This is a genomic window from Gracilibacillus lacisalsi DSM 19029 (assembly GCF_000377765.1).
Taxonomy (GTDB): domain Bacteria; phylum Bacillota; class Bacilli; order Bacillales; family Amphibacillaceae; genus Gracilibacillus; species Gracilibacillus lacisalsi.
Window position 1 is genome coordinate 57672 of record NZ_KB898669.1, and the last position, 57671, is coordinate 115342.

At 36.9% G+C, this 57671-nt stretch carries 50 protein-coding genes, 1 pseudogene and 1 riboswitch; of the genes and pseudogenes, 15 read left to right on the forward strand and 36 right to left on the reverse strand.

The genetic code is table 11. The features are described from left to right. Positions 1 to 247: 247 nt before the first annotated feature. The 10 genes from D569_RS0113295 to D569_RS0113340 all read right to left on the reverse strand — a co-directional run bounded on the left by D569_RS0113295 (position 248) and on the right by D569_RS0113340 (position 14054). Entirely contained in the window at positions 248 to 3046 is a 2799-nt protein-coding gene (locus tag D569_RS0113295) for a VWA domain-containing protein (RefSeq protein ID WP_018932924.1), read from the reverse strand. Further along, positions 3027 to 4856: a vWA domain-containing protein gene (locus D569_RS0113300; protein ID WP_018932925.1), complete on the reverse strand. Its 1830-nt coding sequence runs from the start codon at positions 4854 to 4856 to the stop codon at positions 3027 to 3029. The genes D569_RS0113295 and D569_RS0113300 overlap by 20 nt, the downstream gene beginning before the upstream one ends. A gap of 4 nt (positions 4857 to 4860) precedes the next feature. Further along, the gene (locus tag D569_RS0113305) at positions 4861 to 5793 is read right to left on the reverse strand and encodes a DUF58 domain-containing protein (protein ID WP_018932926.1); all 933 of its coding nucleotides are present in this window, start codon (positions 5791 to 5793) and stop codon (positions 4861 to 4863) included. Beyond that, on the reverse strand, positions 5784 to 6779 hold the full coding sequence (locus tag D569_RS0113310) for an AAA family ATPase (protein ID WP_018932927.1): 996 nt from the start codon (positions 6777 to 6779) through the stop codon (positions 5784 to 5786). Before D569_RS0113310 ends, D569_RS0113305 begins: the two co-directional genes overlap by 10 nt. A 2-nt stretch (positions 6780 to 6781) precedes the next feature. Then, positions 6782 to 8395: a hypothetical protein gene (locus D569_RS0113315; protein WP_018932928.1), complete on the reverse strand. Its 1614-nt coding sequence runs from the start codon at positions 8393 to 8395 to the stop codon at positions 6782 to 6784. Positions 8396 to 8398: 3 nt separating this feature from the next. After that, complete coding sequence (locus D569_RS0113320; protein WP_018932929.1) at positions 8399 to 9280, reverse strand: ABC transporter permease; 882 nt, start codon at positions 9278 to 9280, stop codon at positions 8399 to 8401. Beyond that, a complete protein-coding gene (locus D569_RS0113325; protein WP_018932930.1) occupies positions 9281 to 10213 on the reverse strand; it encodes an ABC transporter ATP-binding protein in 933 nt (310 codons plus the stop codon). Continuing rightward, the gene (locus D569_RS0113330; protein ID WP_018932931.1) at positions 10210 to 12594 is read right to left on the reverse strand and encodes a type 1 glutamine amidotransferase family protein; all 2385 of its coding nucleotides are present in this window, start codon (positions 12592 to 12594) and stop codon (positions 10210 to 10212) included. The genes D569_RS0113325 and D569_RS0113330 overlap by 4 nt, the downstream gene beginning before the upstream one ends. A gap of 152 nt (positions 12595 to 12746) precedes the next feature. Beyond that, positions 12747 to 13127, reverse strand: coding sequence for a MazG nucleotide pyrophosphohydrolase domain-containing protein (locus tag D569_RS0113335; protein WP_018932932.1), 381 nt, complete (start codon positions 13125 to 13127; stop codon positions 12747 to 12749). After that, positions 13128 to 14054 (reverse strand): hypothetical protein, encoded by a 927-nt coding sequence (locus D569_RS0113340; protein WP_018932933.1) that lies wholly within the window; start codon positions 14052 to 14054, stop codon positions 13128 to 13130. It lies immediately after the preceding gene. A 123-nt stretch (positions 14055 to 14177) separates the two neighbouring features. On the opposite strand from D569_RS0113340, the gene D569_RS0113345 reads away from it, so the two are divergent. The 5 genes from D569_RS0113345 to D569_RS0113365 all read left to right on the forward strand — a co-directional run bounded on the left by D569_RS0113345 (position 14178) and on the right by D569_RS0113365 (position 19043). Beyond that, the gene (locus D569_RS0113345) at positions 14178 to 14744 is read left to right on the forward strand and encodes a Maf family nucleotide pyrophosphatase (protein WP_018932934.1); all 567 of its coding nucleotides are present in this window, start codon (positions 14178 to 14180) and stop codon (positions 14742 to 14744) included. A 200-nt stretch (positions 14745 to 14944) separates the two neighbouring features. After that, entirely contained in the window at positions 14945 to 15922 is a 978-nt protein-coding gene (locus D569_RS0113350; protein ID WP_018932935.1) for a BMP family lipoprotein, read from the forward strand. 18 nt (positions 15923 to 15940) lie between these two features. Then, a complete protein-coding gene (locus D569_RS0113355; RefSeq protein WP_018932936.1) occupies positions 15941 to 17581 on the forward strand; it encodes a methyl-accepting chemotaxis protein in 1641 nt (546 codons plus the stop codon). A 247-nt stretch (positions 17582 to 17828) separates the two neighbouring features. Further along, complete coding sequence (locus tag D569_RS0113360) at positions 17829 to 18761, forward strand: acetamidase/formamidase family protein (RefSeq protein ID WP_018932937.1); 933 nt, start codon at positions 17829 to 17831, stop codon at positions 18759 to 18761. 87 nt (positions 18762 to 18848) lie between these two features. Beyond that, positions 18849 to 19043, forward strand: coding sequence for a DUF6366 family protein (locus D569_RS0113365; RefSeq protein WP_018932938.1), 195 nt, complete (start codon positions 18849 to 18851; stop codon positions 19041 to 19043). Positions 19044 to 19166: 123 nt separating this feature from the next. On the opposite strand, the gene D569_RS0113370 is transcribed toward D569_RS0113365, so the two are convergent. Then, positions 19167 to 19640, reverse strand: coding sequence for an SRPBCC domain-containing protein (locus D569_RS0113370; RefSeq protein WP_018932939.1), 474 nt, complete (start codon positions 19638 to 19640; stop codon positions 19167 to 19169). 139 nt (positions 19641 to 19779) lie between these two features. Here D569_RS0113370 and D569_RS0113375 point away from each other — a divergent pair, with 139 nt between their 5' ends. Both D569_RS0113375 and D569_RS0113380 read left to right on the forward strand, forming a co-directional pair. Beyond that, the gene (locus D569_RS0113375) at positions 19780 to 20130 is read left to right on the forward strand and encodes a VOC family protein (protein ID WP_018932940.1); all 351 of its coding nucleotides are present in this window, start codon (positions 19780 to 19782) and stop codon (positions 20128 to 20130) included. 20 nt (positions 20131 to 20150) lie between these two features. After that, complete coding sequence (locus tag D569_RS0113380) at positions 20151 to 20720, forward strand: GNAT family N-acetyltransferase (RefSeq protein WP_018932941.1); 570 nt, start codon at positions 20151 to 20153, stop codon at positions 20718 to 20720. A gap of 72 nt (positions 20721 to 20792) precedes the next feature. On the opposite strand, the gene ppsA is transcribed toward D569_RS0113380, so the two are convergent. The 4 genes from ppsA to D569_RS0113400 form a co-directional block, all read right to left on the reverse strand. Continuing rightward, entirely contained in the window at positions 20793 to 23402 is a 2610-nt protein-coding gene (ppsA, locus tag D569_RS0113385) for a phosphoenolpyruvate synthase (protein ID WP_018932942.1), read from the reverse strand. A 239-nt stretch (positions 23403 to 23641) separates the two neighbouring features. Further along, on the reverse strand, positions 23642 to 24424 hold the full coding sequence (locus D569_RS0113390) for a DUF2935 domain-containing protein (protein ID WP_033404948.1): 783 nt from the start codon (positions 24422 to 24424) through the stop codon (positions 23642 to 23644). Between the two features lie 65 nt (positions 24425 to 24489). Next, positions 24490 to 24720, reverse strand: coding sequence for a hypothetical protein (locus D569_RS0113395; RefSeq protein ID WP_018932944.1), 231 nt, complete (start codon positions 24718 to 24720; stop codon positions 24490 to 24492). Between the two features lie 141 nt (positions 24721 to 24861). Next, the gene (locus D569_RS0113400) at positions 24862 to 25413 is read right to left on the reverse strand and encodes a hypothetical protein (RefSeq protein ID WP_018932945.1); all 552 of its coding nucleotides are present in this window, start codon (positions 25411 to 25413) and stop codon (positions 24862 to 24864) included. A 79-nt stretch (positions 25414 to 25492) separates the two neighbouring features. Here D569_RS0113400 and D569_RS0113405 point away from each other — a divergent pair, with 79 nt between their 5' ends. Further along, entirely contained in the window at positions 25493 to 26617 is a 1125-nt protein-coding gene (locus tag D569_RS0113405; protein WP_018932946.1) for a hypothetical protein, read from the forward strand. 189 nt (positions 26618 to 26806) lie between these two features. On the opposite strand, the gene D569_RS0113410 is transcribed toward D569_RS0113405, so the two are convergent. The 5 genes and pseudogenes from D569_RS0113410 to uvrA all read right to left on the reverse strand — a co-directional run bounded on the left by D569_RS0113410 (position 26807) and on the right by uvrA (position 34356). Beyond that, positions 26807 to 27232 (reverse strand): ester cyclase, encoded by a 426-nt coding sequence (locus tag D569_RS0113410; protein ID WP_018932947.1) that lies wholly within the window; start codon positions 27230 to 27232, stop codon positions 26807 to 26809. Positions 27233 to 27356: 124 nt separating this feature from the next. Further along, positions 27357 to 28289, reverse strand: a complete 933-nt coding sequence (locus D569_RS0113415) for a D-2-hydroxyacid dehydrogenase (protein ID WP_018932948.1) — start codon at positions 28287 to 28289, stop codon at positions 27357 to 27359. 70 nt (positions 28290 to 28359) lie between these two features. Beyond that, complete coding sequence (locus D569_RS0113420) at positions 28360 to 29163, reverse strand: pentapeptide repeat-containing protein (RefSeq protein ID WP_018932949.1); 804 nt, start codon at positions 29161 to 29163, stop codon at positions 28360 to 28362. Between the two features lie 427 nt (positions 29164 to 29590). Beyond that, entirely contained in the window at positions 29591 to 31642 is a 2052-nt protein-coding gene (locus tag D569_RS22875) for a bifunctional metallophosphatase/5'-nucleotidase (RefSeq protein WP_018932950.1), read from the reverse strand. A 249-nt stretch (positions 31643 to 31891) separates the two neighbouring features. Next, positions 31892 to 34356, reverse strand: a pseudogene (gene uvrA, locus D569_RS23450) (excinuclease ABC subunit UvrA). Positions 34357 to 34542: 186 nt separating this feature from the next. Here uvrA and D569_RS0113435 point away from each other — a divergent pair. Then, positions 34543 to 35238 carry a MerR family transcriptional regulator gene (locus D569_RS0113435; protein WP_018932951.1) on the forward strand — a complete coding sequence of 232 codons (696 nt, stop codon included), beginning with the start codon at positions 34543 to 34545 and terminating at the stop codon, positions 35236 to 35238. 129 nt (positions 35239 to 35367) lie between these two features. Here D569_RS0113435 and D569_RS0113440 read toward each other — a convergent pair whose 3' ends face one another. Beyond that, positions 35368 to 37299, reverse strand: a complete 1932-nt coding sequence (locus tag D569_RS0113440) for a fructose-bisphosphatase class III (RefSeq protein WP_018932952.1) — start codon at positions 37297 to 37299, stop codon at positions 35368 to 35370. Positions 37300 to 37551: 252 nt separating this feature from the next. Here D569_RS0113440 and D569_RS0113445 point away from each other — a divergent pair, with 252 nt between their 5' ends. Beyond that, positions 37552 to 38592: an NAD(P)/FAD-dependent oxidoreductase gene (locus tag D569_RS0113445; RefSeq protein WP_018932953.1), complete on the forward strand. Its 1041-nt coding sequence runs from the start codon at positions 37552 to 37554 to the stop codon at positions 38590 to 38592. A 97-nt stretch (positions 38593 to 38689) separates the two neighbouring features. After that, positions 38690 to 39220 carry a GNAT family N-acetyltransferase gene (locus D569_RS0113450; protein WP_018932954.1) on the forward strand — a complete coding sequence of 177 codons (531 nt, stop codon included), beginning with the start codon at positions 38690 to 38692 and terminating at the stop codon, positions 39218 to 39220. A 56-nt stretch (positions 39221 to 39276) separates the two neighbouring features. Here D569_RS0113450 and D569_RS0113455 read toward each other — a convergent pair whose 3' ends face one another. The 4 genes from D569_RS0113455 to D569_RS0113470 all read right to left on the reverse strand — a co-directional run bounded on the left by D569_RS0113455 (position 39277) and on the right by D569_RS0113470 (position 42264). Beyond that, complete coding sequence (locus tag D569_RS0113455; RefSeq protein WP_018932955.1) at positions 39277 to 39903, reverse strand: spore coat protein; 627 nt, start codon at positions 39901 to 39903, stop codon at positions 39277 to 39279. Positions 39904 to 40107: 204 nt separating this feature from the next. Further along, a complete protein-coding gene (locus D569_RS0113460) occupies positions 40108 to 40746 on the reverse strand; it encodes a hypothetical protein (RefSeq protein ID WP_018932956.1) in 639 nt (212 codons plus the stop codon). A gap of 23 nt (positions 40747 to 40769) precedes the next feature. Beyond that, complete coding sequence (locus D569_RS0113465) at positions 40770 to 41495, reverse strand: gamma-glutamyl-gamma-aminobutyrate hydrolase family protein (RefSeq protein ID WP_018932957.1); 726 nt, start codon at positions 41493 to 41495, stop codon at positions 40770 to 40772. Between the two features lie 400 nt (positions 41496 to 41895). Then, positions 41896 to 42264 (reverse strand): hypothetical protein, encoded by a 369-nt coding sequence (locus D569_RS0113470; RefSeq protein WP_018932958.1) that lies wholly within the window; start codon positions 42262 to 42264, stop codon positions 41896 to 41898. Between the two features lie 484 nt (positions 42265 to 42748). Between D569_RS0113470 and D569_RS0113475 the strand changes: the two genes are divergently transcribed. Further along, on the forward strand, positions 42749 to 44104 hold the full coding sequence (locus tag D569_RS0113475) for an alkaline phosphatase (RefSeq protein ID WP_018932959.1): 1356 nt from the start codon (positions 42749 to 42751) through the stop codon (positions 44102 to 44104). Positions 44105 to 44166: 62 nt separating this feature from the next. Here D569_RS0113475 and D569_RS0113480 read toward each other — a convergent pair whose 3' ends face one another. Then, positions 44167 to 44553 (reverse strand): hypothetical protein, encoded by a 387-nt coding sequence (locus D569_RS0113480; protein ID WP_018932960.1) that lies wholly within the window; start codon positions 44551 to 44553, stop codon positions 44167 to 44169. 287 nt (positions 44554 to 44840) lie between these two features. Next, positions 44841 to 45794, reverse strand: a complete 954-nt coding sequence (locus tag D569_RS0113485; RefSeq protein ID WP_018932961.1) for a bile acid:sodium symporter family protein — start codon at positions 45792 to 45794, stop codon at positions 44841 to 44843. 188 nt (positions 45795 to 45982) lie between these two features. Between D569_RS0113485 and D569_RS0113490 the strand changes: the two genes are divergently transcribed. Next, positions 45983 to 47248: an FAD-binding protein gene (locus D569_RS0113490; protein ID WP_018932962.1), complete on the forward strand. Its 1266-nt coding sequence runs from the start codon at positions 45983 to 45985 to the stop codon at positions 47246 to 47248. A 53-nt stretch (positions 47249 to 47301) separates the two neighbouring features. On the opposite strand, the gene D569_RS0113495 is transcribed toward D569_RS0113490, so the two are convergent. The 3 genes from D569_RS0113495 to D569_RS0113505 form a co-directional block, all read right to left on the reverse strand. Beyond that, the gene (locus D569_RS0113495; RefSeq protein ID WP_245548504.1) at positions 47302 to 47802 is read right to left on the reverse strand and encodes a DinB family protein; all 501 of its coding nucleotides are present in this window, start codon (positions 47800 to 47802) and stop codon (positions 47302 to 47304) included. A gap of 146 nt (positions 47803 to 47948) precedes the next feature. Then, a complete protein-coding gene (locus tag D569_RS0113500; protein ID WP_018932964.1) occupies positions 47949 to 48392 on the reverse strand; it encodes a hypothetical protein in 444 nt (147 codons plus the stop codon). Next, on the reverse strand, positions 48389 to 48691 hold the full coding sequence (locus D569_RS0113505) for a PadR family transcriptional regulator (RefSeq protein ID WP_018932965.1): 303 nt from the start codon (positions 48689 to 48691) through the stop codon (positions 48389 to 48391). Before D569_RS0113505 ends, D569_RS0113500 begins: the two co-directional genes overlap by 4 nt. A 158-nt stretch (positions 48692 to 48849) precedes the next feature. Between D569_RS0113505 and D569_RS0113510 the strand changes: the two genes are divergently transcribed. Beyond that, positions 48850 to 49404 (forward strand): nucleotidyltransferase domain-containing protein, encoded by a 555-nt coding sequence (locus D569_RS0113510; protein ID WP_018932966.1) that lies wholly within the window; start codon positions 48850 to 48852, stop codon positions 49402 to 49404. A 53-nt stretch (positions 49405 to 49457) separates the two neighbouring features. On the opposite strand, the gene D569_RS0113515 is transcribed toward D569_RS0113510, so the two are convergent. Further along, complete coding sequence (locus D569_RS0113515) at positions 49458 to 49871, reverse strand: hypothetical protein (protein ID WP_018932967.1); 414 nt, start codon at positions 49869 to 49871, stop codon at positions 49458 to 49460. A gap of 138 nt (positions 49872 to 50009) precedes the next feature. On the opposite strand from D569_RS0113515, the gene fosM reads away from it, so the two are divergent. Next, positions 50010 to 50432 carry a FosM family fosfomycin resistance protein gene (fosM, locus tag D569_RS0113520; RefSeq protein WP_018932968.1) on the forward strand — a complete coding sequence of 141 codons (423 nt, stop codon included), beginning with the start codon at positions 50010 to 50012 and terminating at the stop codon, positions 50430 to 50432. Positions 50433 to 50967: 535 nt separating this feature from the next. On the opposite strand, the gene D569_RS22885 is transcribed toward fosM, so the two are convergent. The 5 genes from D569_RS22885 to D569_RS0113545 form a co-directional block, all read right to left on the reverse strand. Continuing rightward, a complete protein-coding gene (locus tag D569_RS22885; RefSeq protein WP_018932969.1) occupies positions 50968 to 52335 on the reverse strand; it encodes a vWA domain-containing protein in 1368 nt (455 codons plus the stop codon). A gap of 157 nt (positions 52336 to 52492) precedes the next feature. Continuing rightward, positions 52493 to 53257, reverse strand: a complete 765-nt coding sequence (locus tag D569_RS0113530) for a TSUP family transporter (RefSeq protein ID WP_018932970.1) — start codon at positions 53255 to 53257, stop codon at positions 52493 to 52495. Between the two features lie 357 nt (positions 53258 to 53614). Further along, positions 53615 to 54874, reverse strand: a complete 1260-nt coding sequence (locus tag D569_RS0113535) for an acetylornithine deacetylase (protein WP_018932971.1) — start codon at positions 54872 to 54874, stop codon at positions 53615 to 53617. Beyond that, complete coding sequence (gene tenA / locus D569_RS0113540; RefSeq protein ID WP_018932972.1) at positions 54871 to 55554, reverse strand: thiaminase II; 684 nt, start codon at positions 55552 to 55554, stop codon at positions 54871 to 54873. The genes D569_RS0113535 and tenA overlap by 4 nt, the downstream gene beginning before the upstream one ends. Before the next feature lie 164 nt (positions 55555 to 55718). Then, positions 55719 to 55816: riboswitch (TPP riboswitch) on the reverse strand. 113 nt (positions 55817 to 55929) lie between these two features. Further along, positions 55930 to 57648, reverse strand: coding sequence for a methyl-accepting chemotaxis protein (locus tag D569_RS0113545; RefSeq protein WP_018932973.1), 1719 nt, complete (start codon positions 57646 to 57648; stop codon positions 55930 to 55932). Positions 57649 to 57671 lie beyond the last annotated feature (23 nt).

Sequence of the window (57671 nt, forward strand, 5' to 3'; positions counted from 1 at the left end):
TAACCGCATACTTATTTAATGAGGATTATAACACTATTTGCACTATATGTTAATTATTGGAGTCGAAAATACTTCTTCAGAACTAGTATCAATAGGACATCTGTTCCGTTAATAATTATAACTGAAGCTGTATTTAAAGCATTGTTTAACAATATGAAAACCAACAGATGTCCTCTTAACACTTAACGCTCAAATGACATGCTTTTGGATGAAATAACAAAATCATTGACCTCAAGTTGTTGCTAACTTATTTCGACCTTTGTTTTTTAGCATTTAATAATCGAGCCATTTTTTCCTCTCTGCTTTCTCCTTCTTTATTAGATGTATCGCTTGGCCTTGTTTGTTTGGGTTTTACTAATGGTACATCATTTATCTTAGCTCGCTCCTGTTTAGGTGGAGAAGTCGTTTGTTTCGATGATGCTTGTTTTAACTGACTTAGTTGTCTCGATCTTTTTTGCGTGACTTCATTTACCTTATTTCGCCCGTCTTGAAAACGTGAACTCATTTTCGTTACAAAAGCAAAATTGAATCGAAATCGTCTAACTGCTACATCTAACATAAATAACAATAATGCTATTGCCAACAAATAATAAAATATATCTTGTTTATCATAACGAGGCGGTAAACCTTCCGAAGAAAAAACATCATCTAAATTTCCGACTACTTTACCACCGCCGGCAGATGCAATTTCTTCGATTACCTGTTCGTTAGTAGGAGTAAAAGTATATTCCTCTGAATATGGAACAACTACTCCTGTTTTAAATGAACTGACAACTTCCTCATTTTCTTGTTCAGTAATTTGCAGAAAATAAACGCCGGATTCATTTGCTTCAAAACTGCCCTGATACTCCCCAGGAGCTTTCGGTTGTAAGCTGAAGTCCACTTCTTCCCCTGTTTCACTAATTAGGCTGGCATTTAGATTGGCAGCTTGGTTGTCAGCAGCTGTTACGTTTAACGTTACTTGATTTCCTTCGATCTCTTTCGACACTTGATAGGACTCTTTTTGATATTGCGGAAAAGTCCAAGTGACCATATCATTCCAAAGGGCGGACCAATTCTCCCAACTTGGCCAACTACCTGCCCATTCACCAGACAAGTCTGAAGTCCAAGCAATCGTTTTACCTAATCCATACTGCCATCTAGCGAGGACTGGATCATCTTTCTCACTTACTAAAATTTGTTGAGCACGGCCTTTTGGAGTTGTGGCAATATAGGCATTCATTTGTGGGACGGTCTTTTCAAAATAAGATCCCCATTCATACCCATTGACTAAAGATGGATAAAAAGGATCGTCCTCAATATATGTTTGGGTTACTAAGGATGTTTCTCTCGATAAAATCGTTGGAATACTAGAATTATTTTGCACTTCATAAAAACGACCGCCACCTAACTCTGCCATTTCTTGTAACAACGGTCCATCTGCTTCCATTCCGATCGCTACCGTGGATAATGTAATTCCTGATTCAAAAGCTTCTTCGATCATTTTTCGATAATTGATCGTAGTAGCGGATTGTCCATCCGTTAATAGAATCACATGTTTTCGCTTTAAATCTAATGGCTCCATTTGATCATAAGATTGTGATAACGGTGTAAATATATCTGTTCCACCACTTGCTGTTATCGACCGAATTTTATTTAATACTTCTTCCTTCTCATTAATTGGTCCCAGTTCTACTACTTCCCATGGTGTCCCATCAAAAGCAGTGACACCGAGCGTATCTTTCTCTCTCAACAACTCTACCGATCGTGCTGCGGCTTCACGTGCTAACGCCATTTTATTTCCCGACATACTGCCTGACTTATCAAGTACAATGGATAGCCCTAATGAAGGAAGTTCCTTTTCCCCTTTTAACTCCATATCAACTGGTAATACTCGTTCAATTGGTGTTTTAAAATAGCCACCAACACCAAAGGATTGATCACCACCTGTCATCATGAAACCAACTCCAAAATCTTTTACCGCGCGTTCAATTAGCTCCATTTGCTGACCAGTAATCGTATGAGCAGATACATTACTGAATATTATAGAGTCGTATTTTAAATAATTACTTAATTGTCCAGGCAATAACTCTGATGGAATGGTTTCAATTTGAATAGCTGAAGCATCTAGTACATTTTCCACATTAGCCGCTACGCCACTTTTCCCTTCTACAATCAAAACGTTTGGCACACCTTTTGTTTCAGCAAAAGCGGACAACTGATTATTTTCGATCACTTGATCCTCTTCACTGACAATTTCCGCACGAAATGTATGAAATCCATCGGTTGAAATGAGATGATTAAATGACAGTTGATTACTTCCTTCGTTCAATTCAACGCTTTGCTCAATAATGGTTTCTCCATCCATCATGATTCTTACTTGAGTTGTCGTATTGATACTGCTGTCGATTGTCATCGAAAGAGTAGCCTGTTCACCTAAATAAATATTTTCTGGAACATCAAATGAAGAAATCGCCACATCCTCCTTGTAAGTAGGTGAAAAAGGGAGAACATCGACAATATAATCCTGTCTATGCAAATAGCTTGCTTGTCTGACAGCATCATTGATATTTTCATTTCCATCTGTCATTAACACCACTCGACCTTTAACATCTTGAGAAAACATACTTCCTGCAAGCTGTAGACCAGAGGCCAAGTTCGTATACGAACGATTGACAGCTGTTTGAAATGACTCCATACGATTTACTTGACTAGATAGAGGTGTTTCAACTACCGCTTCTCTACCAGTAGACACAATGCCTGTTTGATCCTCTGGTGCTTTAGCCTGAATCGCAGCATTGACCTGTTCTAACACCGTTTCCTCTTTTTCAACCATACTATGTGAGGAGTCCACAACAAATACAGTTGCTATTTGTTGAATCGGCGATAGTATTTGCACACCTGCTAACGCTAAAATAATTAGGGTAAAAACTAAAGTGCGCAAAACGAGCAAGACGATTTTTCTTCCACCAGAAAGTAATGCATTTGAGCGGCCATATAAATAAAGAACGACAATCATTGGTATTAAACCAAGAAGCCACAAGGGATTATCGACCTGTAATGCCACGTCGATACACCTCCCATTCGATAAACAATATCAATAAAGCTAGTACAGCAAATATCCTCCATATTTCTCGCTTGGATAGCTCTGTTGTCCTTTCCTCGTCCCCTTCACCACTAATAGAAAAGGATTCAGCTGCTTTACTTATTCTTTCTTCCTGATCCAACTGCACGACAAAGTGACGTTGAATAGATCCAATATTCGTTTTTTCATGAAGCTGATAGATTCCTGGTTTACTAGGCATTGTTACTTCCCGTTCACCAAGCTCTATTTGTTGCACTACTTCACCGTCCAACTGTTCAATTGTCGCTTCATTTGTCGTTGTGGAAAGATTGATCTCCGTCGTCTCTTGTGGTGTATAATATCCTAAACTCGATCCACTTCCTACTAATTCTGTGATACTATTTGCTATCAAAATTGGAAATTCTGGTTGCAAAGGCCAGTCCGAATCTTGAAAATCAAATGCAAAAAAAATCATCGGATCGTTCTCATAGAATCCTTGCGCGATGATAGTCTGGTCCCCACTTTGTACAAGTGGTTGTAAATCATGCCAATTATTAACAGGAAAAGCCTGTCCTAAATATACGTTTCGCACAGCCGCAAAAGATAACAGCGGTGTATCACTCGCTTGCTTTAAGCCAAAATCTAATTCCTGTTTAGCTTTTACTTCAAAAGGTCCTCCAGTTACAGGAGAAATAATAAGCTTAGGTCCGACAGGCCATTGATCTGCTTCAACACCAGCTAAAAGATAAATGTTCTCTGGTTGATGTTCTGGAAATGCGTATTCTCCATTTTCAGACTTTGTTATCGTCGAAACATTGTGTCCCGCTGATAGTAGTGCTTGTTCGATAAACGGATTTGCCTCACCAGCTACATAAATAGACGGGGACTCTTGTTTAGGTAATAAAGCATAGATAAGATTATCAAGCGGATAAGCATCTTCTTCTATTTCAACTTGGTAATAATCATGTTCAGGTAACTGATCGACTCGAATCGTTTGTTGTTCATTTGCTGAGATATCCTCGGTTATTTGTTTTAACACATTGTCTTCATGACTTATTGTTAGCGTAACCTCTGAAGATTGTGATGATTGATTTGCAACGTTTATAATCGCAGAGACGTGATCATCTCCTTGCTTTACCCCAAACGTTTGCAGAGAGATATTTTTAGAGATTTCATCACTGTTGTGGACGGTAACAGGTTGCGTCAAATGTTGATCAGCTATACTTTCTTTGTCCAAGCTATCCGTATAAATATGTATCTCACCTGTTCCCTGTTGAATCAGAGATTGTGCTAGTTGCAAACTATCTTGAAGATTTTCAGTCTGATAGGATACCTCTAACTCTCTGATAGAATCACGAACGGCATGATGATCTGTCTGGTTAGCAGTAAGTATGACTGGATCTTTCTGAGCATGTATCACACTTACCTGATGCCCTGCCCCTAACTGATCGATTAATTCCTCTGCTTGCTCTTTTGCTTCCACTAACCTTGTTGTTCCATTTTGTTCTGTCATCATTGTCGCAGATGTATCAAAGACAATCACCAAATGATCACCACTTACCCTTTCACTTTCCAGATAAGGACGAGTGAGCGCAAAAATAAGAAATAATAGAATCAGAAGTTGCAACAACAAGAGGATATTCTTCTGCAACTTGTGCCACCAATGATCTGATTCCCACTCCTGAAAGGTTCGCTCCCAAAGATATATAGATGAGATAGTTTGTTGATCAAATTGCTTTTTAAAAAAATAAAATAAAAGTAAAATCGGAATAGCACTAAAAAACCAGAAAGAAATTGGTGCTAAAAAACCCATCTCATCACCTCCTGAGCCATCCTTTATGCATCAATGTCGAAAAAACTGTTTCTTCTAAGCTTTGGGAGGTAGGGCAAACAATCAATTCCATACCTCGTTTTTGGCAGAATGACTTCATTTGGTTAGTATGATTTTCAAATAGTTGCTTGTATTGATCAATCACCTTTTGGGACATGGATACTTCTCGATATTTCGTCGTCTCAATATCAATCAGTTGCAAATCACCTACATAGTCCGGATTCATTTCTTCTGGTAAAACAACTTGTAAAAGTAATACTTGTTGATGACGAGCCTGCATTTGTTTCAATGCCGAGAACAAATTATCTGGATCATCTAAAAAATCACTAATCAAAATAGTTAAAGATCCTTTTTTCCCAGCCCGAGATTTGTGCAGTAGTTGTTGACCAAACCGTTCTTCATCAGGTGCAATAGATACCTGATCGATAAAATCAATGACATGGTTGATCATGGCTTTCCCTTTCGTATCTGGATACGTGTTAGAAGGAGAAGCTATCGGTGTAAAACGTAGACGATCCGCATTTGCCAATGTCAAAAAAGAACATGCTGCTGCAAGTTGCTTGGCTCTTAACCATTTTCCCTTAACGATTCCCATTGATTTCGTACAATCTAAATAAATCGAAACGGAAAGCTCTTGTTCATCCAAAAACCGTTTAATATAAAATTTGTTTGTTCTTGCAAATGTGTTCCAATCAATTTGTCTTAAGTCATCGCCAGGACTGTACAATCGATAGTCGGAAAACTCTAATGATGAGCCAAGCCGTTGTGATCGACGCTCACCCTTATGCCCTCCCCTAACTATTTGCTTGGAGGTAAGTTTAAAGTTAGCAAGACGCTTCGTTAAAACTGGTGATAAAAGCGCGTTCATCGGATCACAACCTTTCTTTTCCGCGAGCAGCATTTCATTATTTACGTGCATCCCCCTTCAATCGATTCAAGTAATTCTGTAATTAACTCATCTTTATTGATTTGACTAGCTTCCCCTTCAAAATTCAAAAAGAGGCGATGTCTTAATACCGAGTGTGCCACTTTTTTGATATCACCAATGGAAACATTGTAACGTCCATCAAACAATGCGCGAACCTTTGCAATACTAATTAAACTTTGCATCCCTCTTGGTCCTGAACCGTAATCCACATATTTACGGACATTTTCTATTGCAAGTTTATAATCAGGATGTGTTGCCATGGTCAGATTGACAGCATAATCTAATACATTATCTGCTACCAATATGTGTTTCGCTAGTTGTTGGACATGGACAACATAGGAGTCATCAACTATTTTTTCTAATGGAGGAATAATTGAACCAGTTGTCCGATTGGCAATTTCTTTTAGCTCTTCACGAGTTGGATAAGCGACATTAATTTTCATCACAAAGCGATCCATCTGTGCTTCTGGTAATGGGTAAGTTCCTTCCAATTCAATCGGGTTTTGTGTAGCAAGGACAAAAAATGGTTTTGGTAATCGGTGCATTTCTCCCATCACGGTCACCGTTTTCTCCCCCATCGCTTCAAGCAATGCACTCTGTGTTTTCGGTGTAGCACGGTTAATTTCATCCGCTAATACAATATTCGAAAAAAGTGGTCCCTGATGAAATACAAAAGACTGCCCACCATTCTCATTAGGTTGAATCATATTTGTACCCGTAATATCTGATGGCATTAAATCAGGAGTAAATTGTACCCGCGAAAATCTTAAGTCCATTACTTCTGATATTTTCCGAACGAGCATTGTTTTCCCAAGACCAGGTAGTCCTTCTAATAACACATGCCCTTCAGCAAAGATCCCCCATAAGAGCTGTTCGATCACATCATCTTGCCCTACGATAAAGCGACGAATCTCCTTTTTGACTAATTCTATCTTTTCCTTTACTTCACTCAATTCTTGTTCATTTATTTCTTCCATCTTCAGTTCTCCTCCGCTGGCTTAATGTCAGAAAAGTATTCCTTAATTATCTCTTGTAAATGGTCAGGATAATCATTTCGTTCTAACGCTTGACGATACGTATTTTCATAGTGCTGATATACTTCATCATATGAACGAACTTCACCAGGCAGTATTGGTGCATTTGGCGCAACTTGTTTTTCACTAGGTCCAGAACCAAGTTCTCCATTATCTATTTCTTGATTTTGTTCACCATCTAAGTTTTGAGGTACCGATAGTTGACGATTACCATCGCCTAAACCAGCACCGTTACCAGATCCTGAACCACTTCCTGAACCGGTGCCGGAGCCAGAGCCTGTTCCAGAGCCTGAGCCATTCCCAGATCCGGAACCACTGCCACTTCCTGAATTAGATCCACTTCCATTTCCAGATTGTGAACTAGAACCTTCTTGTTGGTCATTCTCAGTTGATTGTCCACTTCCTCCAGCGCTATTACCCGATGACGGACTTCCGTTTGAAAATGAAAGCGAACTTGAAGGAGTGAGACCAGCAGTTGTCATTTGTCCATTCATATTTTTTGCAAGTTGTTGAAGATCTTGTTGTGCTTCTGCAAGCATCGCTTGATTTTCAGCAGAATTTACTATTTTCTTTAAATCACCTTCCAAGTTTGAGATTAACTCATCTAGTTGTTCCTTGGATAACGTCCCTTCCGCCAATGCTTCACTATCTTTTCCCATGACGTCCGCTATGGACTGTAACTTTTCCTGTAATGCTTGTAATTCTTCCTCACTAAAATCATCCAATCGCTCCTGCAGCTCAGCCATCTGCTTTTCGATTTGATCCACATTACGATTACTGGTAGCTTGTGCAAGATTATTTAGCCCTTCTTGCCGCAATTGTTCTGATAACTCATTTAATTGATTTTGACTCGTTTCAGCTTTTTCTTTCAGTTCGTTCAGTTGTTCCTCTGCTTTTAACAGTTCCTTATTGATTTCCTCTGCTTGTTTTGCCTGTTCCACTTCTTCAAGTAGCTCATCTAGCTCTTTTTCTGCTTCTTCACCAACTTTTTCTTTATGTTCTTCTGTATACTGTTCGACTTTTTCTTTGTTTTCTTTTACTATTTCAATTTCTTCTTCCCTATTCTCTGCAGTTTCCATAACATCATTAGGAAATGCCGATCCAAGGTATACGAGTAACAGCAGACTGCCTGTAACAGCTAGTTTCTTCCATTGGAACCAAGCAATCTTCTCTGCTTTGATAGTAGGTATGACTTGTCGCATTTTGTTTAGTGTGTCTTTTCGCTGCAAATTGGCAATAGCCGATGTTTCATCCATAAAGTGATAAGTAGTCATTACCCGATCATCCAAGTCATGTTGATCCAACTTCCTAACTGCATCCAAATTGGTCGGCCTTTTCCATACAAGATATAGGAATAAAGCGACAATCACAATACCTATAGTAATAACGACTTTGTTCTCTAAAAAAGGAATAACAAAAAATCGACTAGCCAAAATCCATAACAAAGGAATACCTGCACAAGTTGTTAGTGCAAGATATAAACTATGAATCAATGCTTGGATCCATAGTTTTCTTTTCACTTCTTTTAGCAACCGAAAAAAATGATCGTGCTGATCCATACATTATCCCTTCTTCATCTTTTTTGACTTGGCTTTCATATTAGGTCGTAGCTTGTTAATCGCAATTAGTAAAGAAAACAATGAAATGACGATATAAGCAATTGTATAACCGACCCACAACGGCCAATTAATCCCTAATTGTTGAAATTCATACATAAACATATTTGATTGTAACGACGAAAACATCGAAACAGCCGGATTAAGCATGAGCACAAAGTATGGAAGGATATTATTACTTTGTCCAGTGCCTGGTGTTCCTTGCGAAAACCCTAAAATTAAGCGCAGAACTATTAAAAAAATAATCAATGTTCCTACCAGTAAAAATAACATAAATCCATAAGTGGTAATCGTAGAGATTATGGTTCTTTTCATTATCGTCGAAAACATAATACCGATGCTTCCAATAGTCAACATGGTTAACAATAAAAAACCAAACATGACAAATACCGTTTGGGGGGAAACACCACCATAAAGAAAAACGATACTGTACAATGGTAAAGATGCCACTAGCATGAGAATTAAAAATAAAATCGAGGAAAACAGTTTACTTAAGATAATCGATGTCGATGATTGTTGTGTCGTTAACATTATATTGAGCGTCTGCTTTTCCCTTTCTCCACTAATAGCACCTGCTGTCAGACCGGGAGTAATAAAGACAATTAAGCCAAGCTGTCCCATCGAAAGCAGAATAAATAAATTTCTACTATCTGATGCTGTAAAACCATCGTGCGAGAACTGAGTTTCGATATAAATAAATGCTAAACACACCGCTCCACAAATAGCTAGAAATAAGAAGATACCTAGAAAATTTTTAAACGAACGAAACCTCAATTTTATTTCTTTGTTTAAGACCGGGTTAATTAACATGGATTGTAATCGACTCATTTACTCACCCCCCTTAGTTATTTCCATAAAGATATCTTCTAAATTGGTTTGCTTTTGTGAAAGGGTTAAAATCGGTAACCCATGTTCGATCGCTTGTTTCAATAATGTCACCTGCTCATCTTCTGTTCCTTGATAAGATAATTGTAAGAGTTGATTATCTTCTCCATCATGATCAACCTCAAGTACATTTTCATCATTTTCAAAAAAGGATATTGCTTGTTCTACATTGTCTTTCACTGTAACAAGCAACACTTTTTGTGCTTGTAATTGATTTTCAATTTGGTTCACATTACCATGGGCAATTAATTGACCATGTTCAATAACTCCTAATTCATCACATAATTCTGATAATTCCGGGAGAATATGTGATGAAATGATGATTGTTTTATCCATATTTTTCAGTTCTCTTAATATCCCTCTCATTTCAACTCTAGCACGCGGGTCGAGACCAGAAGCTGGTTCATCTAGTATTAAAATTTCCGGATCATGAATTAATGCCCTTGCTAAGCACAAGCGCTGTTTCATCCCCCTTGATAACAAGTCAACATAAGCATCGATTTTTTCTGTTAGATTGACTAATTCTAATAATTGTGGAATAATCACTTTTCTTTCTGCACTTGGAATACCATAGCTGGTACCATAAAAATCTAAATATTCATGTACTTTAAATTGATCATACACTCCAAAGAAGTCCGGCACATACCCAATCGATTTACGAACTTGTTTTGGGTCTTTCGTGACATCATAGCCACTGATATATGCTGTTCCTTCACTCGGTCTTAGTAGAGTAGCTAAAATAGAAAAAGTTGTTGACTTACCAGCACCGTTCGGACCAACAAACCCAAAAACCGTACCTTTATCGATGCTCAGATTAAGGTTATCAAGTGCTGTAAATGAACCATATCGTTTCGTTAAATTTTGGATTTCAATCATGGGTTTATCACTCCTTCCAACGTTACAGTTGGCACATCAATGGGACCATCCGAAGCTGCACTAACTTGAATGAGAATTTGATTTTGATTTAGATAATCTGCAGCAGCATTTTGATCATAAGAAACGAAGTTCTGATCGATACTGTCATAGGAATCACTTTGTTTGTTATATAAAGAGAATGTTAGACCATTACGATTGTTTGGCAAACGGATAGCTAATTCATCCATTTGAAAAGAACGCTCACGTAATACCGTTGGAAGCTCATACGTTAATAAGTAAGAGCCAGCACTTACTTCAATGAACGGATCGCCCTGTTCGATACCATTATGATAAATTTGTCCCTGATCAATGGATACGGTTGGCATCTGCAAATCCATGGATAAAGCGCTCGTTTCATCATCTGCTAAATCAATCGTAGTTGGCTGCATAATCAGGTGATGATTATTTTGATTTGTCTCATCTCCATTAATCGTTACTGGAACAAGTGACTGATCTGTAAAGCCGATTAACATTGGTGTATTCACATTACGATCGATTTCGTTACGAATTGCCACAGATAAAAGTTCAGCCTTTATTTGCTCTTCATTTTGTAGCCCTGTTTGACCAGGATGACCAAATAAGTTATAAGCGACTTGTTCTGTAGGTTGTTGGAAATAGTCCTGATTTTCCGAACTAAAACTTACTTCTTTAGTCTCTCCAGCAGCTAATTTACCTATTTCCTGATAGTTCTGACCGCTAATTAAATATACATCATGCAAATCAAATTCAAAATTACTGGTAACTTGACCAGAAATAGTACCATTCGCAAACGAAAAACTAGATGAGATTTGACCATATTCTTTTACAGGCTGATCAAATGCTACACTTCGAGGTGACCAAAACTCAACTTGCTGAAAGTGTACGTTTTCCTTATTTTCTTCTGTTTCGAGAAAAGGTAGATCAGCATACGTTTTCTGCGGACCATATAAATCCTCAGATGGTATTGGATTAAAGGTAGAATCCATGGATAACGTGTAAGAGCCGGATCCTTTCGATAGCATTGATATAACTCCTTCACCGCTACCCATTCCCTGTTCATCTAAGGAAATCACAGACATTACATTCGTTTTGATAGCACCACCACGGTCTTTTGCCCCAATAATATATAAGCCAACGCTTGACACAATGGCAAAAACAGGAATAATAATCCACGCCCACTCACGCTTATCCATTCGTTTTAACACAAAATAAAGGACTGGAATAATCACTAACAGATATACTGTAAATAAGATAGCCAGTGTTGAAACTTTAAGGTTGGCTAAGGTTGGAAAAGTTCTTGAGATGTCCCTTAAGCGATCAACAGTACGCATACCTATATTATTCATATAAGCATCGACATTACCATTATCGCTTCCAATAGACTGCCATAATGGATCATTTCCTTGCCAATCAGCTAGTTGAGAAAGTCCTAAATCGAAAGCAACTTGTGTAACCGCTCCCTTTCCAATCCTCTTTTCCATTACTAATGGGATATCTCCCTCTTGATACAAGACAGCAGCTTCCTCATCGACTTCTCCAGTAAATAGCTCTATTCGATCCGCTTCAATTGGTTCTTGAGATATAGCCTCAAATCCTCGTATCTGTTCAACCTCTTCTTGACCTGTGATGGTTAATGGCAATATATCTGCAAGTGATCCAAACTGTTGTTTTAGGCCTGGCTTACTGCCTGTAATAAGTGTTCCATCATTTTGCACCCATTCTTTAATCGACTCTTGCTTTTGGGTGGGCAATTGTGCAATTGAATAATCATTAACGACTAGTAAATCAAATATATCCAACCCTAACGAGTCATCAGTTATCATACTTTCATCTAAATTTATAACCTCTGGATCACTACCAAAAAAAGAAGTTAACTTTAAGTAATTCAAGCTGTCTGGGCGATCAGACAGTACACCAATCACTAACTTATCCGGTTGTATGTATGTAGGATTTAAGTCCAAATTAGAATCAAGCGTTACTTCATTCCTGTCTTTCCAATCCCCTTCATATAAGTGGAATAGCTGTTCATTTTGGTTAGCATTTGGTTGATAATGCATCATTTCTTGCATTCCCTGTATAGAGAACGAAATAGTTTTAGTTGTCCCGGACGCAATGTCTACAGGTAGTACTTTGTTAACAACCGGAAGTGTAATAACCAAATCCCCGTTAAAATCTTCCTTATTGTTCGTAATCGTTAACGTAACAGGATATCCTTTACCCTCTTTCGCTTTTCCATCTATTCCTGTCTCAACTTTTATTTCCAACCTGTCCTGTTCATCGGCGTATGCTGTAGATGTATCGCTATAGGCTAAACACATAAAAAGAAGCACAAATAATCCGATGATATTAATTAGTCTCTTCATCTTTCTCCCCCTTCTTATCTTTATAGACGAAAAAAATTAGCTATCAGTTTCTTATTTCTGATTCAGAATTCTTTCTTGTTTTTTTTAATAAGCTAACAACATATTCACTTTATAAAGTCAGAGTAAATGAGTTAGCTTGATTACCACCTTATTCACCTTGAAATACCAACATCTTTATTTTGCCGTTGTTTCACTTCCTCCATCTTCTTATAAAAGGCATCCTCCATATCAATCTCAAAATAGTTAGCAAATTTCGTCATATACGCTAGACAATCCGCCAATTCTTTGCCGATGTCTTCTTTTATATTTGCTTTGGCAATTTCGAAGGCTTCTGCTTCACTTTTTCCTTGATTGATCCATTTATTTGTTTGATTAAATGCCTTTCTTAATTCTTCCGCTACTTCTGCTACCTCTGTAGAAAAAAGCATGTAATTATGTAATAACGATGATTTCGTTTCTTCATAATGATTACCACTAATTTCCCAATTCAATTCCTCATGATATGTTTTCATATACCTCTGTAATTCTTTCATTTATTCCACCTCATTAGGATAAACTTGTTTGTCAAATACTGTACCATCCGTGTACGCAACTTCAAGCACTAACCGCATATTGTCATATTGTTCAAATGGTTCAAGATCAAATGGTCGATCTCTCATTTCTTCGTCTTGAAGTGTCAATTGTTCTTCTTCCATAAGTGTATCGTTTTGATATTTTAATAGATTTACTTCTTCAACAATATTTTCCTGGTTAGCTAAATTGTGATAGTAAACATGTAGCCTCACTCCATCTTCATTAAAATGTACATCAGTATGCAACGAACCATATTTATTCGCTCCTAAGTAATCGATATGTTCCGATTGTTGTTCACTTTGTTTGATGACTCCATCATGGAAAACAGATACAAAATAGTTGATTTGATTTTCCGGTTCTTTCTTTACAGATTCGGTTGTTTGACCGCTAACCTCTACTTGACTAGATGAATGAGAACTGACATTTGATTCACTTATACTCACCCGCCATTCAGGTTTCAGGTCCATTTCAAACGGAATCTGTACTTGAAACATACCCGTGTCCTCTTCATTTGCTGATATTTCCGTAAACTCATTTGCCTCACCATATTTATAATGAAACATGACTTTTGCATCTTGATGAAACTCTTGGAGCTGCCAGGAGAAAGTTACATCCGTACTACCATTTGCTAATTGTTTCTCATTTGTTTCCATTCTGATTGGACTGATCCAACTCTGCTCTTCAATAAAATGCTCTAATTCTTGCCGAATAACATCAGATTGACTGTTCACATTATTACTTATCATTGATTGATTATCTGTCAGAAAGCGAATATCTTCTTCCATACTTGTTATTTTAGAAATCACCATAACATTTATAACCAAGCTTACTATTAATGCTATTAGAATAAATAACCGAAAACCTTTGATGGATCGCTCCTTCTCCACTCTTTTCCCTCCCCTCTACAAAATCGCTTTTAACAAATATTGTAACATATTGATGTGAAGTTGCGATTTACTCATTAAGGAATTATGATAAGGACAAATCATTAACCAAAAAGGAGTATATTCATGAAACTAATTTTAGCTTCTTCCTCACCTAGAAGACAGGAATTATTACAGCAAGTACATATCCCTTTTACCATAAGGAAACCTGATATCGATGAATCACAAATTACTGAAACCGATCCAGCAGAAAAGGTTAAACAGCTTGCTATGTTAAAAGGAAGAGAAGTACTGATTCAAGACAAAGATGAAGTAATTCTATCTTCGGATACAGTTGTTTCCTTTCAACAAAATATTTTCGAAAAACCGGCAGATAAGCAAGCAGCCTACAAAATGATTGAAGCGATGAACGGTAAAACACATGAAGTATATACTGGTGTGATGCTGCGTTCTGTAGAGCAGGAAGTTGTATTTGTAGAAAACACTAAAGTGGAATTTTGGTCATTAACAGAAGAAGAGATCATATCCTATATTGAAACAGATGAACCGTATGATAAAGCTGGTGGCTACGGAATCCAAAGCGTTGGTGCGATGTTTGTAAAAGGGATTATTGGTGACTATTATAACGTTGTCGGCCTACCTATTTCTCGTGTAGTACGAGAGTTAAGTAAATTTGAGATTTTTCCCCGATAGAATATAAGTAAGCTTCTCAGGAAAGTGATGCCACTTTCCTTTTTTTATGCAAAGAAGCGTTTACATGTAAATATTCTATTACATTTTACTGAAAACAATAGAATAATGAGTAAAAAGTATGTTATTTTAGAATGTGTTGTTTTAGGTATAAATACCTTTTAAAACAAGCTATATAATTCTAACATCCCGGAGGTTAACAAATGAGAAAATGGACTTTAGTATTATTTTTGTCACTTTTTATCGTGATGGCAGGCTGCTCTGAGCAAACTGACTCATCTACAATAGATGACAAAGTTAAAATCGGTGTTATGTTGTCGGACGTCGGACTTGGTGACCAGTCCTTTAGTGACTCTGCTTTTTACGGATTGGAACATGCACGTGATGAATTAGGTATACTTTTTAATTATCGTGAATTGGCAGAAGTCGGAGACTATCAAACTGGTTTAACCCAATTAATTGAGGAAGGCAATGACTTAATTATCGGTCTCGGATATATGATTGAAGAAGATTTAAAGAAAGCTGCAGAAGAATATCCTGATCAACAGTTCGTTATTGTTGATAGTGTGATAGATTTACCAAATGTAACAAGCGTAACTTTTAAGGAACATGAAGGAAGTTTTCTGATCGGTGCTATTGCTGGTATGAAGACTGAATCCGATATCGTCGGATTTGTTGGTGGTGAGGATACTCCACTCATCCGCAAATTTTTGAACGGCTATAAACAAGGTGTTGCTGCAACAAATCCTGATGCAACTGTATTAGACCAGTTTGCTGGAGACTTTGGAGATGATCAACTTGGTGAAGAAATTGCTGCTGAACTAATCGAAGAAGGAGCAGATTATATTTATCCATCTGCAGGTTTCACAGGTGTTGGTGTAATCAACCAAGCACAAGAAAAAGGCATTTATTCATTTGGGGTCGATTCTGATCAATATTATTTAGGTGAAGATACCGTTGTAACATCTATGATGAAAAATATCGATGTGGCGATGTACACATTAGCTACCGAACTGGTGGAAAATGGTGAACTAACAAGTGAACATTTAGAATTAGGTTTAAGTGATGACGGGGTTGGATTAGCTCCTATTCGTGTTCTTTCTCTCACATCAGAAGAAGAAAATCAGCTGAATGAGCTGACAGACGATATCAACTCTAATGAGATTACGGTGAACGAATAAGGAGAAAGGGTGAAACACATGAAATTAAAACAAAAATTAAGATTAAACTCTCTATTACCTTTGACTATCGCCTGTATTATTATCGGATTTATCGCATTTCAAATGACACAAATTCACTCTTCCAATAATGACAATGTCGAGCAGCTTGTGGATGTAGAGAAACTAAATAGTGCGATAATCTCCGTTGAGCAAGGCTTAAGTAGCTTTTCTCTAAACAAAACAGATGCAGATGCAGAGTCTGTGCAATTAAGCTTACAGAAAAGTTCGGATATTTTAGCGGAATTAGCAAATACCAAAAGAGCTGAAGATCAAATTGACAGGATTGAAGAAAAATTAGCAACTTTAAACGATGATATCACTGTAGCTTTAGATGAAAAAGATGCAGCAGAAGCTAAAAAACAGTCGATTCGAACTAGGGGCATTCAAAACGATATTCATTTATTACAATTAATCGTAGAGGAAAACTATCAAAAAGCACAACAACAACTAGAAACAAAGATTGATTCGGTCATCTTGTTTACGATTGTCTCAGGTATAGTGTTACTACTAGGAACAGGCAGCTTTTCTTTTATCACGACAAATCGGATCGTAAAACCAATTTATACACTTACCGATCATGCTGACGCTATTTCCAATGGTGATCTTACTAGGTCAATAGCAGAAACAGCACGGAAAGATGAAGTTGGACAGTTACATAATAGTTTCGCCCGAATGAATCAAGATTTAAAAGAGTTAATTGCTAATGTATTAGAAACAGCGCAAAGTGTCGCTGCTTCTGCAGAACAATTAAGTGCTAATGCTGATGAAACGTCAACAGCTACTGAGCAAATTGCCAATTCCATTCAAGAGGTATCAGATGGATCTGAACAACAACTTAATAATGTTGATCAATCTAACCGAAATGTCGAACAGATCTCAAAAGATATGGATGCTATCTCAACTCGCATTTCACGTGCAACAGAATCTTCCAATCATGCTTCAGAACAATCTGAGCAAGGAATGGATACAGTGAAGCGTGTTAGCGAACAAATGGCGATTATCAATCAAAACACCGAAGACACTGGCCAAGTAATCGAAGGACTAAATAATCATTCCCAAGAAATTAATAAAATCGTCGATATGATAACCGATATCGCTGAGCAAACCAATTTGCTTGCACTGAATGCAGCAATTGAAGCAGCACGTGCCGGAGAACATGGAAAAGGTTTTGCGGTAGTAGCTGATGAGGTAAGAAAATTAGCAGAAGAATCCGGACAATCCGCTCGTCAAATAAATGATTTAATTGCGGTGATGCAACAAACAACTGGTAAAGCAGTACAATCAATGGAAGCAGGAAATGAGGCAGTGAAACAAGGTTCCTCCCTTGTATCTGAAGCAAGTGATGCATTCGGAAATATTACAAAGGTTGTCACAGATGTTCAGGAACGAATGGAGGAAGTGACGACTTCACTTGATCAAATGAAAAACAATAACGAAACACTCGTTACATCAATGAATCACGTTTCAACCATTACTGAAAAAACTGCTCATCACTCTCAGGAAGTGGCTAGTGCGACGGAGGAACAAACCGCCTCTATTCAAGAAGTATCAGCTGCTACTAAAGTGTTAGCAGAAATGGCACAAGAATTACAGGATAAAGTAAGTCGATTTAAAATCTAGTAAAATAGATTGCTATACGTCATGGCATACCAGTTACATTAGTGATTGGTATGCTATTTTTTATAAAATAGGAGTTGGGATATTTTAGAATTAACTCCTATTTTATGTTAAGATAAAACTAAGGTATTGTGAAAATACAAAAAATATATCCAAACGGAATGTACTAGGTATCATAATCGGATAACATACGTTTTACAATAGTTGATACATCTCATAGATACCAAATTTATCTTTAGGAGCTATTCACATGACTACCTACCATATAGATCCTCAAAAACAAACTCTCCATGGTTCTTTTTCAAAACATCTCAAAACTATATTAACTATAAACTCAGGTGATTCCGTTCGCTATTCTACTTTGGATGCATTATGGGGATTAGAACCTTTTCAATCAACTGGTTATCGAAGGACTTTTGAGACAAAAGGGTTAAAGGGAAACAATGGCCATGCTCTCTGTGGTCCAATAGCCATTAATGGTGCTAAACCTGGAATGGTTCTGATGATTAAAGTGAATGAAATACGCCCCTCTTCATGGGGCTGGAGTTTTGCAGGTGGTTCCAAGCAAGTCAAAAATCGACTCGGCATAGGAGAACAAGATCCATACCACTTAAACTGGGATTTGGACCCTGTAAATATGATTGGTACGAGTCAACTGAATCATCGTGTTTCCTTATCGCCATTCATGGGGACGATGGGCATGCCACCTAATGAATCTGGCATTCATTCAACCATACCACCAAGATTTTGTGGTGGGAACATGGATTGTAAGGAGCTAGTGGAGGGAAGTATTTTATATCTCCCAATTCCTGTTTCTCGGGGGTTGTTCTCAGTTGGTGATGGCCATGCCCTACAGGGAGATGGTGAGATAAGCACTCAAGCTATTGAATGTCCAATGGATCTGGTAGACTTAACTTTTACAATAAAAGCTGATCAACACTTATCAATGCCGCGCGCCAATACACCTGCAGGCTGGATCACATTCGGCTTTCACGAAGATCTTGATGAAGCTTGTTTCATTGCACTTGAAGGTATGCTAGACCTTATGCAAGAACTGTACGATTTCAGCAGAAAAGAGGCCTACACACTAGCTAGTTTGATAGTGAATTTAAGAATTACTCAAATAGTTAATGGAGCGAAAGGGGTACACGCCATTCTGCCTCACGATTCGTTTACTCATTAAACATATCTGTTTTGCTCATCGAGAAAAAGTGATTTTCCCTCCGTGGGGATTTTACGGACGATTAAACCTCAATAAAGGAGTGTTAATATGACAGAAGAAAAAGAAACACCAGAAAAAAGAAGAGAACGAATGAGACAAGAAGAATTGAAAGGAAATCCTTCTGGAAGTATTCATGGGAGTGGGTTACCTGATTTGGTCGGCGGGTTAGGTTGGAAAGGTACAGGAATACTTATTCTAATTATCCTAGTAGCTTTTATCATTTATTCTGTTTTCTTTCGATAGCTAAATAGTGCTTTATGAATCAGAGCCCTTCTAATGTAGATACAATAGTTATTTCATCAAAAAAACTACATTAGAAGGTTTTAATGTAGTTCAGACAGTCAATCAATAATTTCAAGTATAATGCTACTTTACATCGAAGGCTTCTTGATAATACTCTCGCAATGTCTCGACATTATCCTTCCACACCACTGGTTCACCGTAAACAAGTTGTTGAAATACTTCAAGACAGCGATGCCACCCCGCAGCGATATACATCGCCATAGATGCGTCATCGAAAGAATGCTTAAATGTAAATAGACAACCATCTTCTTTTTCCGTTATTCGCATATCAAGTAAATCGTCTACTTCTTTGAAAACAAACGTGTGCGGTTCCTCTAATTCCAATACTTCTCCTTCATAAACAGAACCTTCCCCATCGTCAAACTTCAGCTTACCACCGACTTCTACTTCCATTTCCATTGTTGCGAATGGATACCATTGGATAAAGAAAGTCGGGTCAATTAAGGTAGCAAATACTTTTTCTGAGGAAAATGGGAATTCACATTCAAATGTTAATGAATATCGTTCATTGTGCTGGCTAAGTGTACCGTAATTCATTGCAACAACCTCCTTTTGGATGCTATTTTAACACAAAAACTGACGACAGTATTACGAAAGCATTATTTAGCATTGACTAGTTTACTGTCGCATAATATGGTTATATTACTAAAGCTTACAAAAAAGAGGAGCTGTTGGTATGAATCCATTAAATAACAAAATTACCGCTGTATTTATTCCCGTGAAGAATATTGAAAAAGCTCGTGACTGGTATTGTGATTTACTAGATAAAGAACCTCATGATGACTTTCCTGGAGGACACCTCTATGTTATCGAATTAGACGGATTAAATGTCGTTTTGGACAGTAAAATTCATCGAGAAGAAACGATTTTGAAAACACCTGCCTTCCATTTTGATACAGATAATATTGAAGTGGCCTATCAATATATCGAAAGCAAAGGTGTAGAATTACTTTCAGATATTCAATTTGGCCATTTTTTCACATTTAAAGATCTAGATGGTAACCACATGATGGTATGTAAACGATAGAAATGAAAGGTAGTGGAACAATGGAAGTAGAAGATATATTTAGTGATTTTCCGATCTTGGAAACGGATCGACTACTACTACGAAAGGTATCTTTAGGGGATGTTCGTGATACCTATGCCTATGGTTCTAATCAGGAAGTATCGAAATATGTAACATGGGAAACCCACCAGTCTTTAGATGAAACACTAGCATTTGTCGAATATATTATTAGTAGATATGAAAGTAATTATCTCGCTCCTTGGGCAATCGAATGGAAAGATCAGCAGAGAATGATAGGGACGATTGATTTTGTCTCATGGGATACACAGCAACATATTGCGGAACTCGGCTATGTGATTTCTCAGGACTATTGGGGCAAAGGGATTGTCACGGAAGCTGTTAAAGAAGTTATTAAGTTTGGTTTCAACCATATGGACTTAGAACGGATTCAGGCAAAATGTTTAGTAGAAAACATCGGTTCAGCAAGAGTGATGGAGAAAGCAGGTATGATGTTTGAAGGAGTATTAAGAAAAGCAGTATATGGCAAAGGGCAGCATTGGGATGTAAAGATCTATTCGATTTTGAGAGAAGAATTTGCTGCACAAGACTGAAAAGTAGCTTGTTAATCCCTAAATAATTTGTAAAACACCGCTCAAGTAACCACTGGAGCGGTGCTACATTAATTATAAGATTTGGATATACCCTTCTGTTCCATGCACTCTAATTTGTTGTCCATCCTTTATGAGCTTGGTAGCATTTTCTACTCCAACAACTGCTGGTAACCCATATTCACGCGCAATAACTGCTCCATGGGTCATCAGCCCACCAACTTCGGTGACTAGACCTTTGATGGATACAAACAATGGTGTCCAACTTGGGTCTGTAAAAGAGGTGACTAATATATCTCCATCTTCTAGATCAGCATCTTCCATGTTTAAGATGACACGTGCTCGCCCCTCTATAACTCCAGAAGAAACTGGTAAACCTGCAATGGCTTCAGTTGGGAGATTTTCTCGTTTGTACTCACCAACAATGATTTCTCCATCAGACGTGATAACACGTGGGGGAGTTAATTTTTCATATAATTTGTACTCTTCTTTTCGTATGTTGATGACCTGGTAATCCAGTTTATTTGTGTGTATGACTTCACTAAGTTCTTCAAAAGAGAGATAGTATATATCTTCTTTTTCATGAATAACGTTGGCCTGTACGAGTTGTTCAGCTTCTTTCAATAGAGCTTGCTTATAAACGAAGTAGCGATTTATCATGCTGTATTTTGGATACTCCCTAAACCCGCTGAAATTCCGGATTAGATCGATCATTCGTTTTGTCTCTTTGGCCTTTTGTTCACCATCCGGCAGTCGCTTCAGTCGTTCTAATAACTCGTGTTCTTTTTTCAGAGCCTCTTGTCTTCCTCGCTCAAATAACCGACTGCTAGCATTCGGTTCAAAGTTTTTGATATTGTTAAGAATCAAGGGAACAAGTGTAATGGTTTTTTCGCTCCAACGATTTCTAGTAATATCGATTTCTCCAACACATCTCATTCCGTATTTATTGAGAAAAGCAATTATTGCATCTCGGATTTTTTGTCCACCTTCAAACTTCATCAGTTCGTCCAAAAAGTTTTCATCTTTTACATGGTGCAAAAAACCAATTACTTCCGGATAAGGTCGTATGACATCTGCCACATCCAATAACTCTAGACCCATCTCCGATGTAATATTGTTTGGTACAGATTGAGAAATCGTATCAGCTACGTTTTTTTCACCTAGCCACTTCTCGATGTTTTCATTGATCCATGATGGAGCATTCATAGCAGTCATCACGACAATTGAACTTTGTGGGTCAAATAAAATCTTTTTTAATTGCTGGATATCTTCTCGAATAAAATCAAATAATTCTGATCCGGATTTAGTTCGAATATTTTGTTTTAACTCTTCGATCGAAATCTCACTACTCTTAATCAAATCAGAAACGATTGTCGGATCATTTTCGATTTGTTCTTGGCCCCAAGACGATATAATTTTATTGCTTTTACTGGGATTCAGTTCTTTTTCATCCGATGATAATATTATAAATCCTTCTCGCTTTACGATAGTTAGGAGTGCGTCTTTGATGAGTGGATCGGATTTCCCCAGGGTATCAATTACCGTTTTTCTGCTGTCGGGTGAAGCTAGCTTATCTGTGGTATCAACAAACAATCTACCACCAGCTATACGCATAGGGGCAGGTGTCGTTAACAGATAAAAAGACAATCCTAATGGTTTCATGGGATCAGTCATCATTTGTTGATGTCCAACTGATACATAGACGTGATTATTTGGATCATTGGCTTCTGGAATAGGATATAAAGTAGTGATTGGACGACTCTGGAGAATATAAAATGTATCATTCACCAAACACCATTCGATATCTTGTGGGCAATCAAAATAAGCTTCAATCCGTCTTCCGATTCGCGCCAGTTGTAAAATGTGTTGTTCAGTCAGTGTTTGATTCTTTTGCCTTTCCGGATCAATCTGCCGTTTCTCTGTCCCGCCCTCTTTTAATGGATAGATAGCTACTTTTTTGGTAGCTATCATCTGCTCGATGATCTTGTCTTCCTGAACTTTATAACAATCTGCCGATACCAATCCAGATACCAGTGCTTCTCCAAGCCCAAAACTGGCATCGACCGACAGTACCTTTCGATTAGAAGTAATTGGATCAGCGGTAAATAATATCCCTGAAGCTTGTGGGAAAACCATCCTTTGAACGATAACGGACATATACACTTGATTATGATTCAATCCATTTTGGATACGGTATATTACTGCGCGATCGGCAAATAGGGAAGTCCAACATTTGCTAATATGCTGTAAGATTGCTTCTTTACCGATGATATTTAAATAGGTATCTTGTTGACCAGCAAAAGAGGCGTATGGTAAATCTTCAGCCGTCGCACTAGAACGCACTGCATAAGCATGTTGCTCGCCAAACTTGGAGAGATAGTGAGTAACTGTACTTACAACATCAGAAGGAATTTCTACTTCCATAATGAGTTGTCGTATCTTCTTGCTAATTGCAGCAATTTGTTCTCGATCTTCTACCTTTAGCCTGGTTAGTCGGTCTAACAAAGCACGATACGTTTCATTCTGGCTGACGGCTTTTTGAAATCCCTCTGTTGTTATACAAAATCCTTCTGGTACGTGTATTCCTTGGATTTTTGATAATTCCCCCAAATTCGAACCTTTTCCACCAACGAGCATAAGCTGAGTTTTTTCTATCTCTTGAAAATCCAGAACCGAAGCACTCATTCTACATCACTCCTAACCATTAAAGTACTATTGATTTTAGCAGTAGGAAATGAGAATAAATAGTCTATATTTCCCTTTTTTTGTGTGCTATAATTAAAGTAGAAAGAATATTGTGCCTAAGTTCTTCACTTCTAATAAAAGAATAAAAACACCTTCGTTTCATATGGAATTCATAGAACGAAGGTGTTTTTTATTTTTATATTAAAATCTATTGTTTTGTTCAGTAATAATTGGCTAACTCAATTTCCAGTAACTTGCTTGGACTGGGCCACTTTCATTAAGTAATATTGTTCCTCACGAGCCATGTGATCAGCCATTGAGGCAGTAAATGTACTTAATACCTCTGCACTAAGCTCCATTTCTTCCAATTCATGCAAAAAAGTTTTAAATAAACCTATTTCTACCTCCACGTCATTATTAAACTTTTTTAATGCGGGGAATGCGTTAACATTGGAACGTAAATAACCGGTCAGCTCTACTGCTTTTAAATAAAATTGATTAAAATGCTCTGTGAATGCATGACTTTTCTCTTTTAAACGTTTCTCGACACCATCCATTTCATCATTAATCGCGCCCGCATGACCAGATGCATCCAGTAACCAGACAAGGTGATGATGTAATTCATGGAAAATAGGTGGTACCTCTCCTTGCTTCAGATAGCCTAGTATCAACAAATATTCTTCCAATTCATTAACCATATGATTCAAAAATGTAGGTGTCAAATGAATCCCCATTTGACCCGTCAAGTGCCGTTCAATAATGGAAAGCTTGAATTCTCTGAATTGCTTAGTGAGATCCTCCACCATAATCGAGAATGAAATGGCATTGGACGTATCAATAGCACTTGATTGGGCAAGCAATTGATCATACTGTGAGCGAAACATTTTGGCTTTTTCAATATCCTCAGTTTGTGATGGGTAAAGGGAATCATGAATAAACCGAGCGTGATCTCCGAGCACCTGCAACCAAAATTGATGTTCAAACACAGCACTTTTTAAGTAATTGGATTTCAAACCAGACATCCCCTTTTTTATGCAATGATGGTTTATTGTATTCGGCAAACAGGGGAAATATTAACGAAATACTCTCAGATTAACGTGTATGTTCCTCTAGTTAGTCTTTTCAATCTTCTATATTCTGCTGGTACAGACGAAGAAGAATTCCCACCATAATTAAGCGGAACCATATCTGCTAAAGTAGTGCCAATATCTTTCCACTTTTGTTTATATTGCTGACCGATATATATTTCCACTTCTAGAATAGTCATTGGCTTTTGTTTTTCAATGAAACATTCTAAAATAGCTTCATATAACGTCATGATCTCACCTTTCCTTATTTGTTCAGTAATTTATTTTATAGCGAGAAGCAACAATCTATGAATAAGAATGATAAAAAGACAGAATCCAATTCACTATTTGGACTTCTGTCTTTTTTTCACTTTTTATTTAGGGAATTCCGATTAACTCTCTTCTGGATAAAACTCATAACGAAACCAGGAAAAATTCGGATCACCAAAATCAGTATCGATTTGTTTCGTCTCACCCGGCTCCAATGAAATATCAAAAACCTTATCATTAATTATATTCTCGTTATCATCATAAATCGCAACTCTTATCTTCCCATGAAACTCCCATTCTTCATGGAAATTTTTAGCGTAAACATAAGATGTGACATTGTCATTTTCTCTGAGTGGTTCAACTAAACCAACCAGTTCTTTGTTTTGTGCCCGTTCTTTACTCTCTTCAAAAACTTCACTTAACCTTTCTTCTATATACGCATCATTAGCTGGAGTTGCCACTTCTATATCATTCAACTGAGTTTGATCAGCAGATACATTTATATAAATAAAAAATGAGACAAATACAAAATTAAATAATAATGCTAATATCCCCGATTTCACAGTCGTCTTTACTGGATATCTCCCAAGTATCATCGCCGTCAATGCAACTACAGAAAAAAACACTGTCACCCATTGCCATTTTGAAAAGATAATATCATTTACAATATCCAAAATCTTCACAACTTTCTTTTTTTTGTTATACTTATTTTAGCAAATATTCATTTATCTAACTACATTTTGGGAGGGAAATATGGAATCAAGTAAGGCTATGTACCAATACGTAGAGAAGAAATTCGATCCCTTTTGGTGGATAACATTTTCCTATATCATTTCCGTGCTTTTTCTGCTTTGCATCACGATGGTAGTGGGGCCGATAATAGTCTTCAGCAATAATACCAATATATGGTCCGTGCTGCTTATGCTGCTTGTCCCGCTAGGAATTTGGCTAGCTACCAGAGTGTTTGCCTATGCTCGCGGATTAATCTGGCGAAATAACCATCTCACAACTTATAAGTTCTATCCGGATACTATTCAATTAAATAAATGGGAAAACACTTATGATAGAGAACCTACCAAGATGGAGGTAGAGCTTTCTGCTATACGGAAAGTGGTTGTTGCTCCATATATCATAAACGAATATCTAACGAGACATGGAACAAAGCATATAGAGAAAAGTTATATACTTTACGTTATTCACGAAGCAAATTCGAAAAAAGAATTGTTGAAGCTTCCATTTGCCAGTAATTACGAGAATATTAATATCTGGTTAACCTATTTCAAAAAAAGAAATATACCCGTACAATTCACAACAGAAGTACTCTTTAGTTATGAGCGAGATGTGTTTACAGATCAAAAAAGGATAAGACGATTAGAATCCAATATTCACGAGATTCCAATCGAACACCAAGGTAATTGGAAGAAGCAGCAGAAGGAAGTGTATCGAGAATGGTCTAGAACATATCCACCAAAAGAATATATAGAACCTGTTGAGAAAGACAATTCCTTATTCAGACCAATTGCAAATGCTGTTCTATTAAGCTATGCACTAATGTTAGCAATTACCTTTGGATTAATAGAGCTTTATAAATACGGATGGTTTGCTGAGAAAAACCCCTGGCCCATTTTTGTTATGTTTTTTGTTATCAGTCTACTATTTTTCTTCATTCTGCGTCGTGTTTTACGTTGGTATTTTATGTTAGTATTCATTGTGAATGCTTTTATTTTTGGAATTGCCATGACTATGAGTTTTGAAGAAGAAACTCAACCAATTGCTTCTGAGATTTCAGTGAGTGTGCTTGGCATGGCTATGTTATTCCCACTTGTCGTGTGGATACCTTACTTAATTGTTAAAAAAATTAATAATAATGCAACATAACCCACAAATGCTTTGGACATTGTCAAGATCAAAATTTCAAAAAGCCTAAAGATAAAAGTCAAGAAGCATAATAGCTATGACTGCTTTGTTTCTTGACTTTATTTGTTCGAACAACATTTACACCAGTTCTATGTAGCTATGTTATTCAACATGCGCCCTTTTCTCGAATACCCAACGATGAAAAACAAATCAAAATACTCCTAGCTGCTCCATTAAGTGTACGCCATCAGAAGATACCCAATAACCTTTTATTTTTCCATCTTCGACTTGCATAATATCCATACCGTTAAAGCTTATTATTTTTCCCACTTCCGCCTTAGCACCTGGCATGCCTCCTTTATAAGCTCCTGCAAATTGCCATCGTGCCGAGACATACGGACTGTCTATGATAGGACCTACTACTACCGTCATATCCACATCATCAAAAAAGGCGCAAGCATCCTTAATGATCCCCTTTAAGGCTTCTGCTCCCTTTTTATCAGCCGTAGATTTTCCATCAGTTCTTGCCTGGTGAATCATGCAAGCAGGCGCTGTTATCTTATCAAGTATAGAAACATCCTCGTGCCATGCTTTTACCCATAATTGATAAACTTGATTTTCGTCTAGAATAGTCAATTCAAAAACCTCCTAAAATACGATTTTATACTATATTCAAGTTCTTTCGTGAAATACCTTTATTATGGTACTTTTCTTCTTACATTGAATTAGCTAGCTGTTGAGGGATTATTTTTGTACGCTATTAAAATCCTTTTTTGACATCTACTTTATTAGATAAAGGTTTATCCTTTTCTAAATTTTCAAGTGTGTCAACAAAACATTCTACCGCTTCTTTAGCAGTTGTCACAGCTGAAATATGTGGTGTAATCATCACGTTTGGTTGTTGCCACAATGGACTGTGTTGTGGCAGTGGCTCCTCTTGAAATACATCAAGTACAGCAAACCTAACCTGACCAGTATCCAATGCATGTAAGAGGTCTAATTCACTAACAGATTCTCCCCTGCCAACATTGATAAAGCCGGCACTCGATAAACCTGAAAAAATATCCTTGTTAATTAAATGCTCTGTTTTTTCCGTTAATGGCAAGGTATTAATCAAATAATTCACTTCATTTAATAGTGTAAAATGCGAGTCAACTGTAAATACCTCTTTGAAATACTCCTTTTGTTCACCGCTCCATGATACTCCGTAAACTTCTACACCAAAAAAGGAAAAGACTTGTGCTATTTTTTGACCTATTTCTCCTGTTCCATAAATCATTACTTTTGAATCACTTAACATCTTAGGTGTGGTAGGTTTCCAATGCTTCTCCTCTTTCTGATGAAAGAATTGATCATGATACTGTAAGTCTTTTAGTATGTAGCTAAGGCTATACTCACTAATTCTTTCTCCAAACGAACAAATCGTTCTGGTTAAGATTACATCGTCATTCCATTTCTTTCTAAATAAGAAACTATCTACACCTGCACCTAGAGAATGAACCCATTTCACTTTACTATAGTCATAACTTGCTCTAGTTTTGAAGGATACAAACGCATCAGCCCAGTCTAAATCTTCCTCCCTTATTTCTTCTTCTGTCAAATAACGAAATTCCTTGTCTAATTTATAATCTTCTATCAGATTTTGTAATTCTTGATTCAAAGGGCTTACAAATAAAATATGGTTGATTTTCATTGGTGTTCTCCTTTCGATAATGAACGTCTCGTCAAAAGAGGGGGCAAGATACATTCCGTTAATCTATGTATTACCGCCAATGACTAGGCTTCTCTAAATAACTTGGAATGCTGGTACGGCTATCTCCTTTTGCTGAATTAAGTTGAGATTGTGTAAGAAAAAGAGCACTTGTCAAATCTGCTCCAAATAACTTGGCATCTCGAAGGTCTGACCCGATAAAATCTACTTTTCTTAAATCACTATTGCTTAAATCTGCTGCTATCAATAGCTTCCCGCGAAAGTCCTCTCCTTTAAGATCTGACCCTTCTAAACTTTCCCCTATTAAATCATTTGTCTCCATTATTCTTTTATTTTTATTCATGAAGTCTTTCCGATACCATTGACTCGTCTTTTTCAACAGACTGTTGACAATACTTCTATGTTCCATAATATTCAATTCTAGAATATCTTTTGGATGCTTCTTAGTTAGTTTTACAGTATCATAATAAATTTGCTGAAGATGGTCATGTAAAGGTTCTGTTTCCATTATTATCAATGCTTGTTTGAGGTACCAAAGCATTTCATGTAGTTGCTGAACAATAGGAAACACAGCAAACATCTCTTCTGCATGTTCACTATCTTCACGCCAGTCTTTCCCACCATAGATAGTTTGTGAAACATGCTGACCTGCACCAAAGCATTCATACGTGACACAACCATTAAAACCTTTGTCTTTCAATTGGTCATGAATGGAACACATATTATTGGAGCATAAGTGTCGACATGGATTTCCACCATCTTTAGTGAAGGGAAAATCATGAGACTTACCAAATGGTAAAGCTACACAACATAAAGCAAAGCAGTTTTTACAATCTGATTTAAGATCATTTAGCATTTTCAATATTTCCTCCATCTTTTTGACAGTGAATTATTAATCCTATTCTATCACACTATCATTTGAATGCCTTGAAAAGAGCAAAAGATAAGAAATCAATAAGGAATGAAAATGAAACGATTCTATTAACTTGATAGAATATAAGGAGGACAATAAATAACGGTAAACATTACACCACCCTTTTTAAGGATGGATGGAAATGCAAGATATGCAATCCAATATTATTAGGCAGCACGTTGAACAATCAAGACGGTTTTTGTAGGTTTAAAAGGGGGAAGCTCAGGTGAAAATGCCTTTTCAAAAACAATCATTTTGCCCAGAATACGTCCGATACGGGGTAAAGTAAAAGTAATCATACAAAATTTCAGGTCTGTTCCTGCTATGAATCCAGCAGAGCACAGACCTGAAATTTGCTATCACTCATTTTTTATGATGTTTTTACTTTTCTATATACTAAAACACCTATTCCTATAATCAAGACGATTGCTCCTAATAAGAGAAATGTATACATATTAGTAGCCGTATCCGGGAGACGCTCTCCTTCTTCTTGATTACTTTCATTACCAGAGCCTGCTTCATTGTTATTATCTTCTGAAGTTTCTTGGCCATTTTTTTGTTCGGAATCTACTTTATCTTCTTCATCTTCAGAACCTACTTTGTCAGTATCCTCTTTTGTGTTTTCACCGTCACCTGATCCATCATTAGATCCGTTATTGTCAGTTCCTTCACCAGTGTCGCCGCCATCCTCTTGACCTTCTTCATCAGGAGTTCCGTCATTGTCCTCTTCAGGTTTCTCAGGAGCTTCTGGTTCTTCCCCTAATAAGTCAGTTATGCGACCTTCAATAACTGGATCAACCACACCACCTAAATCTTCTACCATATAATCACGTAATTGTTCCCAGTCAATTTCACCGATATCTCTCACTCGTCCTTCATCATACGCTTGAGCAAAGACTTCAAAACCGTCTCCACCTTTACCTGTGAAATTGTTTGTTGTTACTAAATAAGTTTGGTCTAAATCAATATCCTCATATTCACCTTCCACTTCTACTTCCATCGTCACAATTCGGGATCCAGGTTCTTTAGTGCTATCATAGTTAAATTTCATACCAGCAACCTGTAAGAATCCACCGCTTTCTGCAGGTGCTTGTCGGACACTGTGCTCTAAAATTTCTTTAATTTCCGCTCCTGTTAATTTTGCAACAACTGGATCATTTCCAAACGGTAATACGGCAATCACTTCACCAACAGTAATGGGACCTTCATCAATTGCCGCACGGATTCCTCCACCATTTTGCATGGCAATCACAACTTCTGGATTTTTTTCTCGCGCCTTTGCTAGCATTGCATCAGTGATAAGATTTCCTAATTCTGTTTCATTTGCTCGAACACTAACTTCACTATCACCTAAGCGCGGATTAGGAATATCTCTCATCGCCACTGCGCCTGTTTCTTGATTGGTTAGCTCATCTACTTCTTCTTTGTAGGAAGACAGTACTTCCTCAGCTTCTGGATCAGCTTCTTTTTCGTTAATATCTATTAATTGACCATCGTAGCCTACTACTACACCATTTTCATCAAAATTAACATCTAATTTACCCAGTAGCTGTGCGTATTGATGTGCCTGAACGATAACAGTTGGATCTTTTTCTGCTCCATTCTCATCTGTTGATACAACAGTTGGTTCATCTAATCTGGTATGAGAGTGTCCACCAACAATGACATCAATTCCGTCGACACTTGCTGCAAGCTGTAGGTCATTTCCTATATCTGGTGTGCTATCATAGCCAATGTGGTTTAATGCAATAATCTTGTCCACACCTTGTTCTTCAAAAGCTGCAACAGCTCGTTCGGCCTCTGCTATATAGTTTAAAAATTGCACATTTACTGGACTTGAAATATTCGCTGTATCTTCTGTCGTCAGCCCAAAAATACCAACCTGTTCTCCATTGACTTCTTTAATAATACCGTCATAGACAGATCCATTTTCTGGCGAATCAGATAATGCATTTTCACTTATGTAAGCAGCCATAAATGGATCCCCTGAGAAATCAATATTAGTTCCAAGGAATGGGAACTGTGCCTCCGCTACAAATTCTGATAGAGACTCATGTCCGTCTTCACCTGAACCCAAATCAAACTCATGATTCCCAAATACCATTGCATCGAAATCCATTAAGTTTAATAAGGCCAAATCAGCTTTTCCGTGAAATTGGTTAAAATACAAAGTACCTGAAAAAACATCTCCAGCATGAAGTAATAGTGCTTCAGGATTATCAGCTCGTACTTCTTTTACAGCTGTTAACATTCGAGGTAATGGTTCTACATGAGCATGTGTATCATTCATATGCATGATTGTTAATGAAAAATCACTGTCATCCTCAGCAGCCAATGTACTTGTAGGTAAGACTATCGTTAATACTAAGACAATAATAGCAACCATTCTGAAAGAAAAGCCGAATCTCTTATTACTTGTCATATCATGATTACCTCCTAAATATTTTTTGTTTTCTACTAAATCTATTATGTTAAAACACTAGATGTAAGTATTACAGAACAAGTGACAACATCTACCTACTTTCATTCTAGAAATCTACTATTAACTTAGAATTAAAATATCGTAAAATATATGTAAATCTATACCAATTATAATGTCTTAGAATCGTTACGTAAATGATCCTAATGTAACAGAAAGAAAAGATGACCATCTCTGGTCACCTTTAGGCTTTTATAACCCCAATTCTGCTTTTAAAAATTGACCAGTATAAGAAGTACTAGATTGCGCTACTTCTTCTGGTGTCCCTGTTGCTATTACTGTCCCTCCGGCATTACCACCTTCTGGTCCAAGATCGATAACCCAATCAGAAGCACGAATAATATCGATACTATGGTCTACGACAATAACGGTATTCCCGTTCTCTACCAGTCTATTTAATAAGATTAATAGCTGCTTTACATCTTTGGGATGCAGTCCATTTGAAGGCTCGTCCAATATATAAAGTGTATGATTGGTAGCTTTTTTGTTTAATTCTTTAGCAAGCTTTAGCCGTTGACCTTCTCCGCCAGAAAGTGTTGTTAATGATTGCCCCCATTTCAAGTACCCTAATCCAATTTCATTAAGCAGTCGGATTTTAGGTGCCAAAGTATTATGCTTTTCAAACAGTACCATTGTTTCTGCAATCGACATATCTAAAATATCAGAAATAGAGTATCCCTGGTATTTCACCATTAACAATTCCTCTTTAAAACGAGTACCATGACAAACCGGGCATGTCACTTCCAAATCATAAATAAAGTGCATGTTTAGTGAAATAAATCCTAATCCTTGGCAGTTTTCACATCTCCCTCCAACCGTATTGAAGGAAAAGTCCTTTGCACGAAAGCCATATTGCTTAGCCTCAGGTACATTAGCAAATATTTTTCTGATAATAGTAAACATATCTGTATAGGTAGCAACATTAGAACGCTGCATCCTACTTAAAGCTGACTGACTAACGGTAATGATGTCATCAACTGCTTCTAAACCAGTGATGTGATCGCAGTAAGATCCTGATTTGCTAAAATATCAAAAATTAACGTTGATTTTCCTGACCCTGAGACACCAGATACTGAAACGAGACGGTTTAACGGAATGTCTATTGAAATATTTTTTAAATTATGCTTGAAAGCATTTTGAATATGAATAACTTGTTCAGGTCTTTTCCGCCTCTCAAATATCATTTTCTTGTTTTCTCTTAAAAATTCACCAGTTACAGAATCAGCTTGTGATTGCAATTCTTCCACCGTACCTTCTCCTACTATTTTTCCTCCACCGCTTCCTGCTTCTGGCCCCATATCAATAATGTGATCAGCTTCTCTCATCACATCCACATCGTGTTCGATCACTAATACCGTGTTACCTAAGTCTCTTAGCTGCTTCATAATAGCCACTAATCCTTTTGTATCTTTTGGGTGTAGACCTGCAGTTGGTTCATCTAAAATGTATAAAACTCCTGTTAACCCAGAGCCTAGAACAGAGGCTAGTCGTAATCGTTGAGCTTCACCACCAGACAATGTAATAGTTTGCCTGTCTAGATTCAAATAGCCTAAACCAACTTTTAACACTCTACTTATTTTTTCTAATAAGTCTCGTAGATATGTTTCAATAAATAACTTCTGTTCAGCTGTTAAAGAAGCCTTAAGTCGTTGTAGCCATTCAAACAAATCCACTAATGAAATGGTTGTTAACTCTGTTATCGAAGTTTGATGAACGAGTACATTTCGACTTTCTTCTTTTAACCGATGACCATGGCAATCTGGACATGTTTGCGAGGAAAAAAGACTAGCTTCACTTGAATTACCACCTTTTTCCTTATACCTTCTCCAAATAGCGGTTAGTACTCCTTCAAACTTCCCTTTTGAAACTGTTTTTGGTGGCTTTATACCGGGGAAATGAGCTTTAAATTGCTTACTTTCAACTCCATAAAATAGTAAATCACGTTGCTGAGCAGAATAGTTCTTTAATGGGAGATTTTCATCAATAGGGATTTGATAATATTTTGCTGCAGTTAACACATTATGTTTTTGGTAATCAAAATAAGTGCCTCCCACCCATACTTTTATACAACCATCATTTAAACTTAAATTCTCATCCAATACCATGTCTTGTTTTATTTCACTTACCTCTCCTAAACCATCACAAGTTGGACAAGCACCTTCAGGTGTATTGAAGGAAAAATGAGAGCGGGTGAATTTTTCTATGCGAGTATGACATTGCGGACAATGGATGTATTCTGTATAACCTGAAGTTTCTTCTTGCATCGCTTCCTTATTAAGCGAAGGTAAAATAATATGTTGACAATGGGGGCAATTACACTCTCCAAGACGTTCATAAATGAGTCGTAAATAGGTGTACATGTCCGTTACTGTTCCAACTGTTGACCTTGGATTTCGATTGGTTATTTGCTGGCCGATGCTTATAGATGGTGATAGTCCGATCATAGCCTCTACTTTTGGTTTACTTACGCTATCTGTCGGCATACCTAAGGACTCCATATATTGGCGTTGACATTCTCGTTGCAAGGTATCCATAGCTAAAGTAGATTTCCCCGACCCTGATGGTCCTGTTAAAACGACAAGTTTGTTTTTCGGTATTGATACAAAGATGTTTTTTAAATTGTTTTCATAAGCACCTCTAATGTGAATGCTAGACATGAGAATTCCTCCCTATTTTTTAGATTCATCAACTATTCTATTACATTAATGCAAGTTATAAGGTTGATCGGAACCAGTGTTGTTGTTTGGGTAAATTCCCGTCACATGGAGTCTAAGGTTTTTCTTTAAAGTTTGAAAAAGCACAGAAAAATATAGATAATAGTTTATGATGACAGGAGGGAGAACATGGTTCGTCCGATTGATATTGCAAGAAAACTGAAGATTACAACGAGTGCTCTTAGACATTATGAGACTTGGGGGATTGTGCCTCCATCAGAAAGGAAAGAAAATGGCTATCGTGTTTATACAGAGGAACATGTCGCCTATTTTGAATGTATACGTGCCTTGAATACTGGCTTTGGCATGGGATTTGTCAAAGAAATCATGCCACTTGTTCAAGAAAAGAAATTAACCGAAGTTCTATGGTTAGTAAACGAAAAACAAGCAGAACTACACAAAGAAAAAGAAAAAACTGAAAAAGTAATTGAAGTGTTGGAACTAGAAAATCCGGAGAAAGTCCCTCATAGAAAACAAAAGAATTCCTACACAATTGGTGAAGTAGCAGCAGCATTGGAACTCCCTACAACTGTTTTACGCCATTGGCAAAAGGAAGGATTAATTGAACCAAAACGTAATGAAGAAAATGGTTATAGGAGTTACACTAAACAAGATATCAGCAAACTATTAATTATTCGAACACTTAGAAAAGCTTATTTCTCTATAGAAATTATCAGAGAAATGGTAAAAGAATTTGATAACAATAACATTACCAAAGCAAAAAAAGTAGCAAAAGACTCGCTTATTTATATGGATTATTTAGTCGAGGAACAACTAAAGGGACTCTTTTATTTGTATAAATTGTTTGAGCGGGTGAGACATTGATCACCTGCTTTTAAAATTGTTATCACCTTTACATGGTAGATTCTATACTACTTGCTTCTAAATTATACTACGCCTCAAGGTTTAAAAATCCCCTCTTCCTATAAAAGAAGAGGGGCATAAAATAATGGATTAATTCATATAACGGTATTCCATCAATTGCTTCAACATTTCAATTTCCTCTAATAATTCCTTTCCAACATTGGTTTCTCTCACTTTCTTTCGTTCGAGTTCTTTGTCTACTACTCTTCTAACTGATAAAACATCTGCACCATTTAACAGAACATCTTCTTTAGAATTAAAATGTTGGTGAGCAACTAACTGCATGCCAAATGAATTATATAACAACGTATACCCAGCAATACCAGTAGTTGACTGATACGCTTTGGAAAACCCACCATCAATGACAATCATTTTACCGTTTGCTTTGATTGGATTCTCTCCTTCTACTTCTTTAACAGGGGTATGGCCATTGATAATATGACCTTGATCAGGATCAAGATCAAACTCTTCCAACATTTTACGGCATACTTCCTCATCTTCTCTCAAATAGAAGTAAGGATTCTTTTGTTCTTTATGTGCTTGTTTATCTGTAATGAAATAGCGCTCAAATGTTGTCATTGCACGTTTTCCAAATAACGATGAATATTCCCCTGTCCAGAGATACCAAACCATGTCTGTTGCCAGATCATCTGTCTCTTCCAAATTCGCAAAAGCATGGCGTAAGTATTCTTCAAACTTATCCAGTAAGTCACGGCCTTTATAGGTGTTTCCTTCAATCTCCATCTGTTCCATATTTCCGTCTTCATCAACAGGAATACAACCATGAATTAGTAAATTGCCGTTATATCTTAAGTATAGATTCCCTTTTTTCATGAGAAACTTCATATGTCTCGATAATTTCTCCGAATATTGTACCGAAAGCAAGAGTTTATCGATTACCTCCTCTTCTTCCGGTAACAGTTTTGCCGGATTTTCTGGATCTACTGTAGCAAAGCAAGTATTTTCAAGTGAATATGTTTTTCCATAAATCGTTACCTGATTCTTCTCATAATCTACTTTCTCCAATAAAAGTCTTTCCGACATATTAAAGAATGGACGTCGTTTAATAATGGGACTTTCTAATTTAAATTGAATCATCGCTATCGCCTGATGAATTTTAGTAATTTGTAATGCCTCATCCGCTGATAGAGGTTTATCAGGATGCTCCTTCGGTCTGAAAGCAGGGTTATCATCATAGTATTTTTCAGCTAAATTTAATAATGGCCTAAGATTAATTCCATAAACATCTTCAATAATATCGAGGTTATCATAACGGGCACAAATACGAATGATATTGGCAAGGCAAACCTTCGAACCGGCAAAAGCACCAATCCATAGAACATCATGGTTTCCCCATTGGATATCTAGAGAATGATAATTAATGAGTGTATCCATAATTTTATCTGGGTCAGGTCCACGATCATAAATATCTCCTACTACATGGAGATGATCCACTACCAGCTGTTGAATCGTATAAGCAAGTCCGGTGATCAGTTTATCTGCCTGACCTAGCGTAATGATCTGCTGGACGATTTTTTCATAATACGGTTTTTTGTTGGAATATTTATCAGATTTATAAAGCAATTCTTCGATAACATAGACAAACTGTTCTGGTAATGCCTTACGCAGCTTTGAGCGAGTATACTTAGATGATGCGTATGGAATCAGTTGAATCATATCGCAAATAATTTTCTCATACCAGTTATGTAAATCCTGTTTATGATTAAAATTATTTTTGATTAATGTTAATTTCTCTTCAGGGTAGTAAACCAAAGTCGCGAATTCGTTAATTTGATCTTGTGACAATTTATCTTTGAAAATATCCGTTATTTTTTCTTTCACTTTCCCTGAACCATTTCTCAGCACATGTTGAAATGCATGATATTCCCCATGCAAATCACTGACAAAGTGCTCCGTACCTTTTGGTAAGTTCAGAATTGCTTCAAGGTTAATGATTTCGGTTACCACTTTTTCTTCACTGTCATATTTTTCAGCAAGTAAGTCTAGGTATTTCGTATTCACTGTGTAGCTATCCCCTCTCCGTTATGTATCACGGCACTATTCGTCCGTAAACCTCCATTATTGGCAGCCTGATTTTATATAGCATTATTGTAACAATTAACGCAACACATTTCTAGTTATCACTCTTTTAATACAACGCTTTATCTGAATAATGTTGTGTTAAAAATTATTTCTCGGGAAATATCGGCATCACTCCTCAGCTATTTCGTTTCAACGTCGATTTGCGCTATAATATCATTTAGGAGGGGTTACATGTCGACATATACTGTCATTGGCGGTGGAATTGCCGGAGCTTCCATAGCCTATCATCTTGCCAAAACCGGGAATTCTGTTACTGTCTTTGATCGCTATGATAAAGGACAAGCAACTACTGCTTCAGCAGGGATCATTTGCCCTTGGGTCAGTCAGCGCAGAAATAAAAAATGGTACAGACTTGTTCAGGAAGGTGCTCGTTATTACCCGGATTTCATTCAAGAACTCGAGGAAACAACCGGGCAGTTTACTGGATACAAACGAAATGGAGCGATATGTCTATTTAAAGATGAGCGGATTCAGCAACTCGCATATGAACGGATTTCTGCCAAACAGGATGGATCACCTGAAATGGGAGATGTTTATAAACTGACAAAAGCAGAAGTGAAAGAAATTCATCCACATCTGACTGATTGTTATCCAGCCGTATTTGTAGAAGGTGGGGGGCAAATCCGTGGAGAAAGTCTGCTTTCAGCTTTAAAAGAAGGGATAAGCCTTCATGGTGGTAAATGGATACAACAAGCTATCAAGCCTGAAGAGGCAGAAGGTACTGTTATCTATGCTGCTGGTGCATGGGCTGGTGAGTATTGTCAAACACCTTTAGTCCGTCATCAACGGGCAGAATTATTGCACCTCAAACTAGATGATGAATACCAGAGTAAAGAAACTCCCGTTGTGATGGGACTTGGACCAATGTATATTGTAGGAACTGATCATAATCAGTTTGCGATTGGAACAACACACGAGGATACCGAAGAATTTTCCATTGCCCCGTCAGAAGAAAATCAGCAATACCTTCATCATGAGGCAATGCGTTATTTTCCGGAAACTACTATCCAAGACCAATTTATGGCTGTAGGTTTACGTCCTTTTACAAGGGATTCATTGCCGTATATCGGATGGACTGCAGATCATATCTTTTCCGTGAATGGTTTAGGTTCTTCTGGATTAACAGCAGGACCAGTGATTGGGAGAGAGGTTGCAGCCTATTTAACAGATAAGGAAACAGTTTTAAACCTGGAGGATTATGCTTATCTTTAAGTGTTCGACAAGATAATGACTTAGAAGGGACTGAATGATGCACAGATATCAATATTTTTTATCCATCAATTAAACTCACAAATGGGAGGTAAAAGTATTGATACAACATCTATATACGAAAAGACTGCACTTAAGGAAGATGACTTCTGAAGATGCAGCTAGTCTGTTTACCATTTGGTCTGACTCTGATGTAACAGCGTTTATGAACATTAGTAACTTTACAACGAAAGAGCAGGCTGAGGAAATGATCTCTTTTCTCGACCGGTTGGCACAAGATCATAAAGCAATCCGTTTTACCATCATAGAAAGAAACGCTAACGAAATTATCGGATCCTGTGGGTATAATTCCCTTGATTTCGAAAATAAAAAGGCGGAAATAGGCTATGAAATAGCTAAAAAACACTGGGGTAAAGGCTTTGCGCCAGAAGCAATCTCAACGCTTATGGATTATGCCTATAATAGATTAGATTTCCATCGTATCGAAGCGAAGGTAGAACCGGGAAATGTTAATTCGGTGAGAGTTCTAGATAAGTTAGGTTTTATTTATGAGGGGACATTAAGACAGTCTGAGAAAGCTAAGGATAAGTTTATTGACTTACAGATGTATTCTAAATTAAAAACAGACTAGAATATTTAAAGCAAACCTCAAAAGCGTAACGTTTTTGAGGTTTGCTTACTTTTTTCTTAGTGCATACCTTGTTGAGGTGCTTTTGTATAAGCTTGCAGCATATTATTCATATCTTGAGCGTCTAGTTTAGGTAGTTGATAATAACCATGTTTGTTTTGGTATAAGAACAGTTCATAGCTCATTTCGATTATGTTCGGCACACTATCTGCAATAATGCGACGCAATACCGGGTTGTTCATCTCTACTGCTGCCATAGTGAGTCCAGAAGCCATTGATTTAGTATGACCTAACATAAAAGAGGAGAAACATTCATCCGTAAACTCATTAACAGACTGCTTTGGTTTTTTTGGTTGCCCAGCCTGAGTGCCGTAAGTAACCTCATTATTTTGCTGCATTTTGTACTGTTGTGTTGGTACTTGTGGATCTTGCCCAGTTTGGAAGCTTTCTACGATTGTGTTATACATTTGCGTAAGAAAAGAAGTTTGGCGCTGCAGGATACCTTTTAATTCTTGATCTTGAATATGTTGATCATACAACTGATACTGCTCCATCATCCCGATTAAGCCACCAATTAATTCATGGGAATCCATCATTTCATGTGCACCATGATTATGACTAGTCCCTTGGTTCGCCATATTTTGTGGCATTTGCGCATTGTTTTGCATCTGATTTTGATTTTGCACTATAAGTAACCTCCTGTATTTAAAATTCAAGTATATATTTTCCTCTTAGGGAACATTTATGTATATAATTTTTCGTAAAAAACAAAAAATCTCGTAAATGTGTTAATTACTTCTAAGAATCATTATCAACTTTGGGGATTTACTATCAACTTTTAGAATGACCAAGACAATATAAAAGTCCGAGAATCCCGGACAATCGTATTTTTACACTTCTTCAATTATCTTTTCAAGTCTTGCTGTCGTATAATGACCATCTATCCCTGGTTTCGTAATCAAATAATCTAAAATTTCCTTATTCTCTAAGGACAATGTTGATTTTAAACCATGAATGATCATGCTTAAATATTCTTTAGATGGTGTATGAAAAGGGACATCTAAATCCCAATCTGCAGTGAAAGTAACGATAGGGTAACCATCCTCTTCGCCTAAAAACAAAATCGTTCCATACCACGAGTCTCGTAATGTTTTGTATCCGCTCTCCATCACTTTATCTAAATCGATATGTATCTCCACTCCATTATTTTCCTGTTTAACTACATCCATAAATTGCTCTTCTGTTATTAAATATTTTCTACTGTATGTATGGAACTTTTCATTTTTGCTCAATCCGATAAATGCCACACCTTGTTTTTGCCAGCGCCTTGATTCTTTTGCAAAGTAAAGCGGATATGGCATGATATGTGTTCCTTCAGCGATTGGAAGGGATTTATCTCTACACCCTACCTCTCTTTTTTCCGAACCTTTAGGTCGTCCACCTTTGATATAACATAAAAACCTTTCCCTGCTTAAATTAGATCCATAGCTTGCATACCAGACATAGGACCTTTCTTCTGACGTAGACATAATACTTCCCCCTAACATTAAGCTTAATTTTTGCATGCTTTAACAAAAGCATCAAATATCCCTTGCATTGTTGCGTCTTCACTCGCCATCTCTTCAGGATGCCACTGGATGCCCATTATCATTGGAGAAGTTTTATCGACTCCTTCCACCGCTTCCATGATACCATCTGGGGCAATCGCTACTTTCTTTAGATTTGTTGCAAGCTGATCAATTGCCTGATGATGAATGCTGTTTACTTGAATACTTGAGTTACCTAGAATCTGATATAACAGACTCGTCTTATCGATCTGAATATAATGGGTGGGCTCTGGTCTTGCCGCTTGCTGGTTATGGTTGATTGCATGAGGATTACTAGTCTCGATATCTTGTATGACTGTGCCTCCTAATGCAACATTTAACATGGTTGCACCTCTGCAAAGCCCCAGAATTGGTTTACTTTGTTTTTGTGCATATTTCACCAATTCTATTTCAGTATGATCCCTTTTTTTATTGGTGTTTTGGATTTTTGGAGATGGATACGTCCCAAACGAGTTGGGATCGATATCTTCTCCACTGCTAAGTATAATGCCGTTACAAATACTGACCCATACTTCCGCCATCACTTCTGGACCTGTGGGAATGATGATAGGAACTCCACCTGCTTGCATTACGGACTGAATATGCTTCTCATGCAGATTATAACTGGGAATATTGTTGTGACTAACAATCGAACACGTAATTCCAATTACAGGCTTGATCGATGGAACCATGTTGAACACTACCCTTCCATATTAAATACTTTATGCGCCGTTGTTAAACCTTTTTTATTTTGTAAAAAAAGTTAAAAATTATACTTCTGCATAAAGTCAATTTCCGCCGGTAAGAGTTATGCTCTAGTAGTTTACAGGCTGACCATCTACTTCTCAAATTTATACTTTATAACATGCCATGAATGGTTAGTTGTTCATCATCGATTTTAAAGTGTCCTTGCAGTTTTGGTTGATCGTTGAAGGCAAATTTCGATATAATATATTCTTTTAGTTCGATGATAATTTGCGGACGAAAGCTTGCATCAAATGGTCCAAATGAATATATTGTTCAGTTCTTGTCATTCTTTTCATGATAATAAGAAAACGCGAAAAACCTATTAAAAGGACTTTTCGCGTTTTTTTATGCTTCCATTATTTCATAGTTAGGCAAATCAACCGTTCTGGCAATACGGTTCAGCTGCATTTTGATCTCTACATTATGAGTGATTACGAATTCGACTTTTTTAAAACCAGATTTTTTATATAACTTAAAGGATCGGGCTAACTTTGGTGTCATTTCTTGATGGATTACCTCCATATCCTTGCAATCTACTTGTAACACATAATCATAAGTAGAAATGGAGCCTATCTGCTTTTCATAATCTTGATGGAATTTGTCCGCTTGCTCAGGTGTAAAGGTCCCCACTACATTCATATAAACAGCTTTACTTGTGGGCTTAACATCAATAACGTAACCGCCATCAGCTGTCATGTTTTCTATTTTTGCCATGTATACCTCTTCCTTTCTCTTGGATGTTTAATTAGAGTCTCGCACTAATAGATTTAGTTCATTTCAGATAAAAAAGTAATAATACCTAAGTCATTATTCCTCTTTTTCATTTGATATATGTCACCATTCTACAAACCATAAGATATTTTACCGTATTAAAAGATGATTCGCAAAATATACAAAACTTTTAACTTAGTATAAAGGATCTATTTAATTATGGATTGTAAACACATTTAGCATAGACACCACAAAAAAATGCCATTTTCTGATATTATTTCCTACATATCCAGATTAATGACGTAAAGTCCCGGATGTTAACTAGTAAAGAAGAAGGATAGTCATCAAATTTTGATGGATCAAGGTAAATAATCATGGATGTTAAGCCGGTATTTTTTTCACCTAATGTTTACCATCAATTAATAGTCTATCAATATTCATCTAGTATCTTGTAACTGTAAGCAAAATTATGAAGGAGTTGGTAAGAATGTTTAAAAAGATTGGTGCTGTAGCTCTTAGTACAGGTCTAGTTTTGTCTGCTGTGAGTGTTCCGGTTTTTGCGGACAAGCCTGAATCACCAGGAAAAGGAAACGGTAATGGATATGGTGGAAAGAAAATCGATAATATCATTTACATGATTCCAGACGGATTTAGTGGAGACTATGCTTCCAATTACCGTGTCTACAAAGGTGAAGATGCTGTTTGGGACGAACACCTAAAAGGAATGTTTACGACCAATTCGGCAAACGCTGATGTAACGGATTCTGCGGCCGCTGGTACAGCAATGGCTAGTGGTGTAAAAACTAACAATGGTGTAATCGGCCTTGATCCAGAGGGAAATGAACTAACAACCATCTTAGATGTATCTGAAGAAGCTGGTAAATCATCTGGATTAGTAGCTACATCCACGATCACACATGCCACACCTGCATCTTTTGCTGCAAATGTAGAAGATAGAAATAATCAAACAGAGATTGCCAGACAGTATATCTCTAGTGAAGTAGATGTCCTTCTAGGTGGAGGGAGAAATATGTTCTTACCTGAAGCAGAAGGTGGTAACCAAGAAGACGTCAATCTGATCGAACAAGCAGAAGATGCTGGATTTACCTATGTGGAAACTAGAGAAGAGCTACAAGACAATGCCGATATTAATGTAAATCAAGGCGAAAGACTACTTGGACTCTTTGCTGATGATGCACTTTCTCCTGAATTACACCGTGATCAAAGTGTAGAGCCTAGTTTAGCAGAGATGACAGAAGCATCCATCGAGGTTTTAGAGCAAGATAAGGACGGATTTTTCCTTATGGTAGAAGGAAGTCAAATCGACTGGGCAGGACATGCCAATGATGCTGCATGGGCTATGTCTGATGTAGCGGCATTTGAGGAGGCAGTCGAAGCGGCCATTGATTTTGCTGAACAAGATGGTAAGACACTAGTGATTGTTGCTGGTGACCATGATACTGGTGGTATGACAACAGGATCTGGTGCATACTCAGGATTGAATGCGGACATTTTGAATCAGGTAACAGCGACTGGAGACTTCATGGCTACTCAATTAAATGAAGATCGCTCCAACGCAAAAGAAATAGTTGAGGAATATACTAATTTAACCCTAACAGAAGATGAAGTACAATCCATTCAGAATGCTAGTGATGTAGCACTTGCAATTAATAGCGTAGTAAGTGACCATGCAGGTATTGGCTGGACAAGTACTAATCATACTGGGGCAGACATCCCTGTTTATGCATATGGTCCTCAAGCTGATAAGTTTGCCGGTTTCTATGATAACACAGAACTGCCTAAGATTATGGCGAATGCTCTAAAAGTTAATTTGGAAAACTAATATTTTTACAATCCCCTTTTTTGATAAACTTGAATCAAATGCAATAGTGAAAGGGCCAAAATTTAAGTTTTGGCCCTTTTTATTTGGCTAATTATTTGATAGTTAGGTAGCTTGATAGATTGAGCAACTTGGTATAACTGCTCTTGGATGGCTTCATTATCATTAACTAAGAATATGATTTTTTTATAGTTTGATTCCTTATATAGCTGATAAGATCGGATTAATCTAGGTATCATTTCCTGATTGATAGCCTTCATCTCTCTACAATCTACCTCTAAAACAAAATCAATGGTTGAAATGATGCTGATTTGTTTACGATAGTCTAGATGAAATTGTTCCGCTTGGTCTGGTGTAAAACTACCTACTATCTTCATAATAATTGTTTTAGCAGTGGTTCTTACATCTATTATATAACCACCATTATTTGTCATATTTTCTACTTTCGCCATATTGTCCACCCTTTCTCTATCTCTGGTGTATTAATTAGGTACGATTCATTATGATGCCAAACTTACTTTAAATTAAAAGATACAATTAAATATTAAATTCAATCAAATATAATGCACAAGTGGCTCTTAACTCGGCAATTATTTATGCTTATGAAAGAAGCAACTCTTCCACATAACAAAAATCTACATTTTTCTATAATATTTCAAGTTACTTTAGATTCTGATGGTATAAAAAAAGGCAGACCTTGTGAACAAGCTGCCACTTAAAATCTAACCTTTTCTTCTACTTATGCATCTATATTCTTTTGATCCTCTTTCTCCTGTAGTTTCCGATAAATAGTTGCAACAATAGGTCCAGAAATATTATGCCATACACTAAATATCGCACTTGGCACAGCCGATAATGGATTAAAGTGTGCAGCTGCAAGGGTCGCACCCAATCCTGAATTTTGCATGCCCACTTCAATGGAAACAGCTTTTTGTTGCTTAGGTTCCATCTTCATTATTTTTCCTAGCCCGTAGCCAACTAGATAGCCTAGTCCGTTATGAAGCACCACTATTAAGAAAATTAATAACCCAGTCGCTGCAATTTGTTCCTGGTTAACACTTACTACTGCTGTAACAATTGCTACAATACCAATTACTGATACTAACGGAATCGCCTTTACTCCTGCTTCCACTTTATCTTTCAACAATGCCTTAACTAATAAACCTAACAAGATCGGCACTAAAACAATTTGCACAATAGATACGAATAAAGACCCTGCAGATACTTCTAACCACTGGCTAGCAAATAGATAAATTAGTGCTGGTGTTAGAAATGGTGCCAGAATCGTAGAAACTGCAGTAATCGAGACCGATAATGCTGTATCCCCTTTTGATAAGTACGTCATAACATTTGAAGAGGTACCACCAGGACAACAGCCAACTAAGATAACACCGACTGCCACCTCTTTTGAAACAGGTAAAATAGTTACGAGCGCAAAAGCAAGTAATGGCATGATCAAGAACTGGCCAGCTACCCCGATCGCCACCTCTTTCGGACGTTTGAACGCTTCTTTAAAATCATTAGCTGTTAGTGTAAGTCCCATTCCAAACATAATAATACCTAATAATGGTGTGATATAGGCTGCCAACCACGTAAATCCTGAAGGTATAAGAAATGATAAGACCGCAAATAATACAACCCAAATCGCAAATGTATTCCCTACAAAACTACTAATTTTCTCTAAACCTTTCATGTTACTCCCCCTCCTAGATGCATATTTAGAAATTATATAATATTTTCTGAATATTTTAAATATCATTTTAAAACTTTTGGTTTAGGGTACGGACAAGAAATCAAACAAAATGAGCGAATTCGTCCTTATAAGTTGAATAGTATGATAAAATAAATAAAAAAATGACCATGTAAAGGAGCGTTAATCATATGAATGAACAAAAGAACTGGGCTGGTAATTATACATATAGCGCGGCAAATTGGCATGAACCTGAAAGCGTTAACCAACTTCAACAACTCGTCAGACAATGTGATAAATTGCGAGTAGTAGGTTCTCGCCACTCATTTAATGGAATTGCAGATTCTAGTGAAAATATGGTGTCCTTACAAAAAATGAATAAAATAATAGTTTTAGACCGTGATAACCAAACGGTTACGGTTGAAGGCGGAATTATCTATAGTGACCTAAGCCGTTTCCTTCAAGAGAATGGATTTGCATTAGAGAATATGGCTTCATTACCGCACATTTCCGTTGTTGGCGCATGTGCAACAGCTACACACGGTTCAGGTGACCGAAACAGCTGTTTATCTGACTCCGTTCACGCCATGGAAGTCGTTACTGCTGACGGTGAATTAGTCCATTTTTCTCGTGAAGAAAATGAAGAACAATTAAAAGGGGCTGTAGTTGGTCTAGGGGGAATAGGGATTGTTACAAAGATGACGTTAGACATCATTCCTGCCTTTCAAATCAGCCAATATGTCTACGAGCAGTTACCTTTAGCACAATTAGAACACCATTTTGATGACATTTTCTCAAGCGCATACAGTGTTAGTTTATTTACTAATTGGCAAAGTGATATGATCAATCAAGTTTGGTTCAAACAGCTACATACTGAAGAGAATGAACCACAATCATATACTGATTTATATGGTGCGAAACCAGCAACAGACCATTGCCATCCTATCGCGGGAATCGAGGCTATTAATTGTACTGAACAAATGGGGATTCCGGGACCGTGGTACGACAGACTGCCACATTTTCGTATCGATTTCACACCTAGCAGTGGAGATGAATTGCAATCGGAGTATATCATTCCAAGACAGTATGCATATAAAGCACTAACGGAAATAAATAAAATCCGCGATCAAATCGCACCACTTTTACATGTTTGTGAAATACGAAGCATTGCCGAAGATGAATTATGGATGAGCCCATGCTATCAACAAGATTCGATCGGCATTCATTTAACATGGAAAGATGACTGGGAATCTGTACAAAAAGTGTTACCACAAATTGAAGAAAAGCTTACACCATATCATGCTCGTCCGCATTGGGGTAAATTATTTACCATGACGAAAGAACAAGTACAACCGCTCTATGAAAAAATGTCGGACTTTCAACAATTGCTTGAGCACTACGATCCCAAAGGTAAATTCCGTAACGAGTTTATAAATACTTATATTTTTGACAAATAAGAAAATGCCTGTCACTTGAAGCGATTTATGTCGCTAAATTGACAGGCAGCTTATTATGAGTTCTGATTCTTATTTAAAAATGTCTCTATTTGTTCTTTATGATGGTTATCATGCCAGACGAAGGCACTAATGTAGTTAAAAAGTGAGTGTGGATAGCCAGAATATCGGTCAATTTCTTCCCCATTTAAAACAAATGTGTCAAAAAATTCTTGCTCTGATTTTTCTTTAAGCACTTCTACCAAATGATTTCTAGCTTCGATCTGTTCTTGTATCAATTGTGTTTTCGTAACTCCCGATGAAGCATACTCGGAAGCTGGTTGATTAATCACATCAAAAGCAACACTTTCAAGCTTAGCGTCTTTCCTCATTTGAGGCATTAATTCCTCTAATATGTAACGATCCCAGTAAATAATATGACTAATGATTTCTGCCGGTGTCCATTTTCCCTCATTAATTGGTGTAAAGAAGAGATCCTCATCTACTTTTTCTAATTCATTCACCCAACTGTTAAACTGTTCAAACTTCTCAATTAAATTAATTATCTCTTTCATCATGTCACTCCTTCAATTTCGATAACAATTTTTTACTATCTCATGCAGAAGTCTTATGTTAGTAGTAATTATGAATTGGATTCTTGGGTTCAAGTCAGTAACGCATAAGGAGCATCTATTTTAACAAAGATACTCCTTATATTATTTGTTTAATTAGCTAGCACTAAAAATGCGGTGAAACTGAGCGCATAAACTCCAAATAGGCCCACTGATATTCTAGCTAATTTTGAGTTTGCTGAAAAAGCGTTTTTGATTCCTTCCTGAAAAATACTCACAATAAAAACCGAAACTGACAAGAGAAAAGCTAACATAGCAATGATTAACGCAGCTTGTTCCAAGAAAATAACCTCCCTTAATGATATCCATCTATAAATAATATAGATATTGATTAAACTAACTAGAAGTAAAATCTGACTCATTCGAAAACCTAAGATCTCTTTTTCATGCAGTTCTATTTTCCAAGCATCTATTATGCCTAAAAGTAAGTCAATGACTACTTTAATCGAGCAATCGGTATGATTCAACAGTTCAAATAACTCATCTCCATATCGTTCTCTCCACTTTTTTGGATACAAATAGATGAAGCACTTCATACTAACCCAAGCCTTTTTAACCCTAGCGTAGTTATTTTTTGCATTTCTTTAATTTGTTCACTTAAATATATCCGACCTGCTTCCGTCATTTCATAAGGCTTTTTTCGATTTTCTGATTCAAGAACACGTATATATCCTGCTTTCTCTAATCGTGAGATTGCACCATACAACGTACCTGGCCCTAACTTAATATCATAATTCTGTTCAATATCCTCCATAATCGCATAACCGTGGCGATTTTGTTCAGCAAGGCTGATCAAAATAAGTAACGAAGGTTCTGAAAACCTATTTTTTTTCATTTCATTACTCACCCTCCTTATTACGCATCGCGATATATCGTATAACGTAATAATAACTCATATGGAAGATAAAGTCAATAATATGTTACACATCTTTTTTAGTAAACAATCTGAAACTTTATGTTACTATTGAATATAAAATGTAAAACAATAGGAGAATGGAGATTTTAGAAACTTTATCCTTTATAGGTAACATATCCAATAATGGGAATATTACGTGGGGAGTTGGTGGATCACTTCTCCTTCGATTCCATCAATTAATTGATAAACCTAATGACATAGATATTTTGGTTGACCTAGATCATACAACACAAATGAATCAAATACTATCATTAATTGGTACCGAAAAAGAAGTCATTCGCACGGAACCTTTTCGAACAAAATATTTTAATAAATTTCATATTAATTACATTGATTTAGATATAATGGGAGGATTTGCAATTGAACATCAGGAAGGGAATTATCAATTATCTTTTACACAACAATCCATTGTCGAACACAAACAAGTAAATGGTGTCGATATTCCGCTATGTACACTGGAAGATTGGTACATTTTTTACTGGTTGATACCAGGTAAGAAGGAAAAAGCCGTTTTAATAGAGAATTATTTTAAAGCGACAGGTATCAAGCACCCAAGCGTTTTCGAGGAAGGATTAAAGCAACCTTTACCAGCTGACTTGAAATATAAAATCATGCATTTACTTAAAAAGTGAATATTGTTAGCTATAAAAAAGTTTGGATTATTGAAATCCAAACTTTATCATAGCTACATACTCAATTCTTTCACTGTAATAGCTTGCGACAGCTTGTTCATTTTACAATCCTGGAACTCTTCTTCGTTGACTAAATCTATCTTCATTGCTGCTTCTAGTTTTTCTGTATCTGGTTGTTTTACTTGTAAGATAAAGTCTTCTAATTTTAATTCTTCCAATTTTTGTACTGTCTTCTCTTGATTGTAATGAACAGAAGTTCGAATGATGCGCTGTGCCTTATATTTACCTAGTTGTACTTCAGCTTTTTGTTGTTTTCCAAACTGTTCATCTAAGCAGTGGTGGATTTGTTTTTTTATCTGATTCATTTCTTTCTCTAATTCTTTTTTCTGAAGGTTTAAATCAAAGTATTTCTTTAACATTTCTTCTGATAGTTTAGAAGATTCTTCAAGCTCTGTTGCCCTTGACATCAACATTCCCCCAGTTATTTTATGATTAATTCATTTATATGAGACGGGAGAAGATTTATGCGTATGTCGGGAACATCATATTAAATCACGGTGGAGATATCAACAAAAAATTATTATAATCTAGTTGAGGTGATAAACGTGTCGATAAAAGGACTAAATCATTTTTTGTTTTCGGTTTCTAACTTAGAAAATTCAATTGATTTCTACCAAAAAGTTTTTGACGCCAAATTATTAGTCAAAGGAAGAAACACTGCTTATTTCGATTTGAATGGTATATGGCTTGCTTTAAATGTAGAAAAGGATATACCACGTAATGAAATAGATCAATCATACACACATATTGCCTTTTCAATCGAAGAAGAGGATTTTGATAAAATGTACAAGAAACTACAAGATTTGAATGTCAATCTGTTACCGGGGCGTCCAAGAGATCAACGAGATAAGAAATCTATTTACTTCACAGATCCTGATGGACATAAGTTTGAGTTTCATACAGGTACTTTACAGGACAGATTGGCTTACTACAAACAAGAAAAGACACATATGGAGTTTTATGATTAGATAGCAAAGCACAGAGCGGACACTTAGAAATGTAGGACGAAAGAATACCAATCAGTGTTCTCCTTTTTCTGTACACTTGCACTGGCAGTATTATAAAACAAACTGGACAAAATTAAAACTTCCATGTAAAAGACGAATGATTGTATAGCATACTAGATACATACTGCGAACTAGTAACAATTTAACGAGGCGCGGACATTTAGTGCGTTATTTGACTGAAAATCACTTATTTTCCGATGTTAGCGGACATTGAATCCCTAATTTGCTTCATTTTGGCTTAAATTAGCACTATTTTCGATGAATAGCGGAATAGATGTCCGCGGCCACCATAAAAACAGCACTTTTGACACAAATAACGGAACAAATGTCCGCGCGCAGCTCAGATTTACTTGGGAGTACACATCACTTCGCAGTTTATAGATAAAAAAACTACTCCATTAATAGTGGAATCATCGTTCTGATTTATCTTGGTTTGTTCCATTCTGTTCTTTTCTGGCTAGGAGATAATTTTATGTCGTTAAACGTACTTTTGTCCTTAATCATTATTTCTCAATTTATCACGTTCATTTGATCCTTGTTCACGTACATCTTCTCTTAACTCTTTACCGTCATCTCTGAGTCTCTCGCGTAATTCAGTTCCTAAATCACGTGCAAAGCTTCGTAATTCTTTCCCAATATCCCTTGCTTTATCACGAAGGTCATTTAATTCTAGATCGAAAGTATCTTCTAAATGATAGGATAAATTTATGAATCGATTCTGTTCAGTGTACGCTTTATTTACCATTTCATTTTGAATACTATATAATTCATTTACACGTTCATTTTGAGAAGTATAATAATTGTTTACATTTTCATTTTGCCATGAATACCATTCATTAATTAATCTTCGTTTTTCCTCGTCAAAGTATCTTTTTAATTCTTGTTCGGTTCGCACAGTAGAGTATTCTCCATCACCAGCTTCTGCTACTTGTTTTAATTGCTGTTGACCTTCGTCATCCACATCAAAACCAATGATATTTACAATTGCTTTTATATCAGATTGCGTTAATTCTTCTGCTGCTGATACTGGATCCCCATCACACGTTTCCACACCATCACTAACAACATAGACGATATTGTCATACTCTTGATTTTCACCTTGATTTAATGCTTCATTTGCCTTAAGAATTGCATCTGCGAGAGGAGTCCAACCTGCTGGAGCAAAAGAATCAAGTGCTTCCCCAAATTCATCCTCATCATACGGACCCATTGGATAGATTTCATCAATACTGCTACAGGATAACTCTTTATCACTATTATCTCCTGTTCCTTCGTGACCATAAATCGTTAAAGAAATATTTACATTATCAGGTAAGTCACTAACAAATGCTTCTACTGCATCTTTAGCTAGGTCCATCTTTGTATTACCATTTATTTGTGCATTCATACTACCGCTAGCATCAAAAAGTATAGAAACATTTAATGGTGTTAGCCCAGTCGAATCTGGGCTTTCGATATCACCGGGTTTCCCACTCGGTCCTTCGAAAGAAACGTCATAGTTGGTAAGCGATTCATAATAGGTACGATAATCCTCTCCTATTAAAGATAACATTTGATCATAATATTGCTCTGTTTCTAAATTATCAGGAAACTGGTTAATAAGTTCCTGTACTTCATTTTCATTATAGTTATCTCCACTGAAGGGTGTAGACTCAAGGTCTAACAGCATACGCTCCTCGACATCAGCGTAATGATATGCATCATAATTAAACTCATCGTCCGACTCATTTGTTCCTTCTTCCTCTTCAATGGTCTCTTCCCCTACAGGTTCCTCTTCTGTTACTTGCTCTGTACTTTCTTCTTGATTACATGCTATTAAAAAGAAAATAAACATAAAAATAAATATCCGAATGTATTCCCTCAAATTAGTTAACCTCCCATAATATGTATTTACTGATTAATTTATAATATATCGTACTATCATTTATCAGTAAAGAGTGCATGAGAGTTATTCCAAAGCTGACGTATTCCTATTTACGAGAGCCTTTGTCATACTCCAGATATATCGTTCGGGAACTAGATTACCAGAATACATCATATAAATTTTTTGCTAAAAGTGAGAACGTTACGATAATAAATATAGCACGGATGTAACCACTCCCCCGACTAATAGCGAACCTTGCCCCAAACACTGAACCTGCAATACATGCAACAGCCATCGGAAATCCATATGCATAGTTTACTTCACCTAAAAAGATAAACATGATTAATGCTGCAATGTTACTTCCAAAGTTCAAAAACTTTGCGTTTCCTGCTGCTTTAATAAAATCCGCACCGATGATTAAAAAAGCAAATATGAGAAATGAACCTGTACCTGGTCCAAGAAACCCATCATAAAAGCCAATTACAAAAATGGTAATGATAAATATGAGAAGATTACGACTTGTTAGTTTCTTCTCTGCATAAATACTGCCCCAGTCTTTTTTGACCACAGTATAAAAAGCTACGACACCAAGCATGATCAGCATTAATGGTTTTAAGACTTCAGGATCAATCAAGTGCACTGTCCACGCCCCAATCATTGCCCCAATAAAAACTAGTGGAAATAACTTATAGACAGATGACAAATCTAGTTTTCCCGACTTTAAAAATACGAAGGCACTCGTAAAAGAACCCATCGTCCCTACCAGTTTATTCGTAGCAACAGCTGCTGATGGATTCATTCCAGTTGATAACAATACCGGCAATGTGATAAGCCCACCACCGCCCGCAACAGAGTCGATGAAACCAGACAAAAATCCAAAAATGATCAAAATAAGTAATAAATAGATATCAAGTTCGGTCAATTTATTGCCTTCCTTCCAATGGCTATGAAATAAATCACCTGCCAACTTTAAATTTTGCACCACACCATTATAACGATTTATTTCTTATAAATAAATCTTCATTTTCATAGAAGGATGAACAAAATTGATTTTAAGGAAGATAGGTATCTGATCATTTATCACGGAATGATTATTTGTCTACTTCACTTACTCACTTCTCGTTTTCAGACACTCCTCAGAAACATTTGTCCAGTTGATATAATACTAGTTTAGAATAAGAAATCCCTGCTTATCATTTGTAAACTTCCATGTTAAGCAGGGTAATTTTATATATAATAAGTATTCTTTTCCATTGTAATTAACATGTACTTGTTTAGCTCATCGTTTCTTAGTATTACACCAAGCCGGAATAAACGTTAACAATGTCTTCGTGAATTGAATCAACTCTTCTAGTTCTATTTTTTCATCAACTGCATGTGCTTCATGTAATTTACCTGGACCATAAATCGCGGTTGGTATACCTGCATCGCTAAACCACCCAGCATCTGTCACAGTCTTCGACATACCAACAAAAGGTTTTTCCTGTTCGATATTCTCATGTGACTCTTCGAGAAGTTTAATGGCTGGATGCTCTGGATCAATCTCTGCAGAAGGGAAAATCTCACCACGATCTTCTATCATAGATTTTCCACCCCATTCAAAATGAAGCGGATTATTCTCAAACCATAAGTCTTCTTTAAGTGATTGATGGAGATATTCCTCTACTTCTTGCGAAACAATGCGATAATCTTCATGAGGATAAAAATGAACCGTAATCCAAAGGCGACATTCATCCGCAACAAAAGCTGCATGGCGTCCACCTTCTATAACAGCCGGATTAATAGTAGTTGTACCTTTTTTAAAGCCAGGGTACTCCTTTGTCTCCGCCCATTTCTTTTCTAAATTACGCAGGCTTTCGATGACTTTTGTCATTTTCTCAATCGCACTGGCACCCTCGCCTGTTTCATTTAATTCCGCACGCATTGCATCATGATAAACACGTTTACTTTTAACCGTAACCCAACCTGTGATTACACCACCTTGACCATGGATTTCACGATTACTGCCATCAACAACTAACGCAAAGTCAGCATTATATCCTTTTTCAATACAAGAAAGTGTTCCCGCTTCACCGACTTCCTCACCAATTACCGTCTGCAACTGCAAATCGCCTTTTAAGTCAATTCCTTCTTCATGTAATAGCTTAGTCGCAAACAAGGCACATGCAACAGCCCCCTTCATATCAGAAACCCCACGGCCATACAGATATTTACCTTTTTCAGTAAGAGAGAACGGAGGCACTGTCCAACTAGATTCATCTCCCACCTCCGCTACATCAATATGCCCGTTAATAATCAGGCTGTTATATGTATCAGAATCTATTCCTTTCTTCATCCCGACAAGATTAGGATCATTCGGGAAGACATCCCATCGTTCAGTGTCAAAATCTAATTTTTCTAGATAATCCGCGATATACTTCTGAATGTCAGACGTATTTCTAGCAGGCGGACTAACGGTAGGAAAACCGATAAGGTCAGATAAAATATGCTTTAATTCATCTTTTCTATCATCTACTAAATTGGTTAATGCTCTGTTCATTCGGCATTCACCGGCCAATCTTCTTTCTTTTCAACCATATCCCAAAACATATATTCAAATTGACTAGTCTTCACCACGATCTCTTCAAGTCTTGCTAATTCCTGCTCTGGCTTGCCTTCTGCAATTTGGTTCATCAATTGTTTCGTTTCTTCCGCTAATTCAGTAAATTCATTAGAACTATACATTTCTACCCAACTGCTGTAAAAATTATCATCTAATGCACCTGGCCATTTTGCCAGTGATTTCCCAATAAAATTATAACTCCACTCACACGCTAGTACCGAGGCGACCACATTTTCCACCCCACCACGCTGAGACAAATTCAACATATAACTCGTATATGCGGTAGTAATCGCAGATGGTTCTGTAGCTTCAAGCTCCTCTTTCGCAATACCGAATTCCGCAGCATAGTTACGGTGCAAATCCATTTCCACATCTAAAACACCATGTAGTAGCTTGGCAAAAGTCGCCATTTTCCCCAAGTCTTCTGCTTTTGAACTCCCGATCGCAAACAATCTTGCATAATCGATTAGATAAACATAATCTTGCTTTAGCCAATGCTTAAACTTCTCCTGTTCCAGTGTGCCGTCACCTAATCCCTTTACAAAAGGATGTTCTAGATATGAATTCCATATCGGTTCCACTCTTTTCCATAGACGATCGGTAAACATTGCAGTCATTTTACACTCTCCTTTTTTAATGAATAGAGGCTGCCAGAGAAGTCATGAAAGTTGCCAGATAACTTTTCGAAAGTTGCCAGTAAAATTTGGGATTACATAAGAAAAACCCATCACCAATGCAGGGAGATGGGTTAGTAATGTACAGACTAATCAAACAATCTATATAACTACCAATTCCACTTCCCTACGCTAGTTTTAACTAGATCAGGTTCAAAGGGTCGATTTCCTCTCTCAGCATCTACATGCTCCCCTAGCCGAATGGTTAAATTATTCAGTTTCCATTTTAGTATACTAACAAATATTTGGAAATGCAAACACGATTAGACATGGACTCACCAAACTTTTCATCATAATCAAAACTTATCCATAAGTTGTTCATAGTTTAAATTGCCGTACTAGACTGTTTAATTTTTCTGCTAACTTAGCTAATTCCTCGGAATTGGATGATACTTCTTCCATGGAACTGCTTGCTTGTTGAGAAGATGCAGAAGTTTGCTCCACTCCTGCTGCAGATTGCTCTGATATCGAAGCTATTTCTTCAATTGAGCTATTGATTTCGTTACTCGAAGCTGACATATCTGAAAGATTTGTTGACACTTTATTTATGCTAGTTACCATTTCGCTTATAGAACGATTAATTTTTTCAAAAGTTTTTCCTGTTTGTTTGATTTGGTTTGTACCTGCTTCTACCTCTCCATAACCTTCTTCTAATGATTGTGACACATTAGCAGATTCATTTTGGATATTAGAGACAATTCCTGTGATATCAGAAACCGAATCAGCTACTTGTTCGGCAAGTTTTCTCACTTCATCAGCTACAACAGCAAATCCTTTTCCATGTTCCCCTGCACGTGCCGCTTCAATCGCAGCATTTAAAGCTAATAAATTGGTTTGCTCTGAGATATCTTTGATGACTGACACGAGCTTGGTAATCTCTTGGGACTGACCATCCAAACCACGGACTTTCTCTACAGCTTCTTGAACAATCGTGTGAATCCGTTCCATTTGTTTTACAGAATACTTCATCATTCCACTGCCATCTTCTGTTATATTTAGTACATTTGTTGATACTGATTGGATTTGTTCACCATTTTCATTTGCTTCGATAACTTTTTGGACAAATTCGCTCATTTTACTTGATACATTGCCAGCAAGATTAGCTTGAGTTTCGGAACCAGACGCCAACTCCTGCATGGTGACAGCCATTTGTTCTGTTCCAGATTTCACCTCATTGGCAGATTGATTTAATTCTTCACTTTGTGCACTGACAGTATCAGAGACTTCAGAAACTTGTCGGATCATTCCTTTTAGATAGTCACTCATCTTATTGATAGACCTTGACAATTGCCCGATTTCATCATTGGCTTGGTAATCTAGCTTTTCTACTTGTAAGTTACCTTGTGCTATTTCATTGCTGACAGACACTACTTTGGATAGGTTACGTGAAATGGTCCGATTCACCAGACTAATGAGAATAATACTGATAATTAATGAAACTGCGATCGCAATGAACAGTGACGTTAATACCACCTTCTGACTTTCCTTTGCTCGATTGGAAGCCTCCCCCATCTCGCTATGTAGTAACTCTTTTAGTTCATCTATATGGTCTACTGCTTGTAAGCGGAGTTCTTTAGCATTTTCTGCTCGACTAGCTGCCAAATTTTCGTTTCCACTGTTTATGTATGAAACAACTTCCTCAAACTCATTATTAAATGACTTATCTAAGACAGCCGCTTGCTGATATAATTCTTTCTGTTCGTTTGTTTCCATACTCTCATCTAATTCGGCATTCAATGCTGCTATTTGATCTTTAGACTCATTAAATTCATCAATTATTTCAGATGATGGATTTTCCATATATTGATAAAAATTGACTGCCTTAGCACGAATCAACGACGCCATTTCTGTAGCATTGACTGCATTCATTTCACTTTCTTCCATCGATTGTATATCCGATCTAATATTGCTTAGTAAGACACCTACTATAATTGTTGAAATGATAAACAACATCAATACTACACTTAAAATAAATCCGTATTTTCTTCCAATTTTGATATTTTTATACCTCAACTTATCTAACCACCGCTTTTGCATAATTATCCCCCTGTAGATAGCCA

What these genes read in the sequence shown, in the direction of transcription:
- D569_RS0113395 (WP_018932944.1), bottom strand. Translation starts at nt 24,720, where the DNA reads ATGACGTTATATGAAGCTATTTTAGAATGTTTCATTGAAAAACAAAAG.
- D569_RS0113350 (WP_018932935.1), top strand. Translation starts at nt 14,945, where the DNA reads ATGAGAAAATGGACTTTAGTATTATTTTTGTCACTTTTTATCGTGATG.
- D569_RS0113435 (WP_018932951.1), top strand. Translation starts at nt 34,543, where the DNA reads ATGGTTCGTCCGATTGATATTGCAAGAAAACTGAAGATTACAACGAGT.
- D569_RS0113490 (WP_018932962.1), top strand. Translation starts at nt 45,983, where the DNA reads ATGAATGAACAAAAGAACTGGGCTGGTAATTATACATATAGCGCGGCA.
- D569_RS0113495 (WP_245548504.1), bottom strand. Translation starts at nt 47,802, where the DNA reads ATGATGAAAGAGATAATTAATTTAATTGAGAAGTTTGAACAGTTTAAC.
- D569_RS0113445 (WP_018932953.1), top strand. Translation starts at nt 37,552, where the DNA reads ATGTCGACATATACTGTCATTGGCGGTGGAATTGCCGGAGCTTCCATA.
- D569_RS0113330 (WP_018932931.1), bottom strand. Translation starts at nt 12,594, where the DNA reads ATGAAGAGACTAATTAATATCATCGGATTATTTGTGCTTCTTTTTATG.
- D569_RS0113420 (WP_018932949.1), bottom strand. Translation starts at nt 29,163, where the DNA reads ATGCTAAATGATCTTAAATCAGATTGTAAAAACTGCTTTGCTTTATGT.
- D569_RS0113320 (WP_018932929.1), bottom strand. Translation starts at nt 9,280, where the DNA reads ATGAGTCGATTACAATCCATGTTAATTAACCCGGTCTTAAACAAAGAA.
- D569_RS0113315 (WP_018932928.1), bottom strand. Translation starts at nt 8,395, where the DNA reads ATGGATCAGCACGATCATTTTTTTCGGTTGCTAAAAGAAGTGAAAAGA.
- D569_RS0113515 (WP_018932967.1), bottom strand. Translation starts at nt 49,871, where the DNA reads ATGTCAAGGGCAACAGAGCTTGAAGAATCTTCTAAACTATCAGAAGAA.
- D569_RS0113465 (WP_018932957.1), bottom strand. Translation starts at nt 41,495, where the DNA reads ATGGTTCCATCGATCAAGCCTGTAATTGGAATTACGTGTTCGATTGTT.
- D569_RS0113310 (WP_018932927.1), bottom strand. Translation starts at nt 6,779, where the DNA reads ATGGAAGAAATAAATGAACAAGAATTGAGTGAAGTAAAGGAAAAGATA.
- D569_RS0113535 (WP_018932971.1), bottom strand. Translation starts at nt 54,874, where the DNA reads ATGAACAGAGCATTAACCAATTTAGTAGATGATAGAAAAGATGAATTA.
- D569_RS22875 (WP_018932950.1), bottom strand. Translation starts at nt 31,642, where the DNA reads ATGACAAGTAATAAGAGATTCGGCTTTTCTTTCAGAATGGTTGCTATT.
- D569_RS0113415 (WP_018932948.1), bottom strand. Translation starts at nt 28,289, where the DNA reads ATGAAAATCAACCATATTTTATTTGTAAGCCCTTTGAATCAAGAATTA.
- D569_RS0113375 (WP_018932940.1), top strand. Translation starts at nt 19,780, where the DNA reads ATGAATCCATTAAATAACAAAATTACCGCTGTATTTATTCCCGTGAAG.
- D569_RS0113500 (WP_018932964.1), bottom strand. Translation starts at nt 48,392, where the DNA reads ATGAAGTGCTTCATCTATTTGTATCCAAAAAAGTGGAGAGAACGATAT.
- D569_RS0113470 (WP_018932958.1), bottom strand. Translation starts at nt 42,264, where the DNA reads ATGGCAAAAATAGAAAACATGACAGCTGATGGCGGTTACGTTATTGAT.
- D569_RS0113355 (WP_018932936.1), top strand. Translation starts at nt 15,941, where the DNA reads ATGAAATTAAAACAAAAATTAAGATTAAACTCTCTATTACCTTTGACT.
- ppsA (WP_018932942.1), bottom strand. Translation starts at nt 23,402, where the DNA reads ATGAGTGCTTCGGTTCTGGATTTTCAAGAGATAGAAAAAACTCAGCTT.
- D569_RS0113370 (WP_018932939.1), bottom strand. Translation starts at nt 19,640, where the DNA reads ATGAATTACGGTACACTTAGCCAGCACAATGAACGATATTCATTAACA.
- D569_RS0113345 (WP_018932934.1), top strand. Translation starts at nt 14,178, where the DNA reads ATGAAACTAATTTTAGCTTCTTCCTCACCTAGAAGACAGGAATTATTA.
- D569_RS0113390 (WP_033404948.1), bottom strand. Translation starts at nt 24,424, where the DNA reads ATGTCTGGTTTGAAATCCAATTACTTAAAAAGTGCTGTGTTTGAACAT.
- tenA (WP_018932972.1), bottom strand. Translation starts at nt 55,554, where the DNA reads ATGACTGCAATGTTTACCGATCGTCTATGGAAAAGAGTGGAACCGATA.
- D569_RS0113305 (WP_018932926.1), bottom strand. Translation starts at nt 5,793, where the DNA reads ATGCACGTAAATAATGAAATGCTGCTCGCGGAAAAGAAAGGTTGTGAT.
- D569_RS0113545 (WP_018932973.1), bottom strand. Translation starts at nt 57,648, where the DNA reads ATGCAAAAGCGGTGGTTAGATAAGTTGAGGTATAAAAATATCAAAATT.
- D569_RS0113325 (WP_018932930.1), bottom strand. Translation starts at nt 10,213, where the DNA reads ATGATTGAAATCCAAAATTTAACGAAACGATATGGTTCATTTACAGCA.
- D569_RS0113380 (WP_018932941.1), top strand. Translation starts at nt 20,151, where the DNA reads ATGGAAGTAGAAGATATATTTAGTGATTTTCCGATCTTGGAAACGGAT.
- D569_RS0113365 (WP_018932938.1), top strand. Translation starts at nt 18,849, where the DNA reads ATGACAGAAGAAAAAGAAACACCAGAAAAAAGAAGAGAACGAATGAGA.
- D569_RS0113475 (WP_018932959.1), top strand. Translation starts at nt 42,749, where the DNA reads ATGTTTAAAAAGATTGGTGCTGTAGCTCTTAGTACAGGTCTAGTTTTG.
- D569_RS0113480 (WP_018932960.1), bottom strand. Translation starts at nt 44,553, where the DNA reads ATGGCGAAAGTAGAAAATATGACAAATAATGGTGGTTATATAATAGAT.
- D569_RS0113405 (WP_018932946.1), top strand. Translation starts at nt 25,493, where the DNA reads ATGGAATCAAGTAAGGCTATGTACCAATACGTAGAGAAGAAATTCGAT.
- D569_RS0113510 (WP_018932966.1), top strand. Translation starts at nt 48,850, where the DNA reads ATGGAGATTTTAGAAACTTTATCCTTTATAGGTAACATATCCAATAAT.
- D569_RS0113460 (WP_018932956.1), bottom strand. Translation starts at nt 40,746, where the DNA reads ATGTCTACGTCAGAAGAAAGGTCCTATGTCTGGTATGCAAGCTATGGA.
- D569_RS0113335 (WP_018932932.1), bottom strand. Translation starts at nt 13,127, where the DNA reads ATGAAAGAATTACAGAGGTATATGAAAACATATCATGAGGAATTGAAT.
- D569_RS0113300 (WP_018932925.1), bottom strand. Translation starts at nt 4,856, where the DNA reads ATGGGTTTTTTAGCACCAATTTCTTTCTGGTTTTTTAGTGCTATTCCG.
- D569_RS0113485 (WP_018932961.1), bottom strand. Translation starts at nt 45,794, where the DNA reads ATGAAAGGTTTAGAGAAAATTAGTAGTTTTGTAGGGAATACATTTGCG.
- D569_RS0113505 (WP_018932965.1), bottom strand. Translation starts at nt 48,691, where the DNA reads ATGAAAAAAAATAGGTTTTCAGAACCTTCGTTACTTATTTTGATCAGC.
- D569_RS0113360 (WP_018932937.1), top strand. Translation starts at nt 17,829, where the DNA reads ATGACTACCTACCATATAGATCCTCAAAAACAAACTCTCCATGGTTCT.